The organism is Pseudomonas sp. UBA6310, assembly GCF_002438225.1.
Lineage (GTDB): Bacteria > Pseudomonadota > Gammaproteobacteria > Pseudomonadales > Pseudomonadaceae > Pseudomonas_O > Pseudomonas_O kuykendallii.
The window spans coordinates 625-58,106 of sequence record NZ_DJTK01000023.1 but is presented as its reverse complement, the minus strand read 5'-3'; the positions used below and the strand labels follow the sequence as shown (position 1 = coordinate 58,106).

The 57,482-nt window shown below is 65.9% G+C and carries 50 protein-coding genes (1 of these 50 running past the window's edge); 22 read left to right on the top strand and 28 right to left on the bottom strand.

Annotated features, from left to right (window positions below; translation table 11 throughout):
* Together B3E91_RS04635 and B3E91_RS04630 are read right to left on the bottom strand one after the other, a co-directional pair.
* A protein-coding gene (locus B3E91_RS04635; RefSeq protein WP_287028550.1) for an APC family permease crosses the window boundary here: on the bottom strand, positions 1–1,224 show its 5' portion. It extends 99 nt beyond the left edge of the window; only the first 1,224 of its 1,323 coding nucleotides appear in the window; it begins with the start codon at positions 1,222–1,224; the stop codon falls past the left edge of the window.
* Positions 1,225–1,364: 140 nt separating this feature from the next.
* Positions 1,365–2,180: a carbon-nitrogen hydrolase family protein gene (locus tag B3E91_RS04630; RefSeq protein ID WP_287028549.1), complete on the bottom strand. Its 816-nt coding sequence runs from the start codon at positions 2,178–2,180 to the stop codon at positions 1,365–1,367.
* A 151-nt stretch (positions 2,181–2,331) separates the two neighbouring features.
* Between B3E91_RS04630 and B3E91_RS04625 the strand changes: the two genes are divergently transcribed.
* The 3 genes from B3E91_RS04625 (at position 2,332) to B3E91_RS04615 (ending at position 6,042) form a co-directional block, all read left to right on the top strand.
* Positions 2,332–3,093: a LuxR C-terminal-related transcriptional regulator gene (locus B3E91_RS04625; RefSeq protein ID WP_287028548.1), complete on the top strand. Its 762-nt coding sequence runs from the start codon at positions 2,332–2,334 to the stop codon at positions 3,091–3,093.
* A gap of 255 nt (positions 3,094–3,348) precedes the next feature.
* Positions 3,349–4,461: a zinc-binding metallopeptidase family protein gene (locus B3E91_RS04620; RefSeq protein ID WP_287028557.1), complete on the top strand. Its 1,113-nt coding sequence runs from the start codon at positions 3,349–3,351 to the stop codon at positions 4,459–4,461.
* Positions 4,462–4,887: 426 nt separating this feature from the next.
* Positions 4,888–6,042 carry an OpgC family protein gene (locus B3E91_RS04615; RefSeq protein ID WP_282338094.1) on the top strand — a complete coding sequence of 385 codons (1,155 nt, stop codon included), beginning with the start codon at positions 4,888–4,890 and terminating at the stop codon, positions 6,040–6,042.
* A 20-nt stretch (positions 6,043–6,062) separates the two neighbouring features.
* Here the strand turns inward: B3E91_RS04615 and B3E91_RS04610 are convergent, their stop codons facing one another.
* Positions 6,063–6,278, bottom strand: a complete 216-nt coding sequence (locus tag B3E91_RS04610; protein WP_287028547.1) for a VF530 family protein — start codon at positions 6,276–6,278, stop codon at positions 6,063–6,065.
* Positions 6,279–6,440: 162 nt separating this feature from the next.
* On the opposite strand from B3E91_RS04610, the gene B3E91_RS04605 reads away from it, so the two are divergent.
* Positions 6,441–7,358: an alpha/beta hydrolase gene (locus B3E91_RS04605; RefSeq protein ID WP_287028546.1), complete on the top strand. Its 918-nt coding sequence runs from the start codon at positions 6,441–6,443 to the stop codon at positions 7,356–7,358.
* A 28-nt stretch (positions 7,359–7,386) separates the two neighbouring features.
* Here B3E91_RS04605 and B3E91_RS04600 read toward each other — a convergent pair whose 3' ends face one another.
* The 5 genes from B3E91_RS04600 to B3E91_RS04580 form a co-directional block, all read right to left on the bottom strand.
* Positions 7,387–7,818, bottom strand: a complete 432-nt coding sequence (locus B3E91_RS04600; RefSeq protein WP_287028545.1) for a DNA methylase — start codon at positions 7,816–7,818, stop codon at positions 7,387–7,389.
* 153 nt (positions 7,819–7,971) lie between these two features.
* Complete coding sequence (gene putP, locus B3E91_RS04595; RefSeq protein ID WP_287028544.1) at positions 7,972–9,462, bottom strand: sodium/proline symporter PutP; 1,491 nt, start codon at positions 9,460–9,462, stop codon at positions 7,972–7,974.
* A gap of 212 nt (positions 9,463–9,674) precedes the next feature.
* The gene (gene putA / locus B3E91_RS04590; RefSeq protein WP_282338089.1) at positions 9,675–12,821 is read right to left on the bottom strand and encodes a bifunctional proline dehydrogenase/L-glutamate gamma-semialdehyde dehydrogenase PutA; all 3,147 of its coding nucleotides are present in this window, start codon (positions 12,819–12,821) and stop codon (positions 9,675–9,677) included.
* Between the two features lie 224 nt (positions 12,822–13,045).
* Positions 13,046–13,498: a group I truncated hemoglobin gene (locus B3E91_RS04585; protein ID WP_282338088.1), complete on the bottom strand. Its 453-nt coding sequence runs from the start codon at positions 13,496–13,498 to the stop codon at positions 13,046–13,048.
* Positions 13,499–13,584: 86 nt separating this feature from the next.
* Positions 13,585–14,340 (bottom strand): AraC family transcriptional regulator, encoded by a 756-nt coding sequence (locus B3E91_RS04580; protein WP_282338087.1) that lies wholly within the window; start codon positions 14,338–14,340, stop codon positions 13,585–13,587.
* A 155-nt stretch (positions 14,341–14,495) separates the two neighbouring features.
* Between B3E91_RS04580 and lon the strand changes: the two genes are divergently transcribed.
* The 4 genes from lon (at position 14,496) to cmoB (ending at position 19,260) form a co-directional block, all read left to right on the top strand.
* Positions 14,496–16,892 carry an endopeptidase La gene (gene lon, locus B3E91_RS04575; protein WP_287028543.1) on the top strand — a complete coding sequence of 799 codons (2,397 nt, stop codon included), beginning with the start codon at positions 14,496–14,498 and terminating at the stop codon, positions 16,890–16,892.
* 152 nt (positions 16,893–17,044) lie between these two features.
* Positions 17,045–17,449 (top strand): protease inhibitor I42 family protein, encoded by a 405-nt coding sequence (locus B3E91_RS04570; RefSeq protein WP_287028542.1) that lies wholly within the window; start codon positions 17,045–17,047, stop codon positions 17,447–17,449.
* 102 nt (positions 17,450–17,551) lie between these two features.
* Positions 17,552–18,295 (top strand): carboxy-S-adenosyl-L-methionine synthase CmoA, encoded by a 744-nt coding sequence (gene cmoA / locus B3E91_RS04565; RefSeq protein ID WP_282338083.1) that lies wholly within the window; start codon positions 17,552–17,554, stop codon positions 18,293–18,295.
* Positions 18,292–19,260: a tRNA 5-methoxyuridine(34)/uridine 5-oxyacetic acid(34) synthase CmoB gene (cmoB, locus tag B3E91_RS04560; RefSeq protein ID WP_287028541.1), complete on the top strand. Its 969-nt coding sequence runs from the start codon at positions 18,292–18,294 to the stop codon at positions 19,258–19,260. Before cmoA ends, cmoB begins: the two co-directional genes overlap by 4 nt.
* A gap of 32 nt (positions 19,261–19,292) precedes the next feature.
* On the opposite strand, the gene pdxJ is transcribed toward cmoB, so the two are convergent.
* From pdxJ to rpoE, 11 genes are all read right to left on the bottom strand, one after another.
* Positions 19,293–20,039: a pyridoxine 5'-phosphate synthase gene (gene pdxJ, locus B3E91_RS04555; protein ID WP_090229803.1), complete on the bottom strand. Its 747-nt coding sequence runs from the start codon at positions 20,037–20,039 to the stop codon at positions 19,293–19,295.
* Positions 20,036–20,725, bottom strand: coding sequence for a DNA repair protein RecO (recO, locus tag B3E91_RS04550; protein WP_287028540.1), 690 nt, complete (start codon positions 20,723–20,725; stop codon positions 20,036–20,038). The genes pdxJ and recO overlap by 4 nt, the downstream gene beginning before the upstream one ends.
* Positions 20,726–20,794: 69 nt before the next feature.
* Positions 20,795–21,697, bottom strand: a complete 903-nt coding sequence (gene era / locus B3E91_RS04545; protein WP_273228636.1) for a GTPase Era — start codon at positions 21,695–21,697, stop codon at positions 20,795–20,797.
* The gene (rnc, locus tag B3E91_RS04540) at positions 21,690–22,379 is read right to left on the bottom strand and encodes a ribonuclease III (RefSeq protein WP_090229814.1); all 690 of its coding nucleotides are present in this window, start codon (positions 22,377–22,379) and stop codon (positions 21,690–21,692) included. Before rnc ends, era begins: the two co-directional genes overlap by 8 nt.
* Complete coding sequence (locus B3E91_RS04535; RefSeq protein WP_273228637.1) at positions 22,376–22,753, bottom strand: DUF4845 domain-containing protein; 378 nt, start codon at positions 22,751–22,753, stop codon at positions 22,376–22,378. The genes rnc and B3E91_RS04535 overlap by 4 nt, the downstream gene beginning before the upstream one ends.
* 66 nt (positions 22,754–22,819) lie before the next feature.
* Complete coding sequence (lepB, locus tag B3E91_RS04530; protein WP_273228638.1) at positions 22,820–23,677, bottom strand: signal peptidase I; 858 nt, start codon at positions 23,675–23,677, stop codon at positions 22,820–22,822.
* Entirely contained in the window at positions 23,678–25,477 is a 1,800-nt protein-coding gene (lepA, locus tag B3E91_RS04525) for a translation elongation factor 4 (RefSeq protein ID WP_273228639.1), read from the bottom strand.
* 159 nt (positions 25,478–25,636) lie between these two features.
* Positions 25,637–27,067 carry a DegQ family serine endoprotease gene (locus B3E91_RS04520; protein ID WP_287028539.1) on the bottom strand — a complete coding sequence of 477 codons (1,431 nt, stop codon included), beginning with the start codon at positions 27,065–27,067 and terminating at the stop codon, positions 25,637–25,639.
* Between the two features lie 176 nt (positions 27,068–27,243).
* Positions 27,244–28,200 (bottom strand): MucB/RseB C-terminal domain-containing protein, encoded by a 957-nt coding sequence (locus tag B3E91_RS04515; RefSeq protein WP_287028538.1) that lies wholly within the window; start codon positions 28,198–28,200, stop codon positions 27,244–27,246.
* A gap of 8 nt (positions 28,201–28,208) precedes the next feature.
* Complete coding sequence (locus tag B3E91_RS04510; RefSeq protein ID WP_287028537.1) at positions 28,209–28,796, bottom strand: sigma-E factor negative regulatory protein; 588 nt, start codon at positions 28,794–28,796, stop codon at positions 28,209–28,211.
* 31 nt (positions 28,797–28,827) lie between these two features.
* Complete coding sequence (gene rpoE, locus B3E91_RS04505; protein ID WP_090229832.1) at positions 28,828–29,412, bottom strand: RNA polymerase sigma factor RpoE; 585 nt, start codon at positions 29,410–29,412, stop codon at positions 28,828–28,830.
* A gap of 366 nt (positions 29,413–29,778) precedes the next feature.
* Here rpoE and nadB point away from each other — a divergent pair, with 366 nt between their 5' ends.
* A complete protein-coding gene (nadB, locus tag B3E91_RS04500; RefSeq protein WP_286785990.1) occupies positions 29,779–31,395 on the top strand; it encodes an L-aspartate oxidase in 1,617 nt (538 codons plus the stop codon).
* Here nadB and B3E91_RS04495 read toward each other — a convergent pair.
* Together B3E91_RS04495 and B3E91_RS04490 are read right to left on the bottom strand one after the other, a co-directional pair.
* Positions 31,364–31,816, bottom strand: coding sequence for a protein YgfX (locus B3E91_RS04495; protein ID WP_287028536.1), 453 nt, complete (start codon positions 31,814–31,816; stop codon positions 31,364–31,366). The two genes, nadB and B3E91_RS04495, sit on opposite strands and share 32 nt — an antisense overlap.
* Entirely contained in the window at positions 31,800–32,054 is a 255-nt protein-coding gene (locus B3E91_RS04490) for a succinate dehydrogenase assembly factor 2 (RefSeq protein ID WP_287028535.1), read from the bottom strand. The genes B3E91_RS04495 and B3E91_RS04490 overlap by 17 nt, the downstream gene beginning before the upstream one ends.
* 118 nt (positions 32,055–32,172) lie before the next feature.
* Between B3E91_RS04490 and B3E91_RS04485 the strand changes: the two genes are divergently transcribed.
* The 3 genes from B3E91_RS04485 to B3E91_RS04475 all read left to right on the top strand — a co-directional run bounded on the left by B3E91_RS04485 (position 32,173) and on the right by B3E91_RS04475 (position 34,826).
* Positions 32,173–33,108 (top strand): YgfZ/GcvT domain-containing protein, encoded by a 936-nt coding sequence (locus B3E91_RS04485; protein WP_287028534.1) that lies wholly within the window; start codon positions 32,173–32,175, stop codon positions 33,106–33,108.
* Between the two features lie 41 nt (positions 33,109–33,149).
* Positions 33,150–33,986, top strand: coding sequence for an HDOD domain-containing protein (locus B3E91_RS04480; RefSeq protein ID WP_287028533.1), 837 nt, complete (start codon positions 33,150–33,152; stop codon positions 33,984–33,986).
* A 72-nt stretch (positions 33,987–34,058) separates the two neighbouring features.
* The gene (locus B3E91_RS04475) at positions 34,059–34,826 is read left to right on the top strand and encodes a substrate-binding periplasmic protein (protein WP_287028532.1); all 768 of its coding nucleotides are present in this window, start codon (positions 34,059–34,061) and stop codon (positions 34,824–34,826) included.
* 46 nt (positions 34,827–34,872) lie between these two features.
* Here the strand turns inward: B3E91_RS04475 and B3E91_RS04470 are convergent, their stop codons facing one another.
* Together B3E91_RS04470 and B3E91_RS04465 are read right to left on the bottom strand one after the other, a co-directional pair.
* Entirely contained in the window at positions 34,873–36,261 is a 1,389-nt protein-coding gene (locus B3E91_RS04470) for a sensor histidine kinase (protein WP_273228649.1), read from the bottom strand.
* Positions 36,254–36,925: a response regulator gene (locus B3E91_RS04465; protein ID WP_287028531.1), complete on the bottom strand. Its 672-nt coding sequence runs from the start codon at positions 36,923–36,925 to the stop codon at positions 36,254–36,256. Before B3E91_RS04465 ends, B3E91_RS04470 begins: the two co-directional genes overlap by 8 nt.
* Positions 36,926–37,127: 202 nt before the next feature.
* On the opposite strand from B3E91_RS04465, the gene B3E91_RS04460 reads away from it, so the two are divergent.
* The 5 genes from B3E91_RS04460 (at position 37,128) to B3E91_RS04440 (ending at position 42,470) form a co-directional block, all read left to right on the top strand.
* Complete coding sequence (locus B3E91_RS04460) at positions 37,128–38,393, top strand: OprD family porin (RefSeq protein ID WP_287028530.1); 1,266 nt, start codon at positions 37,128–37,130, stop codon at positions 38,391–38,393.
* Between the two features lie 29 nt (positions 38,394–38,422).
* Positions 38,423–39,400, top strand: coding sequence for a Bug family tripartite tricarboxylate transporter substrate binding protein (locus B3E91_RS04455; RefSeq protein ID WP_287028529.1), 978 nt, complete (start codon positions 38,423–38,425; stop codon positions 39,398–39,400).
* A gap of 63 nt (positions 39,401–39,463) precedes the next feature.
* Positions 39,464–39,922: a tripartite tricarboxylate transporter TctB family protein gene (locus B3E91_RS04450; RefSeq protein WP_273228653.1), complete on the top strand. Its 459-nt coding sequence runs from the start codon at positions 39,464–39,466 to the stop codon at positions 39,920–39,922.
* Between the two features lie 3 nt (positions 39,923–39,925).
* Entirely contained in the window at positions 39,926–41,440 is a 1,515-nt protein-coding gene (locus B3E91_RS04445) for a tripartite tricarboxylate transporter permease (protein WP_287028528.1), read from the top strand.
* The gene (locus B3E91_RS04440; RefSeq protein ID WP_287028527.1) at positions 41,433–42,470 is read left to right on the top strand and encodes an AbrB family transcriptional regulator; all 1,038 of its coding nucleotides are present in this window, start codon (positions 41,433–41,435) and stop codon (positions 42,468–42,470) included. The genes B3E91_RS04445 and B3E91_RS04440 overlap by 8 nt, the downstream gene beginning before the upstream one ends.
* 42 nt (positions 42,471–42,512) lie before the next feature.
* Here the strand turns inward: B3E91_RS04440 and B3E91_RS04435 are convergent, their stop codons facing one another.
* Entirely contained in the window at positions 42,513–43,280 is a 768-nt protein-coding gene (locus B3E91_RS04435; protein ID WP_273228656.1) for a TerC family protein, read from the bottom strand.
* A gap of 532 nt (positions 43,281–43,812) precedes the next feature.
* Positions 43,813–44,511: a uracil-DNA glycosylase gene (ung, locus tag B3E91_RS04430; RefSeq protein ID WP_090229873.1), complete on the bottom strand. Its 699-nt coding sequence runs from the start codon at positions 44,509–44,511 to the stop codon at positions 43,813–43,815.
* 77 nt (positions 44,512–44,588) lie between these two features.
* On the opposite strand from ung, the gene B3E91_RS04425 reads away from it, so the two are divergent.
* From B3E91_RS04425 to B3E91_RS04410, 4 genes are all read left to right on the top strand, one after another.
* Entirely contained in the window at positions 44,589–45,446 is an 858-nt protein-coding gene (locus B3E91_RS04425) for an HDOD domain-containing protein (protein ID WP_287028526.1), read from the top strand.
* Between the two features lie 128 nt (positions 45,447–45,574).
* Complete coding sequence (locus B3E91_RS04420) at positions 45,575–46,738, top strand: isobutyryl-CoA dehydrogenase (protein ID WP_287028525.1); 1,164 nt, start codon at positions 45,575–45,577, stop codon at positions 46,736–46,738.
* Between the two features lie 67 nt (positions 46,739–46,805).
* Complete coding sequence (locus B3E91_RS04415; RefSeq protein WP_090229881.1) at positions 46,806–47,624, top strand: enoyl-CoA hydratase; 819 nt, start codon at positions 46,806–46,808, stop codon at positions 47,622–47,624.
* A 48-nt stretch (positions 47,625–47,672) separates the two neighbouring features.
* Positions 47,673–48,779 carry an enoyl-CoA hydratase/isomerase family protein gene (locus B3E91_RS04410; protein WP_287028524.1) on the top strand — a complete coding sequence of 369 codons (1,107 nt, stop codon included), beginning with the start codon at positions 47,673–47,675 and terminating at the stop codon, positions 48,777–48,779.
* Positions 48,780–48,860: 81 nt separating this feature from the next.
* On the opposite strand, the gene B3E91_RS04405 is transcribed toward B3E91_RS04410, so the two are convergent.
* The 3 genes from B3E91_RS04405 to B3E91_RS04395 form a co-directional block, all read right to left on the bottom strand.
* On the bottom strand, positions 48,861–50,234 hold the full coding sequence (locus B3E91_RS04405; protein WP_090229886.1) for an HlyD family type I secretion periplasmic adaptor subunit: 1,374 nt from the start codon (positions 50,232–50,234) through the stop codon (positions 48,861–48,863).
* Complete coding sequence (locus B3E91_RS04400) at positions 50,224–52,380, bottom strand: type I secretion system permease/ATPase (protein WP_286786003.1); 2,157 nt, start codon at positions 52,378–52,380, stop codon at positions 50,224–50,226. Before B3E91_RS04400 ends, B3E91_RS04405 begins: the two co-directional genes overlap by 11 nt.
* A gap of 159 nt (positions 52,381–52,539) precedes the next feature.
* Positions 52,540–53,898 (bottom strand): TolC family outer membrane protein, encoded by a 1,359-nt coding sequence (locus tag B3E91_RS04395; RefSeq protein ID WP_090229890.1) that lies wholly within the window; start codon positions 53,896–53,898, stop codon positions 52,540–52,542.
* A gap of 332 nt (positions 53,899–54,230) precedes the next feature.
* On the opposite strand from B3E91_RS04395, the gene B3E91_RS04390 reads away from it, so the two are divergent.
* Positions 54,231–57,482: retention module-containing protein (locus B3E91_RS04390; RefSeq protein ID WP_287028523.1), on the top strand; the 3,252-nt coding region annotated here is incomplete at its 3' end.

Sequence of the window (57,482 nt, the reverse complement as noted above, 5' to 3'; positions counted from 1 at the left end):
GATGATCGCCATGCGGTCGAGGTTGGCCATCAGCCAGAGGTCGGCGAGCATGCCGATCAGCGGCAGCAACAGGTAGGAGAAGATCTCCTTCGGCCCGCGCTGGCTGGCCCCGACGAAGTAGTGGCCGATCACCGCGAGGTTGACCAGGGCGAAGGCAAGGAAGGCGCCGAAGTTGATGAACGAGGTCGAGGTGGTCACGTCCAGTTTCAGCGCCAGCAGCGCGACGACGCCACACAGCAGCAGGCTGTTCACCGGCGTGCCGAAGCGCGCGCTGAGCGTACCGAACAAGCCTTTGGGCAGCACGCCGTCACGGCCCATCGCATAGATCAACCGCGAGGCGCTGGCCTGGGCCGACAGCCCGGAGGTGAACTGGCCGACGATCAGGCCGATCAGGAAGATAGTGACGAAGACGTCGCCGCCGATGTTCCTGGCGATCTCGTAGGCCGCCGAATCGACGCTCTCGAACTGGATCGACGGATGCGCCAGCTGCACGAAGTAGGACACGGCGATGAAGATCAGCCCGCCGAGCAGGGTGATCAGCAGGATCGCCCGCGGAATGGTGCGCTGCGGGTCGCGGGTTTCCTCGCTGAGGGTGCTCACCGCATCGAAGCCGAGGAACGAGTAGCAGGCGATCGCCGCGCCGCCCATCACCAGCGGCAGCGAGGAACCGGCACCGAGGAACGGCTCCAGGGTGAACAGCGGCTGGCTGCCGTCGCCCAGCACGTAATGCACGCAGAGCACGACGAACGCCGCCAGCACCAGCAGTTGCACCAGCATCAGCAGGCTGTTGATGCCGTTGGCGAGCTTCAGGCCGACCACGTTGATCAGCGTGGTGACGCCGATGAAAGCGAGTACCCACAACGCCTGCGGCACCGCCGGGAAGGCCGAGTGCAGGTACGAGGCACCGATCAGCCAGATCGCCATCGGCAGGAACAGGTAGTCGAGCAGGATCGCCCAGCCAGCGATGAAGCCGAGCTTCGCGCTGATCGACTTGCGCACGTAGGTGTACGCCGAACCGGCCTGCGGGAAGGCGCGGGCCATGCGGGCGTAGCTCAGGGCGGTGAACAGCATGGCGACGGAAGCCACCAGGTACGCCGCGGGGACCTGGCCCTGGGTGACGTCGGCGAGGATGCCGAAGGTGCCGAGGACGATGATCGGGGTCATGTAGGCGATGCCGAACAGCACCACCGAACCCAGTGACAGGGTTCTTTGCAGACGGGCCATAACTTCTCTTCTCCTTTAGTTGTGTTTTGGCAGAGCGCCGGAAACCGGCTGGAAGCAAAAAGGAAGGCGAACCCCGCTCTGACCGGGCTGCGGAACACGTCACGCAGCCTGTGCCGGCGGAGTTTCGGATCGAGCGGTTGTCAGGGAATCAGCAGCTCCCGACGGCCATCGGCGTGTTCGATCAGTTCACCGGGCAGGCGCATGCGGCGCTCGTCGAGGTAGCGGTAATCGCCGCGGGCGGCCTGCAGGCGGTCGAGGTCGAGTTCGAGGATCTGCCGGCACTCGTCGCGGCCGGCTTCGCAGAGCAGGGTGCCGAACGGATCGACCACCGCGCTGCCACCGGCGAAGGTCAGCCCGCCGTCGCCCTCGCCGACGCGATTGACCATCACCGCGTAGGCCTGGTTTTCCATCGCGCGGGCCATGATCGCAGTGCGGTGCACCGGGCCGTAGGGGTCCATGTTGCCGTTGGTGACCACCAGCAGCTCGGCGCCGAGCTGGGCCAGGGCGCGGGCGGACTCGGGGAATTCGATGTCGTAGCAGATCAGCAGGCCGATGCGCAGGCCGTTCCACTCGCAGGTGGCGTAACGGTCACCTGGGCTGAACACGCCGCGGTCGGAGGCCCAGAGGTGGGTCTTGCGGTAGCGCAGCGCGATGCCCTGCGGGGTGATCAGCAGCGTGGTGTTGTAGAACTGCCCGGCATCGGCCTCCGCGATGCCCAGCACCACCGCCACGCCGCGCTCGCCTGCCGCGCGCTGCACCGCCTGGATGCTCGGCCCGTCCAGCGGCTCGGCCAGCTCGGCGATGTTTTCAGCGGTGGGAAAGCCCGTGAGGTGGGTTTCCGGGAACACCAGCAACTGGGTATCCGGGGCGCTGTTGGCGATGGCTTGCAGCGTGCGCGCCAGGTTGTACGCGGTGTCGCCGTCACGGCCGGCGAGCTGAACCAGTTCGACCTTCATCGATGCTCCTGGGAAGTTGGTCCCCGGTGCATGACCGGGGCGCGGCGAAGGGGCAGAATGCAGCCCTCGCCCAGTCGGGATGGCCTGAGTATGCGGCGCGTCTCGCGGCCGCATAATCACGCGCATGAGGTAACCCATCGGGGGTAGAAGTATGACGCTGACCTTGCAGGATGTGGCCTGGCACCGCGATGTCGGGCAGTTGATCGCGGCGCTCGACAAGCCGAATTTCTGGACGCTGCTGATCCGCCTGCTGCGCCGCTACCTGCCGTTCGATAGCTGGGTGGTGCTGCTGTTCGGCGCCGGCCGCCCGCAGGTGTTCGCCGAAAGCCCCGGCGCGGACGGCGGCGTCGACCCGCTGTTCCAGGACTATCTCAAGGGCCTCTACCTGCTCGACCCGTTCTACATCGCCGCGCGGGAAAACCCCGCCAGCGGACTGTTTCGCCTGGCCGACGTGGCGCCGGAGTGCTTCGAGCAGACCGACTACTACCAGCGCTATTTCAGCCTCAACGTGGTCGCCGACGAGGTGCAGCTCAACGTGCAGCTGGACGAGCATCGGGTGCTCTGCCTGTCGCTCGGCTCGCACCGCCCGTTCAGCCCAGAGCAGACCGCCCTGCTCGGCCTGCTGAGCCCCTGGCTCGGCGCGCTGCTGGCGCAGCGCCGGCATTTCGAGGCGCTGCCGCGTGCCGAGACGGCCGAACCGGACTGGCAGTCGCGCCTGGCGCAGCAGCTCACCCAGCGCGAACTGGACGTCGCGCGCCTGCTGCTCAGCGGCCATTCCGGCAAGGAGATCGCACGCAAACTGGAGATTTCCGCGGAAACCGTCAAAGTCCACCGCAAGCACATCTACAGCAAGCTCGGGATCAAATCGCACTCCGAACTGTTTTCCCTGCTGCTCAAGGCGCAGGACGCCTGAGCCGCCGACTGGCGGTGCTGAACCAGTGTCGTCACGCGGCGATCTAGTGTCCTGCACCGGAAACAGGTTGCGCCGCCGGCGAATTGCCATTGACGGCAACGCCGGACGAAGCGCGAAGACGCCGCTGCAGCGCGAGCGCCGCCTCCAGAACAGAACCCGGTTCCGTATTCACTCACCTCTCCCACCCGGATGGACCTCATCGTGTCAGCTGCCTACTCCGTCACCAGCCATCGCAACGGCCCGCGCAAGACCCGCCTGATCGGCGAAAAAGCCCACTATCAGTGCGCCTGCGGGCAGGCGGTGTTCTTTCGCAACAGCGTCTGCCTGGCCTGCTCCTCGCCGCTGGGATTCGCGCCGGACCGCGGCGAGATCGTCCCGCTGAGCCCGGCCGGCGAGGCGGATACCTGGCGCATCACCGACGACCCGAAATCGCAGGTCTATCTGCGCTGCGCCAACCTGACCATGCCGGCCGGCTGCAACTGGCTGGTGCCGCAGGCCAGCGGCCAGACGCTGTGCGTCGCCTGCCAGTTGAACCGGACCATCCCCGATCTCTCGGTGGAAGGTAACGGCGAGCGCTGGCACAAGATCGAAGCCGCCAAACGCCGCCTGGTGGCACAGCTGCTCGACCTCGGGCTGCCACTGATCAGCAAGGCGCAGAACGAGGAAACCGGCCTCGCCTTCGATCTGCTGGGAACCGACGCCGAAGGTCAGAACCCGATGACCGGCCACTCGGGCGGGCTGATCACCCTCAACGTCGCCGAGGCCGACGATGCGCATCGCGAGCGCATGCGCGCGCAGTTGCACGAGCCCTACCGCACCCTGCTGGGGCACTTCCGCCACGAGGTCGGCCATTACTACTGGGATCGCCTGATCGCGGGCAGCGGCTGGCTCGCCGATTTCCGCCGGCTGTTCGGCGACGAACGCCTGGACTACGACGAAGCGCTGCAGCGCCACTACGACAACGGCGCACCGGCCGACTGGCAGCAGAGCTTCGTCAGCGCCTACGCGACCATGCACCCCTGGGAAGACTGGGCCGAGACCTGGGCCCACTACCTGCACATGATGGACACCCTGGACACCGCGGTGGGCTTCGGCATGACCGCGATGAACAGCGACCTCGACTTCGTGCCCTATACCCGCGACGTGCTCTACGACCCGCATGACGAACAGGGCGACGACTTCATCGCCTTCGTCAACGCCTGGATCGAGATGGCTGCGATGCTCAACGAGCTGGCCCGCAGCATGGGCCAGCCGGACACCTACCCGTTCGTCCTGCCGGCGCCGGTGATCGCCAAGCTGCACTTCATCCACCGCGTGGTGCAGACCCGCGGCAACCCACCCTCGCTGGCCAATCTGAACGACGCCTGAGGCGCCGCGCCAGAGCGCACGGCGGCAGGCGATGCACGGCAACGCGCCGCGCCTGCCGTGCCGGGCACGCATCGCGAAGCGCTGAAACCGCTCCCGCCGGCGACGCACCGCCGTTCTCAACACATCTGGAAACCCCTTCCGACGAGCGGAGCACGGGGTTTTCCGGCACCCTTCGCGCTGCGCGTCGCCGCGGCATATTGGCCCGAGAGCCTACGTTTGCGTGCTCGCGCGCTGCGGGCGCGAAGCTTGCTAGTAGAATGCGCGCCCACACGCCGCCGTCGACCCTTCGTCAGCGCTGGCGCCGAGGGCGCCAGCGCGCCCTGCACTAATCGGAAAAACGCATTGTCCATAAAACAGAGTCGCCTTTCGGCTGGCTGCCAGAGCCCTGCAGCCCCACTGTCGCGACAGAACGAGAGGCGCACGCCAATGAATACTGGACGTGATCACCGCATCGATTTTTTTCGCGGGCTGGCCCTGATCTTCATTTTCTGGGACCACATTCCGCAGAACGTCCTAGGGCTGATCACGCCGCGCAATGTCGGTTTCAGCGACGCCGCGGAGATCTTCGTGTTCCTCGCCGGCTACGCGTCGGTCCTCGCCTACGGCAAGGTCATGCAGCGCGACGGTTATCTGGTGGGCTGCCTGCGGGTGCTGCGTCGCGCCTGGGTGCTCTACGTCGCGCACATCTTCCTGCTGGCGGTGCTGATGGGCATCGTGTTCACCGCCAACGACCATATCGAGACGCGCAACATCTCCCAGGAGATGGGCCTCGATTACTTCCTCGCCAACCCGCAGCAGGCCCTCATCGACGAGTTACTGCTGCGCTTCAAGCCGAACCTGATGGACCCGTTGCCGCTGTACATCGTGCTGCTGCTCAGCCTGCCGGTGGTGCTGCCGCTGTTGCTCAGGCGCGTCGACGTGGCCGTCGGGCTGTCGCTGCTGCTCTACGTGCTGGTGCAGGCATTCGGCTGGAACTTCAACGGCCTGCCGCCGGACGGCAAGTGGTACTTCAACCCGCTGGCCTGGCAGGTGATCTTCGTCCTCGGCGGCGCGGCGGCGGTGATGGCGCAACGCGAACCGACCACCACGCCGGCACAGCGTCGGCGCGGCGCGCTGTTCTTCGTGTCGATGGCCTACCTGGCGGTCTGCGCGCTGGTCGCGCTGTCCTGGAAGTGGCAGCCGCTGCACGACGCGCTGGTCCCGGAAAGCGTCGCCCAGCTGATCTACCCGATCAGCAAGACCGACCTCTCACCGGTGCGCCTGCTGCACTTCATGGCGCTGGCCTACTGCGTGCCGCTGCTGCTCGCCCGCGGCCCCTGGCTGCAGACCTGGCCGGCGCAACAGCTGTGCCGCATGGGACGTTATTCGCTGGAGGTGTTCTGCCTCGGCGTGCTGCTGGCGCCGCTGGCCGACTTCACCAACTCGCTGAACGGCGACACCCTCGCCGCCAGCCTCTTCACCGCCCTGCTCGGGGTCGTCCTGATGGCCTTGCTGGCGCTGTGGCTGGACTTCAACAAGCGCCTCAATGCTCCGCAGAAAGCGCCGGCCGCCGCCGGGCCGCTTACCGCCACGCCGAGCTGATCGGCGCGCCGCCTGCGTGCCTAGCCCCTGGCACGCAGGCGGATGAACAGCGCTTCGACCTTCTCCCGCGCCCACGGCGTCTTGCGCAGGAACGTCAGGCTCGACTTGATGCTCGGGTCGCTCTTGAAGCAGCGGATGTCGATGCGCCGCGCCAGTTCCTCCCAGCCGTAATGCTCCTGCAACTGCCGCAGGATGGCTTCCAGCGTGATGCCGTGAAGGGGATCGTTGGAACTCATGGGGATCGTCCTGGAGAAGAATCCGCGCACCTTAGCCGAGCGGCTCGAGGGGCGAAAGAGCCGCCAGGCAACATCGGGTAACGCCTGCGCGACACCCTCGGCGAAACGCCGCAGCGTTGTCCCGGTCAACCAAGACGAGGTTTCACCCACCGAGGAGGTCGAATGCCGGCTGGCTGGATCGAGGCGCTGAAACGGCGCTGGCTGCGCCTGTGCATGCTTGCCGCGCTGCTGCTGGCGCTGCCCATCGGCTGCGCGCACCTGGAACAGAAAGAGCGCGAACTGGTGTTTCGGGTTGAGTCGGGAACCGCCAGCTGGTACGGCGGCCTGCCCGCCGACGTGGAGGAAATGCAACTGGACTCCAGCGACTTCCTCGCCGGCCAGAACGTTCACGCCTGGTGGTGGCCGGCGACCCGCGAGGATGCGCCCGCCCTGCTCTACCTGCACGGTTCGCGCTGGAACCTGACCGGCCAGCTGTTCCGCATCGAGCAATTGCACGACCTCGGCTTCTCGGTGCTCGCCATCGACTACCGCGGCTTCGGCGAAAGCCCAGGCGACCTGCCATCGGAACGCAGCGTCAACCAGGACGCGCGTATCGCTTGGCAGCGCCTCGAGCAGTTACAGCCGGCACCCGGCAAACGCTACATCTACGGCCACTCCCTGGGCGGTGCGGTTGCCGTCGACCTCGCCGAGGAACTCAGCCAGGACGCCGACCGCGAGGGCCGGGCGCCGGAGGCCGGTGGCCTGATCATCGAGTCGACCTTCACCAACCTCGCCGATGTGGCCGCCAGCATCGCCCACACCTCGCTACCGATCCGCTGGATTCTTTCGCAGAAATTCGACTCGCTGGAGAAGATCGCCCAGGTTCGCCTGCCGCTGTTGATCGTACATGGCAGCAACGACCCCTACGTTTCGCCGCGCTTCAGCGAAGAGCTGTTCGTGGCCGCCAACGAGCCCAAGCAACTGCTCATGGTCGAGGGCGGCACCCACAACAACAGCATGCGCCTGGGCCACCGCCAGTATCGCCAGGCGCTGCAGCGCCTGCTCGGCGAGGTGCCGGCACAGGCGGCGCGCACGCCGTAAGGCCACCTGGAACCGGCGTCGGTGGCACTTAGTACCAGACTGACGCCGCCTCGCGCATGAAGATTTCCACGGTCTTAGGGCCGACACCCTCGAACCGGGCCAGGCGCTTCTCGAACGCCGCGCGGTTTTCGCTGCGCGCCTGGATCGCCCCGACCGCGCCGCCGTACTCCTCCATCAGCGTCCGGCACAGGCTGAGCAGACGCTCGGCCGTCGACTCGTCGTAGCGCACGTAACGCGCCTCGCCGAGCATGCCGACGAGCCGTCGATGGCTGCAGGCGCCCAGCTTCTGCGGCGTATCGATGCCATGCCTGTCGACGATCACGCGGTAGGCCTGCGCGGCGATCTCGCTCTGGATGCGCTTGCCGAACAGGAAGCTAGCGATAAACCACCTGAACAGCGCGGCCTCGCCGCCGTGGACGAGGTCGATGTTCAACTGCCGCGCGCCGATCTGTGCCGCCATGTTCGACTCCCCATGATGCCGTCCTGCGGATGACGCACGCCGCGCCGCGCGGGTTCGACCGAAGCGCCGAATGGCCGGGCGCTGAAATGCAAACGGCCCGTCCTTTCCGGGACGGGCCGCGTGCGTCTGCGTTACAAGGCTGCGCTCAGGGCCTCAGAGGTGAGCGTCCTGATATTCCTTCTCGGCGGCGTCGAAGCGTTCGAGCATGCCGGCGGTAGGGCCGCTGCCGATCTTGCTGAAGATCAGGATCGCCAGGCTGGCGAAGATGAAGCCCGGAATGATCTCGTACAGGCCCAGGCCGACGTACTGCTTCCACAGCACCACGGTCACCGCGCCGACCAGCATGCCGGCCAGGGCGCCGTTGCGGGTCATGCCCTTCCACACCAGCGAGAAGATCACCACCGGGCCGAAGGCCGCGCCGAACCCGGCCCAGGCGTAGGACACCAGGCCGAGCACCTTGCTCTCAGGGTCACGGGCGACAATGATCGCGACCACCGCGATCAGCAGCACCATGCCGCGGCCGACCCAGACCAGCTCGCGCTGCGAGGCGCCCTTGCGCAGGAAGGCCTTGTAGAAATCCTCGGTCAGCGCGCTGGAGCACACCAGCAACTGGCAGCTCAGGGTGCTCATCACGGCGGCGAGAATGGCCGAGAGCAGCACGCCGGCGATCCAGGGATTGAACAGCAGCTTGGCCAGCTCGATGAACACCCGCTCCGGGTTTTCGCTGACGGCGCCGGCGACGTCCGGGTGAGCCGAGAAGTAGGCGATGCCGAAGAAACCCACGGCCACCGCACCGCCTAGGCAGAGGACCATCCAGGTCATCGAGATGCGGCGTGCGGCGGGGATCGACTTCACCGAGTCGGCCGCCATGAAGCGCGCGAGGATGTGCGGCTGGCCGAAGTAGCCCAGGCCCCAGGCGAGCAGCGAGATCACGCCGACGAAGCTGGCGCCCTTGAGCACGTCGAAGTTGGTCGGATCGTTGGCCTCGATGGCCAGGAAGGTGGTGTCGACGCCGCCGGTGGCGAGCATTACCACGATCGGCGTGAGGATCAGAGCGAAGATCATCAGCGTCGCCTGCACGGTGTCGGTCCAGCTCACCGCGAGGAAGCCTCCGACGAAGGTGTAGGCGATGGTCGCCGCTGCGCCGGCCCAGAGGGCGGTCTCGTAGGACATGCCGAAGGTGCTTTCGAACAGGCGAGCGCCGGCGACGATGCCCGAGGCGCAGTAGATGGTGAAGAACACCAGGATCACCAGGGCCGAGAACACGCGCAGGATGCGGCTGTTGTCCTCGAAGCGGGTGGTGAAGTAGTCCGGCAGGGTCAGCGCGTTGCCGTTGTGCTCGGTCTGCACGCGCAGGCGACCGGCGACGAACAGCCAGTTGAGCCAGGCACCGGCGATCAGGCCGATGGCGATCCAGCTTTCCGAGAGGCCGGACAGGTAGACGGCGCCCGGCAGGCCCATCAGCAGCCAGCCGCTCATGTCCGAAGCACCGGCGGAGAGCGCGGTGACGAAACTGCCGAGGCTGCGACCGCCGAGGATGTAGTCGGAGAAGTTCTTGGTGCGCAGATAGGCGACCAGGCCGATCAGGACCATGGCAGCGATGTAGATCACGAACGTGATCAGCATGGGGGTATTGGCGCTCATTGATGGCTCCATTGGTTGTTGTTATGGGCTCACGGGTTGGCCGTGGCCGTTTGCGCAAGCACGCTCTGGAGGCAGGCGTGTCGTCTTGTCCGGCGGCGCGGTTGGCGCGGCGCGGGTCTCTTGCTCGGAAATGAAAACGGGCCCGGCCCGCGAAGGCTGCAATCAGCGCTCGCGGACCGGGCCCGCCTTCTACGGCAAAACGGGGCGAATGATCAATCCCCCAGCGACAGCAGCGAGGCGTTGCCGCCCACCGCAGTGGTGTTGATCGAGGTGGTGCGTTCGTTGGCGAAGCGCATCAGGTAGCTCGGACCGCCGGCCTTCGGCCCGGTGCCGGACAGGCCGCAGCCACCGAACGGCTGCACGCCGACCACCGCGCCGATCTGGTTGCGGTTGACGTAGAGGTTGCCGACCCGTGCCAGGGCCTCGATTCGCGCAGCGGTTTCCTCGTTGCGGCTGTGCACGCCGAGGGTCAGCCCGTAGCCGGTGGCGTTGATCGCCGCGACGACCTTCTCCAGGTCCGCCGCCTCGAAGCGCACCACGTGCAGCACTGGGCCGAAGTGTTCCTCCTTCAGCTCGTGGATGCCGCCGATCTCGAACGCCACCGGCGCGACGAAGTGACCGTTCAGGCCGGCCGGAAGCCTGGCTTCGGCGATCAGCTTGCCCTCGTCCTTGAGCGCGGCGATGTGCGCCAGCAGGCCGGCGCGGGCTTCCTCGTCGATCACCGGACCGATGTCGTTCTCGCGCAGGTGGGTCGGGCCGACCTTCAGCTCGGCCATCGCGCCCTTGAGCAGGTCGATCACACGGTCGGCGATGTCGCGCTGCACGTAGAGCACGCGCAGGGCCGAGCAACGCTGGCCGGCGCTGGTGAAGGCGGAGCCGACGGCGTCCTTGACCACCTGCTCGGGCAGCGCGGTGGAGTCGACGATCATCGCGTTCTGCCCGCCGGTCTCGGCGATCAGGGTAGCGATCGGACCTTCCTTCTCGGCCAGTTGGCGGTTGATGATGCGGGCGGTGTCGGTGGAGCCGGTGAAGCACACGCCGACCACGCGCGGGTCGCGGCAGAACACGCCGCCGAGGGTGGCACCGTCGCCCGGCAGGAAGGCGATGGCCTGTTTCGGCAGGCCGGCCTCGAACATCAGCTGCAGCGCGCGGGCGGCGATCAGGCTGGTCTGCTCGGCCGGCTTGGCCAGCACGGTATTGCCGGCGACCAGCGCGGCGGCGATCTGGCCCAGGTAGATCGCCAGCGGGAAGTTCCACGGGCTGATGCAGACGAACACGCCACGGCCCTCGTGGAACAGTTCGTTGCGCTCGCCGGTCGGGCCCTTGAGCTCTTCGCGGCCGAGCTTCAGGCGCGCCTGCTGGGCGTAGTAGCGGCAGAAGTCGACGGCTTCGCGAACCTCGTCGATGCCGTCCTGCAGGGACTTGCCGGCTTCCACGGTGCACAGCGCCATCAGCTCGGCGCGGTTGCTTTCCAGCAGGTCGGCGAGACGCTCGAGGACGTTCGCGCGGGTATCCACCGGGGTGGCGTTCCAGCGCGGCCAGAACGCCGCGAGGGCGTCCACCGCCTGTTTGGCCTGGGCGGCCGTGGCGAACTGCGCGCTGCCGACCACCTTGTTCAGGTCGAACGGGCAGCGCACTTCGCTGGCGCTGCCGGCGAGCGTCTCGCCATCGATGACCGGCGCGGCCTGCCACTGGCGGTCGATGAAAGGCTGGTAGGCGTTAGCCAGTTCGTTCCACTGATTCTGGATATTCATGTTGAGGCCCTGGGAGTTCTTGCGCTGGCCGTACAGCGCCGGCGGGAGCGGGATTCTGTCGTTGGCGAGGGTTTTGAAGCTGCGCAGCTGGGTGACCGGGTGATCGATGAGCGATTCGACGGCGACGCGCGGGTCGACCAACTGGTGGACGAACGAGGAGTTGGCGCCGTTTTCCAGCAGGCGGCGGACCAGGTACGGCAGCAGGTCCTTGTGCGCGCCGACCGGGGCGTAGATGCGTACGTTCTTGCCGTGCTTCTCCAGCACCGTGTCGTAGAGCGCGTCGCCCATGCCATGCAGGCGCTGGAACTCGAATTCGCGCTCGCCCGCCATCGCCAGGATGCAGCTGACGGTGTGCGCGTTGTGGCTGGCGAACTGCGGGTAGATGACCCCGCGGGTGTGCTCGGAGAGCAAAAAGCGCGCGCAGGCCAGGTAGGAGGTGTCGGTGGCTTCCTTGCGGGTGAACACCGGGTAGCCGTCGAGGCCCCAGACCTGGCACTGCTTGATCTCGCTGTCCCAGTAGGCGCCCTTGACCAGGCGCAGCGGGATGCGCGCGCCGAGTTCACGACCCAGCAGGGTCAGCCAGACCAGGGTCGGCAGGCAGCGTTTGGAATACGCCTGAACGACCAGGCCGAACTCGCCCCAGCCGGCGATGGCCGGGTCGCGCATCAGCTTCTCGAACAACTCCAGCGACAGCTCCAGGCGGTCGGCTTCCTCAGCGTCGATGGTGATGCCGACGTTCAGCCCGCGGGCCATCACGGCCAGCTCGCGGACGCTGCCGAACAGCTCGGTGAGCACGCGCTCGCGCTGCGCCACTTCATAGCGCGGGTGCAGTGCGGAGAGCTTGATCGACACCGACGGACGCGGGCCGGGGCCGACCTGCGGCTCGGCGCCGACGGTCTGCACCGCCTTGCGGTAGTCGGCCATGTACTTGGCGGCGTCCTCGACGGTGAGGGCCGCCTCGCCCAGCATGTCGAAGGAATAGGTGTAGCCCTTCTCGCGCTGCGGACGACCGTTCTTCAGCGCTTCGGAGATGCTCCGGCCGAGGACGAACTGCTTGCCCATCAGCTTCATCGCCTGGTTCATCGCGGCGCGGATCACCGGTTCCCCGGAACGTTTGATCAGGCGACCGAGAACGCTCTTCGGCCGGCCATCGGCGGTTTCCGGGTCGACCACCTTGCCGGTCATCACCAGGCCCCAGGCGGCGAAGTTGACCAGCACGTTGTCGCTCTGGCCGAGGTGCCGTTCCCACTCGGCGGCGTTCAGCTTGTCGCGGATCAGCGCGTCTGCGGTGGCGGCGTCCGGCACCCGCAGCAGCGCCTCGGCCAGGCACATCAGCATCAGGCCTTCGTGGGTGTCGAGGCTGTACTGGCGCAACAGGGCATCGAGGGTGTCTTCGACGTTGTCGCGGCTGCGCACGTCTTCGATCAGGCTGCGGGCCTTCTGGCGAACGGCTTCGATGCCGGCTTCGCCCGGATCGGCGAGCTGCAGCAGTTCGGTGAGGTAGGCGGCCTCGTCGACGGCGTAGTTGGCGCTGATGACGGGGAAGAACTCGGCGGCCGACGCATTGAGTGCGTCGGCCTGCAGGACATGAGCGGCTTTGAACATCGAGACCCTCCTCGGGTGGAGACTGCTTTCGTGGGTCTTGCCAGGCGTGCACGGTCGGGCAAGGACCCGGCGCAGGCGAGCGCGTGAGCGGACGGTGGAATGTAGTGGCAGTCGCCGCGCCGGTTCTTGCGCAAAGCTACGGACTTTTTACGAAAAGCTCCGGCCCGAGGAACTCGATCAGAAAGCGGCGGCCAATAGCGGTTGGCCGTCCGCCGACCGCCGCCTCAGCGGCGGACGACGTCGCCGCGCCCCGGCGCCAGGCGCGCCAGCAGCTGGCTCTGCACCGGGCCGGGAACGCCCTGGGCGTCCATCGACGCCCGCAGGTCCTCGACCAGCGCGCCGAAGCCCGCGGGCGAGAGGCCCAGCCCCTCGCTGATGTGCTGCACGCTGTCGCCGCGCTCGCAGGGGCCGCCGCTCTCGGCACAGAACTGCTCGATCAGCCTGTCGCGCAGGCGGACGATGTCGACGTCATGGAAATGCCGGAAGATGCGCGGGTCAGCAGCGACGTTGAGCAGCATGCCTTCGACGATACGGGTGATCCCGGCCTGCTCGCCCAGCTCGCGGTAGAGACGCTCGTCCTGCGCCGGCCGCTGTGCGCACGCGGACAGCGCCAGCCCCAGCGCCACCAGCAGCACGCGCGCGTCGGTGATTCTCCTGCGGCGAAAGATGCGCACCATTCCGATCCTCCTACGTAGCCCGTGCGAGCGGGGCATGCTTCTCGGGAAAACCACGGCCGAACGAACCACTCTCGGCGAACGGCAGATCAGGCGTCGCTGCCGCGCAGACGTTTCGGCGTCAGGCCCAGGTAGCGCCGCATGGCGGTGGTCAGCGCGCTCTGGCTGGAAAACCCGCACTCGCCGGCGATGCGCACCAGCGGCAGCGGGCTTTCGCGCAACAGCCGGGCGGCGCGGTCCAGGCGGGTCTTCAGCAGGTATTGGTGAGGGGTCAGGCCGACGCTGTCCTTGAACTGGACGTGGAAGTGGCTCGGGCTGAGGCAGGCCACCTGCGCCAGTTCGGCCACGCTGATGCGCCGCGCCAGGTTGTCCTGGATGTGCGCGTCGAGCCGTTCCAGATCCAGCGGGCCGCGCACCTGCGGCGCGTGCTCGCCGAACAGGCGCAGGTGCATGGCACGCAGCAAAAGGCCGCCGAGGGCGCGCGACAACGCCGGGTCGCTGCCGTAGCGGGTGAGTTCGGCGCCGGCGTAGTTGAGCAGGTTCTGGAAGTCCGGATCGAGGGCCGGGTAGCGCGGAATCTCGAACAGGCGCATGAGCAACTGGAGATCCTCGGCGCTGGACTCCTCGCCGTCCATATCGATGATCAGCATGCGGTTGTCACCCACGCCGGCGAACTCGTGCTCGGCATCACCCGGCACCAGGCAGGCGCGCATCCGGCAGACCTCGCCGCCCGCACCGTTCACCTCGAATTCCGCGCGCCCGGAAAGGGACATCACCAACTGGTGATAGTCATGGGCATGTTCGTGGGCCTGGGCATCCAGGCACATGAGGCGGGCTTTGAGCATGGGCGGATCACGGCTGATCAAATTTTGCGCATTCTACTGGAAGGACGCCTTTTTTCCCAATATCGGCCGGTCGACGGCAGGTTCCACCGCGGTGCCATTGAATTCCTCGCTGCACCGACCCATCTAGATCTGCATACACGGATTACAGGTGCCCCATGAGCGACCAGGACATCACCGCTGAACTCGTTGAAGAAGTCATCCATTCGGAAGGAAAACTGGCGCTGCCCGGGCAGACCCTGCCGGACAAGGTCTACATCATTCCGATCCACAACCGGCCGTTCTTCCCGGCGCAGGTGCTGCCGATCATCGTCAACGAGGAGCCCTGGGCGGAAACCCTGGAGCTGGTGGCGAAGACCGATCACCACTGTCTGGCGCTGTTCTTCATGGAGAACCCGCCGGAGGCCCCCCGCCATTTCGACACCAGCAGCCTGCCCGAGCACGGCACCTTGGTGCGCATCCATCGCGCCAGCCGCGAGAACGGCAAGGTGCAGTTCGTCGCCCAGGGGCTTTCTCGGGTGCGTATCCGTGGCTGGCTGAAGCGCCACCGGCCGCCGTTCCTGGTGGAGGTGGACTACCCGCAGAGCCCGCCGGACCCGCGCGACGAGGTGAAGGCCTACGGCATGGCGCTGATCAACGCGATCAAGGAGCTGCTGCCGCTCAACCCGCTGTACAGCGAGGAGCTGAAGAACTACCTGAACCGCTTCAGCACCAACGACCCCTCCCCGCTCACCGACTTCGCCGCCGCGCTGACCACGGCGCCGGGGATCGAGCTGCAGGAAGTGCTCGACTGCGTGCCGATGCTCAAGCGCATGGAGAAGGTGCTGCCGCTGCTGCGCAAGGAAGTCGAGGTGGCGCGCCTGCAGAAGGAGCTGTCCGCCGAGGTCAACCGCAAGATCGGCGAGCGCCAGCGCGAGTTCTTCCTCAAGGAACAGCTGAAGGTGATCCAGCAGGAGCTGGGCATCACCAAGGACGACCGCAGCGCCGACACCGACGAATTCCGCGCCCGCCTGGAGGGCAAGACCGTGCCGCCGGCCGCGCAGAAGCGCATCGAGGAGGAGCTGAACAAGCTGTCCATCCTCGAGACCGGCTCGCCGGAATACGCCGTCACCCGTAACTACCTGGACTGGGCCACCGCCCTGCCCTGGGGCGTGTTCGGCCAGGACAAGCTCGACCTCAAGCACGCGCGCAAGGTGCTCGACGCGCAGCATGCCGGCCTCGACGATGTGAAGAACCGCATTCTCGAGTTCCTCGCGGTGGGCGCCTTCAAAGGTGAGATCGCCGGCTCCATCGTGCTGCTGGTCGGCCCGCCCGGCGTCGGCAAGACCAGCATCGGCAAGTCCATCGCCGAATCCCTGGGCCGGCCGTTCTACCGCTTCAGCCTCGGCGGCATGCGCGACGAGGCCGAGATCAAGGGCCACCGGCGCACCTACATCGGCGCCCAGCCGGGCAAGCTGGTGCAGGCGCTGAAGGATGTCGAGGTGATGAACCCGGTGATCATGCTCGACGAGATCGACAAGATGGGCCAGAGCTACCAGGGTGATCCGGCTTCGGCGCTGCTGGAGACCCTCGACCCGGAGCAGAACGTCGACTTCCTCGACCATTACCTGGACCTGCGCCTGGACCTGTCCAAGGTGCTCTTCGTCTGCACCGCGAACACCCTCGACTCGATCCCCGGCCCGCTGCTCGACCGCATGGAAGTGATCCGCCTGTCCGGCTACATTACCGAGGAGAAGCTGGCCATCGCCAAGCGCCACCTGTGGCCCAAGCAGCTGGAAAAAGCCGGCGTGCCGAAGAACCGCCTGGGTATCAGCGACGCCGCCCTGCGCCTGGTGATCGAGGGCTACGCCCGCGAAGCCGGGGTGCGCCAACTGGAAAAGCAGCTGGGCAAACTGGTGCGCAAGGCGGTGATCAAGCTGCTCGACGACCCGCAGGCGAAGATCAAGATCGCGCCCAAGGACCTGGAAGAATCCCTCGGCATGCCGCACTTCCGTACCGAACAGGTGCTGTCCGGGGTCGGCATCATCACCGGTCTGGCCTGGACCAGCATGGGCGGCGCCACCCTGCCGATCGAGGCCACGCGCATCCATACGCTCAACCGCGGCTTCAAGCTCACCGGGCAGCTCGGCGAGGTGATGAAGGAGTCGGCGGAGATCGCCTACAGCTACATCAGCTCGAACCTCAAGGCGTTCAAGGGCGACCCGACCTTCTTCGACCAGGCCTTCGTCCACCTCCACGTGCCCGACGGCGCCACGCCCAAGGACGGCCCCAGCGCCGGCGTGACCATGGCCAGCGCGCTGCTGTCGCTGGCCCGCGAGCAGGCGCCGAAGAAAGGCGTGGCGATGACCGGCGAACTCTCGCTGACCGGCCAGGTGATGCCGATCGGCGGGGTTCGCGAGAAGGTCATCGCCGCGCGGCGGCAGAAGATCTTCGAGCTGATCCTTCCGGAAGCCAATCGCGGCGATTTCAAGGAACTGCCGGACTATCTCAAGGAAGGCATCACCGTGCACTTCGCCAAGCGCTTCGCGGACGTGGCGAACGTGCTCTTCCCCTGATGGCTGGCGCCCGGCGCCGTGATGACGATCGGGCGCGGCCATGCCGGTCGCGCTCCTGTCCGCCGCCAGCCCGGGCGGCGGCGCGCTCGAACCGACCCAGCTGGCACGGTTTTGGGTAGAGTAAGGCGGCATCCCCTTCGAGGTATCCGTCGATGTCCGTTCCGCTCCGCCTGCTCCTGCCCGCCGTCCTGCTGCTCGGCGGCTGCGCCGGCAAGCCGCCCGCTACCGTGACCCTGGAAGAAAGCCAGGCTTCCCGATGCCATCCATTGAAGTTGTACCAGGGCCAGACGCTGGTGCTCAGCCTGCCCAGCGACCCCACCAGCGGCTACCGCTGGCAATTGCTCGACGCCGCTCCCGCGGTGCTGCGCAGCCTCGGCCCGGAGGTCTACGCCAACCCGGAAGACAGTGGCGACCTGGTAGGCAGCGGCGGCGAGTCGACCTGGCGCTTCCAGGTGGCGAACGCCGGCGACGCGCTCCTGGCGCTGCGTTATCAGCAGGCGTGGGATGCCGACGGCGCCCCGGCCCGGACCTTCGAGTGCGCCCTGCACGCCGAGTGATGCCACGCCGCCCGAATACGACCAGCCGGCGTGCCGGCTTTGGCATTCGCTCAGGCTTGGCTAGAATGCCGGCCTTTCCGCACAGCGCCGGTAGTGACCACCGTGAAACAACAGCCCGACCGCCTCTTCGCCCAGCCCGTCCAGCAGGTGCCGGACTTCGTCTTCAACGAGGACGTGGTGCGCGTGTTTCCGGACATGATCAAGCGCTCGGTGCCGGGTTACCCGACCATCGTCGAGAACCTCGGCGTGCTCGCCGCACGGTTCGCCCAGCCCGACACCGCGCTCTATGACCTGGGCAGTTCCCTCGGCGCGGTGACCCAGGCGCTGCGCCGCCACGTGCGCACGGAGCGCTGCCGGGTGATCGCGATCGACAACTCGCCGGCGATGGTCGAGCGCTGCCGCGAATACCTGCACGCGCAGGATTCGATGTTCCAGGAACTGCTGCCGGTGGAGGTCATCGACGCCGACATCCTCGCCCTGGAGTTCCAGCCGGCGTCGCTGGTGGCGCTGAATTTCACCCTGCAGTTCATCGATCCGACGCAGCGCCTCGCCCTGCTCGGCCGTATCCGCCAGGCACTGCTGCCCGGCGGTGCGCTGATCCTCTCGGAAAAACTGCGTTTCGAGGACGCCGAGGAACACGCCCTGCTCAACGAGCTGCACCTCGACTTCAAACGCGCCAACGGCTACAGCGAGCTGGAAATCGCGCAGAAGCGCAGCGCCATCGAGAACGTGATGAAGCCCGACAGCCTGGAACAGCACCGCGAGCGGTTGCTGGCGGCCGGTTTCAGCAAGGTGGTGCCGTGGTTCCAGTGCCTCAACTTCGCCTCGCTGATCGCCCTGCCATGATCGGCCGCTTCGACCTCGATGCCCTGCAGGCCCGGTTGGCCGGTAGCCCGCTGCAGGACTGGAGCGCCGACCTGCCGGCACAGATCGATGCCAAGCTGGCCATCGGCCACGGCGACCTGCCGCGCTGGTATGCCGCCGTCGAGGCGCTGCCGCCGCTGCACGCCGGGCAAGTCGACCTGCTGCACGCGTTCAGTCTCGACGGCCCGCGCGACGACTCCGTCCGCGAAGCGCTGGAAACCGCCCTGCGCGGCCTGATTCCCTGGCGCAAGGGACCCTTCCACCTGTTCGGCGTGCACGTGGACACCGAATGGCGCTCGGACTGGAAATGGCAGCGCGTCGCCCCGCACCTGGACCTGGCCGGCAAGCGCGTGCTGGATGTCGGCTGCGGCAATGGCTACTACATGTGGCGCATGCTCGGCGCCGGAGCGGACGCGGTGGTCGGCATCGACCCCAACTGGCTGTTCCTCTGCCAGTTCCTGGCGATGAAGCATTACCTGCCGGAGCTGCCCGCCTGGCACCTGCCGCTGGCGTTCGAGGAACTGCCCGGCAAGCTGCAAGGCTTCGACACGGTGTTTTCCATGGGCGTGCTCTATCACCGTCGCTCGCCCATCGACCACCTGCTCGACCTCAAGGACTGCCTGGTGCGCGACGGCGAACTGGTGCTGGAAACCCTGGTGGTGGAAGGCGATGCCCAGCAGGTGCTGGTTCCCGAGGATCGCTACGCGCAGATGCGCAACGTCTGGTTCCTGCCGTCGGTGCCGGCACTGGAGCTGTGGCTGCGCCGCGCGGGCTTCGTCGACGTGCGCTGCGTGGACGTCAGCATCACCTCGGTCGAGGAACAGCGCGCGACGGACTGGATGCGCTACCAGTCGCTGCCCGAATTCCTCGATCCCGAGGACCACCGCCGCACCGTCGAAGGCCTGCCCGCCCCGCGTCGCGCGGTACTGGTCGCGCGCAAGCCGTGACCTGAAGGCAGACGGCAGGCCCCCGGCTATCCTCAGCGGCGCCCGGCTGCCGCGACGATCAGGTGCTTCATCTCCAGCACCGCGGCCTTGAAACCGACGAACAGCGCGTGCGCGACGATGGCATGGCCGATGTTCAGCTCGTGGATCCCCTTGATCGCCGCCACCTGCTCGGCGTTGTGGTAATGCAGGCCGTGGCCGGCGTTGACGATCAACCCTTCGGCCACGCCAAAGGCCACGCTGTCGCGCAGACGCTGCAGCTCCTGAGCCGCGGCGGCCGGCGTCTCGGCGTCGGCGTAGCGCCCGGTGTGCAGCTCGATGGCCGGCGCGCCGATGCGTTTGGCGGCGGCGATCTGGCGTTCCTCGGCGTCGATGAACAGCGACACCTCGCAGCCCAGCCGGCCGAGGCGCTCGACCGCGTCGCGGATGCGCTCTTCCTGACCGGCGACATCCAGGCCACCCTCGGTGGTCAGTTCCTGGCGGGTTTCCGGAACCAGGCAGATGTGCTCCGGGCGAATGCCTTCGGCGAACGCCAGCATCGACTCGGTGACGCCCATCTCGAAGTTCATCCGCGTCTGCAGGGCGTCCTTCATCACCCGCACGTCGCGTTCCTGGATGTGTCGGCGGTCTTCGCGCAGGTGCAGGGTGATGCCGTCGGCGCCAGCTTCCTCGGCGTCCAGCGCGGCCTTCAGCGGGTCGGGATAACGCGTGCCGCGGGCCTGGCGCAGGGTGGCGACGTGATCGATGTTGACGCCCAGCAGAATGCGATTGAGGTCACTCACTTGGGAGGCTCCTTGAGGGTCATGAACAACTCGCGGCTGACCAGCGGTCGGCCGCCCAGATGGGGCGCCAGGGCTTGGCGCATCAGGCGCTTGGCCGCGGCCAGCGCGCCGGGAGAAGACCAGTCGGCCTCGGCCATGGCCAGCAGGTCGGCGCCATGGAACGAGCCTGTCTGCAGTTGGCCGATCGGCTCCAGGCCGGCGTCGGTGAGCAGCCGGTAGATGCCGTCGGCAGCGATCGCTTCGCCATGCCGGTCGGTGTCCAGGGCGAAACCATAGCCCAGCTCGTCCAGCAGGCGCCATTCGAAGGCGCGCAGCAACGGTTCGATCGGCCGCCCCTGGGCCAGCGCCGCGACTGTCGCGGCGTAGTGCTCGAAGAACTGCGGGTGCGCGACTTCGGCCGGCAGCAGCCGGATCAGCAACTCGTTGAGGTAGAAGCCGCTGAACAGCGCCTCGCCCGCCAGGAGGTTGGGAATGCCGGCGCTTTCCAGGCGGGCGATGCTCTTCAGCTCGCCGCGCCCGCGCAGTTCGACGTCCAGCGGCAGGAAAGGCCGCGCGCCACTTCCCGACTTGCCCCTGGCGCTGCGCTGCACGGCGCGCAGACGACCCTGCTCGCGCGTGAACAGGTCGACCATCGCGCTGGTTTCCTTGTACGGCCGACTGTGCAGGACGAACGCGAGCTGGCTCATGGGCGGGGACACTGCGGCGGTTCGGAAACGTACGCCCGCGACGGGCACGGGCGCCGGAGGGTGCGGGGTTTACTGGTCGTGGTAGCCCAGCGAGTGCAGCGCGCGCTCGTCGTCGGACCAACCGCCTTTCACCTTGACCCAGAGGTTGAGCATCACCTTGGAGTCGAACAGCACTTCCATGTCCTTGCGGGCGTTCTGGCCGATGCTTTTGATCCGCTCGCCCTTCTCGCCGATGATGATCTTCTTCTGCCCGTCACGCTCGACCAGGATCAGCGCATGGATGTGCAGGATGCGGCCTTCCTGCTTGAACTCTTCGATTTCCACGGTGATCTGGTACGGCAGCTCGGCGCCGAGCTGGCGCATGATCTTCTCGCGCACCAGTTCGGCGGCGAGGAAGCGGCTGGAGCGATCGGTGATCTGGTCTTCGGGGAAGAAGTGCTCGTTTTCCGGCAGCCGCTCGGCCACCAGTTTCTCGAACAGCTCGAGGTTCTGCCCGTGCTGGGCGGAAATCGGCACCACCTCGGCATTGGGCAACTGCTCGGAAAGCCACTTCAGGTGCGGCAGCAGATCGCCCTTCTCGTCCAGGCGATCGGTCTTGTTCACCGCGACGATCACCGGCCCGGTGACGTACTGCACGCGCTCGAGAACCATCTGGTCCTCATCGGTCCAGCGGGTGCGGTCGACCACGAAGACCACCACGTCGACGTCCTTCAGGGCGGCCGACGCGGTCTTGTTCATGTAGCGATTGAGCGCTTTCTCGCCGTTCTTGTGCAGACCGGGAGTATCGACATAGACCGCCTGGATCGCGCCCTCGGTCTTGATCCCGAGCATGTTGTGGCGGGTGGTCTGCGGCTTGCGCGAAGTGATCGCCAGCTTCTGCCCGAGAATGTGGTTGAGCAGGGTCGACTTGCCGACGTTGGGACGGCCGACGATGGCGACATAGCCGCAACGCGTCACGCTTTCATCATTCATTGCCATTCTCCACGCCCAGGGCGATTAGGGCGGCGGCGGCCGCTACCTGCTCGGCGATACGCCGGCTGGCGCCCTGCCCGCGGGTCTTTTCGTTCAACAGCGAAATCTGGCACTCGACGAAGAAACTCCGGCAGTGCGGTTCGCCCTGGATATCCACCACTTCGTAACGCGGCAGTTCGCAGGCGCGCGACTGGAGGAACTCCTGCAGGCGCGTCTTCGGGTCCTTGTTGGTGTCGACCAGCGTCAGGCTGTCCAGCTCGGAAGTTAGCCAGGCCAGCACGCGCTCGCGGGCGGCCTGCATCCCGGCATCGAGATAGATCGCGCCGATCAGCGCTTCCAGCGCATCCGCCAGGATCGACTCGCGACGAAAACCGCCGCTCTTCAGCTCGCCCGAGCCCAGACGCAGGTATTCGCCGAGGTCGAAACCGCGCGCCAGCAGCGCCAGTGTCTCGCCTTTGACCAGCCGCGCGCGCAAGCGCGACAGCTGGCCTTCGCGGGCCTGCGGGAAGCGCTCGAACAGCGCCTCACCGGCGACGAAGTTGAGGATCGCATCGCCGAGGAACTCCAGACGCTCGTTGTTGCGTCCGGCGAAGCTGCGATGAGTGAGGGCCAGGAGCATCAGCTCGCTGTCCTTGAAGGTGTAGCCGAGCTGACGCTCGAGACGGGCCAACTGTGGGTTCACGGCATTCTTACGCGAAATTCTTTATCGAAACGGGCCACCAGATCGAGGTTCTGGATCAGCGGCTCGCGTTTTTCGTACTGGAGGTGAACGCGGAAGTCGTTGTTCACCACTTCGACCTTGACCGCATCGTTGACGTTCAGGTCGCGGATGTTGTTGATCTGCATGCCCCGGCTGACATGGCTGTAGAACTCGGGAATGGTGCGGATCTGCGAGGCCTTCTCGGTTTCCACCGAGGTGATGATCTTCTCCATCGACATGTAGTCGAGATAGTGCGGGATCATCTTGAACGCCGCGCTGGCGAAGAACGCGACCAGTGCCAGGACCAGCATCCAGCCCAACAGCGAAAAGCCTTTCTGCGAACGCGCACCTTTCATGCTCGACCTCAATGTCATGTATTCCGATGGGGAAACGCAGCGGCGCCCGGAGGCGCCGTCGACGAATCAGTGGATCAGACCGACCCGGCTGAAATTGGGCAGGTTGCTCATCTTCGGATCCGGCCAGCTCAGCCAGACCGCAAAGGCCTTGCCGACGATATTGCGGTCCGGAACCATGCCGAGAACGTCCTTCGGAATCTTCGGATCGTTCCAGTAGCGGCTGTCGTTGGAGTTGTCGCGGTTGTCACCCATCATGAAGTAGTGACCACCGGGCACCGTCCACTCGCGGCCGGGTTCGGCGCGGTAACGGCTCATCTCCTTGCGGATCAGGTGCTCGGCCTCGCCCAGCTGTTCCTTGTAGAGCACCGCGCTGCCGAGGGTGCCCGGCTCCTCGCCGATCAGTTGCTCGGCAACCGGCTGGTCGTTGACGAACAGGTGCTTGTCGGTGGTGTAGCGCACCTTGTCGCCCGGCAGCCCGACCACTCGTTTGATGTAGTTGACGTTGGGATCGCTGGGGTAGCGGAACACCATCACGTCACCGCGCTGCGGATCGCCCACCTCGATCACCTTGCTGTCCAGCACCGGCAGGCGGATGCCGTAGGCGAACTTGTTGACGAGGATGAAATCGCCCACTTCAAGGGTCGGTTTCATCGAGCCGGATGGGATCTGGAAGGGCTCGACGAGGAACGACCGCAGCACCAGCACGATGGCCAGCACCGGGAAGAACGACTTGCCGTACTCGACCAGCAGCGGCTCCTTGTTCAGGCGCTCCACCACCACGGGATCGGCCTGCCCGACGCTGCCCTGGTAGGCCGCGATGGCAGAACGCCGACGCGGCGCCAGCACCAGCAGATCGATGAGCGCGAGGAAGCCGCAAACGGCCACCGCGATGACCAGCAACAACGGGAAATTGATCGACGACATCTAGCTATCCACTTTGAGTACGGCGAGGAAGGCTTCCTGGGGAATTTCCACGCTACCGACCTGTTTCATTCGCTTCTTACCGGCCTTCTGCTTTTCCAGAAGCTTGCGCTTACGGCTGACATCGCCGCCATAGCACTTGGCAAGAACGTTCTTGCGCAACGCCTTCACGGTCGTCCGCGCAACGATCTGACCGCCGATGGCGGCCTGGATCGCGACGTCGAACATCTGACGCGGGATCAGCTCTTTCATTTTCTCGGTCAGGGCGCGGCCTTTGTAGTGCGCCTTGTCACGATGCACGATCAAGGCCAACGCATCGACCTTCTCGGCGTTGATCAGCACGTCGAGCTTGACCAGGTTGGCCGACTGGAAGCGGTCGAACGCGTAGTCCAGCGAGGCATAACCGCGGCTCACCGATTTCAGGCGGTCGAAGAAGTCCAGCACCACCTCGTTCATCGGCAAATCGTAGCTGATCTGGACCTGGCTGCTGAGGAACTGCATGTCACGCTGCACGCCGCGTTTCTCGATGCACAGGGTGATGACGTTGCCCAGGTGTTCCTGCGGCACCAGGATGTTGGCGCGCACGATCGGCTCGCGCATTTCCTCGATGGAGGCGAGATCGGGAAGCTTGGACGGGTTGTCGACGTAGAGCGTGTCGCCGTTCTTCATCACCACTTCGAAGACCACGGTTGGCGCGGTGGTGATCAGGTCGAGGTCGTACTCGCGCTCCAGGCGTTCCTGGATGATCTCCATGTGCAGCATGCCGAGGAAGCCGATGCGGAAACCGAAGCCCAGCGCTTCCGAGCTTTCCGGCTCGTACTGCAGCGCGGCGTCGTTCAGCGTCAGCTTCTGCAGCGCTTCGCGGAAATCCTCGAAATCGTCGGAGCTGACCGGGAACAGGCCGGCATACACCTGCGGCTTGATCCGCTGGAAGCCGGGGAGCACGTCGACATCCGGCGTGCTCGACAGGGTCAGGGTGTCGCCCACGGGCGCGCCGTGGATGTCCTTGATGCCGGCGATGATGAAGCCCACTTCACCGGCCTTGAGGTCCTCGGTGCTGGTGTGCTTGGGAGTGAATACCCCGACGCTGTCCACCTGATGGATCTTGCCGGTGGACTTGACCAGTACCTTGTCGCCCTTCTTGATTCGCCCGTGGCGTACCCGCACCAGCGAGACCACGCCCAGATAGTTGTCGAACCAGGAGTCGATGATCAGCGCCTGCAACGGCGCCTCGATGTCGCCGGTCGGCGCCGGGATCACCTTGACCAGACGCTCGAGCACATCGATCACGCCCATGCCGCTCTTGGCACTGCACGCCACCGCGTCGGTCGCGTCGATACCGATGATGTGCTCGATCTCGTCCTTCACCCGCTCCGGCTCAGCCTGGGGCAGGTCCATCTTGTTCAGCACCGGCATCACTTCCAGGCCCTGCTCGATGGCGGTGTAGCAGTTCGCCACCGACTGCGCCTCGACGCCCTGGCCGGCATCCACCACCAGCAGCGCGCCTTCGCAGGCCGCCAAAGAGCGGCTGACTTCGTAGGTGAAGTCGACATGCCCGGGGGTATCGATGAAGTTCAGCTGGTAGGTTTTGCCGTCCTGCGCGTTGTAGTGCAGCGTTACGCTGTGGGCTTTGATGGTGATACCGCGCTCACGCTCCAGATCCATGGAGTCGAGGACCTGGGCCTCCATCTCGCGATCGGAAAGACCGCCGCAGATCTGGATGAAGCGGTCCGCCAGCGTCGACTTGCCGTGGTCGATGTGGGCAATGATGGAAAAGTTGCGGATATGACTCAGATCACTCACGGATCAACACTCGAAAGACCGCGGAAGAATCCCGCCGAAAAATAGCCGGCAAGTGTACCCGATAGCCTGCTCAAAGGTCACGCCCGAGCAGGATTGCAGGCATGAAAAAGGGGCGATTCGCAGCGCCCCTTTTCACATCGCTCCAATGGCCTTTAGCCGCTATTCGGACAGCTTGAAGGTGATGAAGCTGGCACGTCCCTGACGCAGTACACGCATCGATACCGAGCGATTCTTCGGCAGTTGCTGAGCAACTTCGGTGAAAGTCTTCGCCGAATCGATGGACTGGTTGTTCAGGTGGGTGATCACGTCACCCGGACGCAGGCCGATCAGCGCTGCGGGACCGTCGAGCACCTCGCGAATGACCACGCCGCCCTGCAGATCGAGGGATTTCTTCTGCTCGGCGGTCAGCTCGACCACCTTCACGCCCAGACGGTTGCTGCTGCGCTCGACGCCTTCCTCGGCGCCGCCCATCGACATCTCCTCGCCTTCCGCCGGCAGCGCGCCGACCGTCAGTTCGAGCGTCTTGCGCTGACCTTCGCGGGCGACTTCCAGCTTGACCTTGGACCCCGACTTCATCGCACCGACCAGGTGCGGAAGGTCCGCGGACATCACAATCGGTTGACCGTTGAGGCTGAGAATGACATCGCCGACCTTCAGACCGCCAGCCGCCGCCGGGCCGTTGTCGAGGACCTGGGCAACCAGCGCACCGGCCGGTTTGTCGAGACCAAAGGATTCGGCGAGATCTTTGTTCACTTCCTGTATCACCACGCCCAGCCAGCCGCGGCTGACCTTGCCGCCGGTCTTCAACTGGTTGGCGACGTCCATCGCGACATCGATCGGGATGGCGAACGACAGGCCCATGAACCCGCCGGAACGGGTGAAGATCTGCGAGTTGATCCCGACCACTTCGCCCTTCAGGTTGAACAGCGGACCGCCGGAGTTACCCGGGTTGATGGCCACGTCGGTCTGAATGAACGGCACGTAGCTCTCGTTCGGCAGGCTGCGGCCCTTCGCGCTGACAATGCCGGAGGTCGCGGAATGATCGAAACCGAACGGCGAGCCGATGGCCAGCACCCACTCACCGACCTTGAGCGCCTCGGAGTTGCCGATCTTCACGGTCGGCAGGTTCTTGCCGTCGATTTTCAGCAACGCCACGTCGGTGCGCGGATCGGCACCGATCAGCTTTGCCTTGAGCTCGCTGCGATCGGGCATGCGCACGAGAATCTCATCGGCATCGGCGACCACGTGGTTGTTGGTCAGGACATAACCATCATCGGAAATAATGAAACCCGAACCCAGGGACTGCGCTTCACGCTGGCGACCCTTGGGCGCGTTGGGCCCCTGCTGAGGCATCCCGCGCTCCAGGAATTCCCGCAGCATCGGCGGGAGACCTTCGAGGTCGGGCATCTGCGATTGCGCGACGCCGCGGTCGGGCAGTTTCTGCGTGGTACTGATGTTAACCACCGCGGGCGAAGCCGCTTCCACCAGTCCGGTGAAATCAGGCAGTTCCGCCTTCGCCACCAGCGCCTGGGACATCAGCAGCAGCGCCGCGACACCCGACAGATAGGATTTGAAACTTGCTTTGAACATGGGGCCTCCCCGGAAACAAAAAAAACTCGGCACGCGCCCGAAGGCACCGCGAGTCTGGTACGCCACCCCAGGCGGCGCAACTCGACATCAGCACAAGGCTGAGAATCAGGAAATGGGCATTTGCATCTATGAGCCTCGCAGGACGACGGATACTACGAAATCACGCCTTTCTTCGCTCATTGCAGGCTTTGCGCTTCACCAGGACGGATCGACAGCGCTATTCGCTCGGCGGTGCCCAGCGGAATCTCGCCCACAACGGTCACCATCACCTCGCCCTCGGCGGTCGGCATATGCCGGGAGACGGCTACGGTCGGGCCCAGTTGGCTACGCGCATCATCGAAACGGGCGCCGCGCAACGGCTCGAGAAATACAGAAAACTGGGTGATGCCATCGCCATAAAGCATGCAGGCGACGGGCTCGGAGGACGCAGGGCTGCGTCGCTGGAGAATGCTATTCAGGGTGAATCCCGGAGGAACCCAGTCCGAACGCCAGGCGTTATCGGGAAGAACCTTGCTTTGTGCGACCTGAACCGGCTTGCAGTCGCCGCTCGCCTTGGCGGCGGCGCCATCCCCGGCCTCTTGCGGAACGAAGTCGGTGAACTGGAAACGCTCCAGGACGTGACCGTCTTCGTTGATCAGCAGGGACTTCAGCGGCAATGCGGTTTCCCGATCGAGGTGCAACTCGAAGCCGTAGCGATGCTGGTCACGCGGAACCAGTGCCAAGACAACGGCATTGCGACCCGCGACCCGGGATTCGCCCGCATCGCGCAAGTCATACCATTGAGAGAGTTGCTGAGGGTCCAGCGTGCGGGTGAGCCAGGACTGGCCCGCCTCGCTCGACTGATCGACCGGCGTACCGGTGGCGCAATCGGTTTTGCCGTTGGTGCGCAGCACTTCGTAAGGAAGACCGTCGAGTTGCAACAGCCGCTCTTTCACGGCGCCACTCGCGTCCACCTCATGCCAGATGCCATGCGTGGAAAAGCTTCCATCGCGCTCATAGACGAACGTCCCATGGAAGCTTTTCTGTTGCTCGGCGCTTTGCAGTTTGAGAAGCCAGTCCTGCGCATCGGCGGCATTGGCCGCCGAGGTCGCCAACAAGCTCCCCATCAACACCACCAAGGGGAGACTGCGCATGTAACCCCTCAGTGCTGTTCTTCGAGGCTCGCTGCGCGGGCGTAAGGCAGAGGGCCTTCGACACCGTTGGAGGCGGACTGCTGGGCGTGCTGGCGCAGGTACTCAGCCAGACGCTGGTCATGCCAGGCTGCCTGATTGCCGTCTGCAGAAACCGGAGTCTCGGCCTGGGCACCGTTGGCGGTGAAGCCTGCGAGCACAGCGCCACCAGCCACCTGTTGAGGCACGGTTACCTGGGAAGGCTGAGCCTGTTGAGCGAGCTGAACGCCGCCCACTTCGTCCTGGTTGTAGAAGCGCACGCCTGCCAGCACGGCGACGGTCACCGAAGCAGCAACGGCCAGGCGGCCAACGCTGCGCCAGGCGGTCGAAACCTTGCCTGGAACCTTCTCTTCAGCGATCGCTGCGGAAACCGCGGAAGCGATGTCCAGGTGAGGGACAAACAACTCCTTGTGCATAACGGCGCGGGCGACCTGGTAGCGGGACCAGGTGGCACGTACGTCGGCATCGTCGCTGGCGGCGATCACTCGACGCAGTTCAAGTTGGTCCGCTTCGTTATCCATCACCGCGGACAGCGATTCCTGCAGGGATTCACGAGTCATGGCAGTTCCTCTCTTGGCTTTCGCCGCTGTCTTAGGAGTTATCATGCAACAAGGGTTGCAATGCTTTATCGATCACTTCTCGCGCTCGGAAGATGCGCGAACGTACAGTGCCCACCGGACACTGCATGACGCTCGCAATGTCCTCGTAGCTCAAACCATCGAACTCGCGCAGCGTCAGCGCTGTACGCAAATCCTCAGGCAACTGCTGGATGGTTCGATGGACCGTGTCCTCGATCTCGTCCCGCAGCATTGCTCGTTCCGGCGACTCGATGTCCTTGAGGGCGTGATCGCCGTCGTAGAACTCCGCGTCTTCGGCACTCACGTCGTTGTCGGGTGGACGACGACCGCGTGCTACCAGGTGATTTTTGGCCGTGTTGATGGCGATCCGGTACAACCACGTATAGAACGCGCTGTCCCCGCGAAAGTTTCCCAGTGCCCGGTATGCCTTGATGAAGGCTTCCTGAGCCACGTCCTGAGCCTCATGGCTGTCGTGCACGAAACGCACGATCAGACCCAAAATCTTGTGCTGGTACTTGAGCACCAGCAAATCGAAAGCCCTTCTGTCTCCGCGCTGAACACGCTCGACCAGCTGCTGATCCTGCTCCTGGGTTAGCATGACAACTCCTCGTTGAGCCTGGAGTTAGGTCGCGCTCCGTGACAGATCGGCTTAGCAAAATAGACCCACATGTTGCGCAAAAGTTCTCCCCTCCAGGCAAAGCTCCAGCAGCCCGCTCAGGTTCTGCTTGGAAAATCAGGCAGTGGGCTTTCCACTGCATCGAATACGTCTTTATGCCGAGCCTTGAAGTGAGGGCAACCGTGAGACTACTTTCACCACAAGCGCCGGGCGTACCTTTCTAGGTAACCTGCTATGGAACCTGGCTGAATTAGAAAGTTCCAGAGCACCACCGAACGACATAAGCCCGCTATTGTGCCGAGCCCCTGCTCTATATACTAGGTCCCGCTTCTTCCGCGGAATCTGGTCATGAGCCAACACTTACAGCACGACGTCCTGGTCATTGGCAGCGGTGCTGCCGGCCTCACCCTCGCCCTCACCCTGCCGTCCCATCTGCGTATCGCCGTGCTCAGCAAGGGCGAGCTGGCGAATGGTTCGACCTACTGGGCCCAGGGTGGCGTAGCGGCGGTGCTGGACCACGCCGACACCGTCGAATCGCATGTCGAGGACACCCTCGTCGCGGGTGCCGGCCTGTGCCGCGAAGACGCCGTGCGCTTCACCGTCGAGCACAGCCGCGAAGCCATTCAGTGGCTGATCGACCAGGGCGTACCGTTCACCCCGGATGACGAGACGGACCGCGAGGATGGCGGCTTCGCCTTTCACCTGACGCGCGAGGGCGGCCACAGCCATCGGCGCATCATCCACGCGGCGGACGCCACCGGCGCCGCGATCTTCAACACCCTGCTCGACCAGGCGCGACGCAAGCCGAACATCGAGCTGCTGCAGCAGCGCGTGGCCGTCGACCTGATCACCGAGCGCAAACTCGGCCTGCACGGCAAGCGTTGCCTCGGCGCCTACGTACTCAATCGCGACAGCGGAGAAGTGGACACTTACCACGCGCGCTTCGTCGTGCTCGCCAGCGGCGGTGCCTCCAAGGTCTACCTCTATACCAGCAACCCGGACGGCGCCTGTGGCGACGGTATCGCCATGGCCTGGCGCGCCGGCTGCCGGGTGGGCAACCTGGAGTTCAACCAGTTCCATCCGACCTGCCTCTATCACCCGCAGGCGAAGAGTTTCCTGGTCACCGAAGCCGTGCGTGGCGAGGGCGGCCTGCTCAAGCTGCCCAACGGCGAGCGTTTCATGCAGCGCTTCGACCCGCGCGCCGAGCTCGCCCCGCGCGATATCGTCGCCCGCGCCATCGACCACGAGATGAAGCGGCTGGGGGTAGACTGCGTCTATCTCGACATCAGCCATAAGCCCGCCGAATTCATCAAGGCACATTTCCCCACGGTCTACGAGCGCTGCCTGGATTTCGGCATCGACATCACCCGCGAAGCGATTCCGGTGGTCCCCGCCGCTCATTACACCTGCGGCGGCGTTCTGGTCGACCAGCATGGACACACCGACATTCCCGGCCTCTATGCGATAGGCGAGACCAGTTTCACCGGCCTGCACGGCGCCAACCGAATGGCCAGCAACTCGCTGCTGGAGTGTTTCGTCTACGCACGCTCGGCGGCGGCGGACATCGTCGGGCAACTGGACGACGTCACCTTGCCCAGCAAGCTGCCAACCTGGGACTCCAGCCAGGTCACCGACTCGGACGAGGATGTGATCATCGCGCACAACTGGGACGAGCTGCGGCGCTTCATGTGGGACTACGTCGGCATCGTGCGCACCAACAAGCGCCTGCAGCGCGCCCAGCATCGCGTGCGCCTGCTGCTCAACGAGATCGACGAGTTCTACAGCAACTACAAGGTGAGTCGCGACCTGATCGAGCTGCGCAACCTGGCGCAGGTCGCCGACCTGATCATCCGCTCGGCGATGCAGCGTCACGAAAGCCGCGGCCTTCACTACACCCTGGATTACCCGGAGATGCAGGCCGAAGCCCACGACACTATTCTGCTGCCGCCCATCTACGCCGACTGAATTTCAGACAGACCCGCAGGCGCCGATGCTCCGCACGGCTCAGGGCGTCGCGGGGAATGCACAGGCTGCGTACCCGGCGCTGCCCAGGAAAACGAAAGCGCAGCACCACGATCGAGGGTAACGCCAGGCTGTCCGGTCGCAGTTGAACAGGCTGCCAGCCGGCGCCCCGGCTCCACAGCCGCCAGCCATCCTCGTCATGCTGCAACCCGCGAAATGCGGCGTCTGTGCTCAGCAGCACGTCGCGCGGCAGATACCACGCCGCGTGGGCGAGACACAGTACGAGGCCGAGCAGCCGGAATGGCCAGGGAATGTCGGCGACGATGACCGCTATCGAGGCCAGCACGGCCGCGACCAGGTAGAACGCCAGCAGCCACCGTGACGGTCGCCAGTGGCATTCGAATCGATCACTTGGGCTGGACACGGTCCAGGATCATGCGGACCATGCGCTGGAGGTCCGGATCGTCCGGTTCGGCGCGCTGCATGAACCAGCCGAACATGTCCTGATCCTCGCAAGCGAGCAGCTTGCGGTAACGCGCGCGGTCCTCGTCGTCGAGGTTGGGATAGACCTCGCGCACGAATGGCACCAGCAGCACGTCGAGTTCCAGCATGCCGCGGCGGCTGTGCCAGAAAAGTCTGTTGAGTTCGATATCGTCGACCATGCAGCGGGCTCCTTTGTGAAGGCCGGCATTATAGCCACCTGCCCCTCGGCCGACACCCGCTGACAACCCGGGAGCGGCACTCTATGATGACGCTCCAAACCCCTGCGCAGCGAACTCCATGGCCGACTCCGCTTTTTTCTGCCCACTCGCCCACGAGGGCGTCATCGCCGTTCGTGGTCCGGATGCGAGCACATTTCTCCAGGGCCAGCTGACCTGCAACCTCAATTACCTGAACGAAAGCCACAGTCTCGGCGCCCGCTGCACGCCCAAGGGACGCATGCTGTCGAGCTTCCGCATCCTGCCCCAGGGCGATGGTTACCTGCTGGCGATGGCCGCCGAACTGGTCCAGCCGCAGCTCGAGGACCTGAAGAAATACGCCGTGTTTTCCAAGTCCAAGCTGTTCGATGAAAGCGACGCCTGGTCGCGTTTCGGCCTGTTCGAGGGTGATTCGGCCCTCGGCGAACTGGGCTTCGCCCTGGCACCGGAGCCCGGCGCGCTGCAGCAAAAGGATGGCCTGCTCGCCTTGCGCCTGGAGAACGGCCGCGCGGAACTCTGGGCTCCGGCAGACCAGGCACCGACGTTGCTCGGCAAGCTGGTCGCCCTGCTGCCAACGGCCGACGTCGACGCCTGGAAGCTGACGCAGATTCGCGCCGGGGTCGGCCAGGTCTTCGGCGAAACCCGCGAGACGTTCATTCCGCAGATGATCAACCTGCAGGCCGTCGGCGGCGTCAGCTTCAAGAAGGGCTGCTACACCGGCCAGGAAATCGTCGCGCGCATGCAGTACCTCGGCAAGCTCAAGCGGCGCCTGCAACGGCTGGCCGGTGACGCCGACCTGCCCGCTCCGGGCACGGAACTGTTCTCCCCGGTTCATAGCACCAGCGTCGGCGAGGTCGTGCTCGCCGCCCACTCGGAGGACGGCATCGAGCTGCTCGCCGTGCTCCAGGAAGACGCCGTCGGCGACGGCCGGATTCACCTGGCGAGCAGCGACGGGCCCACCCTGCGCCTGCTGGACCTGCCCTACAGCCTGGACGCCGATCGCGAGATCATGCGCTGAGCGCAGTCCCCCAAGAACGCCTGAAACCTCAGAGAGAACCCATGAGCAAGCTTGCCGAAAAAGTACAACACGAGTTGATTCAGGCGATCGAGAACGACGAACTGGTACTGCCGACGCTGCCGGAAGTCGCGCTGCGCGTTCGCGAGGCGGCCGAAGACCCGAACATCGGCATCCCCGCGCTGAGCAAGGTCATCGGCAACGACGCCGCGCTCAGCGCACGCATCATCAAGGTGGTCAACAGCCCGCTGCTGCGCACCAACAAGGAGATCACCGATCTGCAGATGGCGGTCTCCCGCCTCGGCATCAACTACACCTGCAACCTGGCCACGGGCCTGGCCATGGAGCAGATGTTCCAGGCCACCTCCGACGTCATCGATCGCAAGATGCGCGAGGTGTGGAACCGCAGCACCGAAATCGCCGGCATCTGCCATGTGCTGTGCCGCAGCTACACCCGTCTGGCGCCTGACCAGGCGACCCTCGCCGGGCTGGTCCACCAGATCGGCGCGCTGCCGATCCTCACCTACGCCGAGGATCACGCCGAACTGATGAACGATTCGATCAGCCTCAACCATGTGATCGAGCGCATCCACCCGGTCATTGGCGACAAGATCCTGCGCACCTGGGATTTCCCGCTGCCGATCGCGGTGGTGCCCGGCGAGTACCTCGACTTCACCCGCAACTCGGAAAAGGTCGATTACGTCGATATCGTCCAGGTCGCCACGCTGCAGAGCTACCTGGGCACCGAGCACCCGTTCACCCAGCTGGACTGGAGCGGCATCAGCGCCTTCGCCAAGCTGGGTCTCGATCCGAACATCGACATGCAGGCGGAGGACGAGTTGTCCAATGCGATGGAAGCGGCGATGAGCATGCTTCGCTGAGCAGCGCCTCCGCATGATGGGCCGCCGATAAGGGGCGGTTTCATCTCACCCGACGGCCAAAAGGAATTAGCCATGCGCCAGTCGTTGACCTACCTGTTGTTCGCTTCGCTCTTGCTGTTCGGCCATGGCGTGGCGGCGGAGGAAGTCGTCCTCACCAACGGCGAGTGGGCGCCGTACCTGGGCCAGCAGCTGCCTCACAATGGCGTGGCCTCGCGCATCGTCAGCGAAGCCTTCGCCCTCGAAGGCGTCCAGGTGAAGTGGGAATTCCTGCCCTGGGCGCGCGCGCTTCACCTGGCCGAACAGGGCCAGCGCGCCGGCACGGCGGTCTGGCTGCGCAGCCCCGAGCGTGACACGCAGTTCTACGTCAGCACCGAAGTGGTCAGCAGCGGCTACAGCCTGTTTCATCGCAAGGGTGAGACGCTGAACTGGCAACGCGTTGCCGACCTTCGCGGGCTGCGTATCGGCGGCATCAACGGCTATGACTATGGCGCGGATTTCCAGCGCGCCGAGCAGTCCGGCGAACTCAAGGTGGTCCGCCTGCCCAGCGAAGAACAGGGGCTTCGGATGCTCCTGGCGAACCGTCTGGATGTGTTTCCCATCGATCCCGTCGTCGCCATGGACCTGCTGCACAGCCACTTCAGCGCCGCCGAGCGCGCGCGCCTCACCTACGCCCCCAAGCCGCTGCGCAGCGACAGCCTGCACTTGCTGCTGTCGCGCAAGGTGGCCGGCAACGACGCCCTGATGGTTCGGTTCAACCGTGGCCTGGCCAGCCTGCGCGCCAGCGGAAGGGTAGCCCAGTACCTGATGGAAACCCGGCAGTCGCTGAGCATGACGCGGTAAACGCGCCACCGCACAACGCACGCACAGTCCGCGCCACGCCCGCCGCTCAGCCCGCTTCGGGGAAACGCACCCGCACCAGCAAACCGCCCTGCGCGCCCTCGTGGAGGCTGATCTGCGCCAGGTGGGCACGGCAGATCTCGCCGACGATCGCCAACCCCAGCCCGGCGCCGCCGACCTGAGGGTTGCGCCGGTAGAAGCGCTGGAAGACCTTGTCTCGCTCCGCCGCAGGAATCCCCGGACCGTCGTCCTCGACCTCCAGCGTCGCCGGCGCGACCACCCGCAGGATGACGTTGCCGCCGCTCGCGCTGTGCGCCATCGCGTTGTCCAGCAGGTTGCTCAGGAGCTCGTTGAGCAGCGTCGGCTCACCCATCACCCAGGCCGCGTCTTCCGCCTCCAGCGCGACGGCGATGCCCCGCGCATGGGCCAGCGGCGCCAGCGCCATGCCCAGCTCACGTGCCAGCGCCCCAAGCTCGATGCGCTCCGCGCCGCCCTCGGCGATGGCGCGCGCACCGCTCTCGATGCGCGCCAGGGACAGCAACTGGTTGGCCAGGTGGGTGAGCCGGTCGGTGTTGGCGGCGGCCTCCACCAGGGTGCGATGCCACTGCTCCGGCTCCCGCTCGCGCAACCCCAGTTCCACCCGCGCCTTGAGCGCCGCCAGTGGCGTGCGCAACTCGTGGGAGGCATCGGCGATGAAATCCGCCTGGCGCTGGAACAGCCCGCGCAGGCGCTCGGTGAACTGGTTGAGGGCGTCCACCAACGGCTTCAGCTCGGCCTGCACCGCCACCACCGGCAACGGGCGCAGGTCGTCGGCCTGGCGTTCCTCCACCGCGTTGCGCAGTTCGGTCAGCGGGCGCAGCGCCGCGCTCACCACCAGCCAGACCAGCCCCAGCGCCGCCAGCGACATCACCGCGAGGCGCCACAAGGTGTCCACCAGCAGCCCGCGTGCGAGGCGCTCGCGGGCTTCCTCGGTCTCGGCCACGCGGATTTCCGCCATGCCCTTGATGCTCTCCTCGCTCACCGGCCGCAGCAGGCTCACCACACGCACGTCGACGCCCTCGTAGCGCGCATCGTAGAAGCGCGCCAGGGCCGGATAGTCATTGGTGCGCGGCATCCCCTTCGGCGGGCCGGGCAGGTTCTCGTAGCCGGATACCAGGTTCCCCTCGATGTCGGTCACCTGGTAGAAGATGCGTCCCGCGTTGTCGTAGGCGAAGGTGTCCAGGGCCACGTAGGGCACATCGGCCTTGAGCCGGCCGTCGGTCTCGTAGAGCCCGGCGGAAATGGCCCGCGCCGAGGCCAGCAGGGTGCGGTCGTAGGCGGTGTCGGCAGCCTCGCGGGCGTTGAAGTAGGCGGTCAGGCTGCCTATCAGCAACAGAACCGTGAGCAGCGCGGCCAGGCGCAGCAGCAGCCGTCCGCGCAGGCTGCCGATTTCACGCATCCTGGTGTTCCAGCAGGTAGCCGAGGCCCCGGAAGGTGACGATGCGCACCGCGCTGCCTTCGAGTTTCTTGCGCAGGCGGTGGATGTAGATCTCGATGGCGTCCGGGCTCGCCTCCTGGTCCAGGCCGAACACCTGGGAAGCCAGCTGCTCCTTGCTCATCACCCGGCCCGGCCGGGCAATCAGCACCTCCAGCACCGCCTGCTCGCGGGAAGTGAGCGTCAGCACCTCGTCGTCGAGACTGAAGCGCCGGGTGCCGAGGTCGTAGAGCAACGGGCCGCAGCGTTGCTGCTGTTCGCCGCCGAGCACGCTGCGCCGCAGCAGCGCCTTGACCCGCGCCTCCAACTCGCTGAGCTCGAAGGGTTTGGCCAGGTAGTCGTCCGCGCCGAGGTTGAGGCCATGCACCCGGTCCTTGACCTCGACGCGCGCGGTGAGCATCAGCACCGGCAGCGTCTTGCCCCGCTCGCGCAGGCGCGCCAGCACCTCGAAGCCATCCAAGCGCGGCAACCCCACGTCGAGCACTGCCAGGGCGTAGTTCTCGCTGGCCAGGGCCAGGTCGGCAGCCACGCCGTCGTGCAGCACGTCCACCGTCCAGCCCACGGCCTTGAAGGCCTGGGCAACGCTCTCGGCCAGTTGGGGGTGGTCTTCGACCAGCAGGATTCGCAAGGCGGCACTCCGGAAGACGGGCGATCGGGCTGAAGTGTAACGGCCAGAAAGCCGCTGTGAATGACACCGGGAGATTTCTTTCACGCTGAAAGGCTGGCGAAAGTTTCAGCCCCTAGCATCCGGCCAGGGTGGCAAGAACCACCCAAAGACGCAGGCTCCTGGTCGGGCCCGCGTTCACAAAAACAAGAATTGGAGACCACCGATGCTCACTGCATCCCGCCAGGCGCTGCCGCCTGTTCGCACCCTGACGCTCAGCCTCGTAGGCTGCTCGCTCGCCCCCTTCGCCCAGGCCGACTTCTTCGAAGACAGCTCGGCGACCCTGGAAGCCCGCAACATCTACCTGAACCGCGATTTCCGTGACGGCGCTGGCCAGTCGCGCCGCGACGAATGGGCCCAGGGCTTCATCCTCAACATCGAGTCCGGCTACACCGAAGGCACCGTCGGCTTCGGCCTGGACGCCCTCGGCATGCTCGGCATCAAGCTCGACTCCGGTCGCGGCCAGAGCGGCACCGACCTGCTGCCGGTGCAGGACGACGGCGGCACCCCGGGCGAGTACGGCAAGCTCGGCCTCACCGCGAAGATGCGCTTTTCCAAGAGCGAGCTGCGCCTGGGCAGCCACATCCCCGAGCTGCCGGTTGTCAAGGCCAGCGACAGCCGCATCCTGCCCCAGGTGTTCGAGGGCGGCCTGCTGAGCTCGAAGGAGATCGCCGGCCTGACCTTCACCGGTGGCCGCCTGCGCGAGGTCAAGGACCGCGCCTCGACCAACTCCGAAGACATCGCGCTGAACAACAAGAACCGCCGCTTCGCCAGCGCCGCCAGCGGTTCGCACTTCGACCTGGCCGGCGCCGACTACGCCTTCAGCAAGCAGCTCACCGGGCGCTACTACTTCGCCGAGCTGGATGACGTCTACCGCCAGCACTTCCTCGGCCTGCTCGCCAGCCAGCCCCTGGGCGCCGGCACCCTCAGCGCCGACCTGCGCTACGCCATCAGCGACGACAGCGGCCGCGCCGAAGCCGGCAAGGTGGACAACCGCGCACTCAACGGCATGCTCAGCTACGCCCAGGGCAGCCACAAGGTCGGCCTCGGCTACCAGCGCATGAGCGGCGACACCGGCTTCGCCTACATCGATGGCAGCGACCCCTTCCTGGTCAACTTCGTGCAGATCAACGACTTCGCCAACGCCGACCAGCGTTCCTGGCAAGCCCGCTACGACCTGAACTTCGCCGCCATGGGCGTGCCCGGCCTGAGCTTCCTGACCCGCTACATCAGCGGCGACAACGCCAAGGTCACCGGCAGCACCGAGGAAGGCCGCGAGTGGGAGCGCGATGTCGAGTTCAAGTACGTGGTTCAGAGCGGCGCGCTCAAGGACCTGACCTTCCGTGCCCGCCATGCGGGATTCCGTTCTACCTTCGCCCGTGATGCGGACGAGCTACGCCTGATCGTCAGCTACGCCCTGCCGATCTGGTGATTCACAATAAGACCCAAAGGAGAACACCGATGAAGATTGCCCTCACCCGCCTTGCCCTGGCTGCGTCCTGCCTACTGATCTCGGGCCAGTTGCTGGCCGAACCCAAGCGTCCCGAGTGCATCGCACCGGCCGCGCCCGGCGGCGGCTTCGACCTCACCTGCAAGCTGGCCCAGAGCGCCCTGGTGGACGCCAAGCTGCTGAGCAAACCGATGCGCGTCACCTACATGCCCGGCGGCGTCGGCGCGGTCGCCTACAACGCCGTGGTCGCCCAGCGCCCGGCCGACGCCGGCACCCTGGTGGCCTGGTCCAGCGGTTCGCTGCTCAACCTCGCGCAGGGCAAATTCGGCCGTTTCGACGAGAACGCCGTGAAGTGGCTGGCCGCCGTGGGTACCAGCTACGGCGCCATCGCGGTGAAGAGCGACTCGCCCTACAAGACCCTCGACGATCTGGTCGCGGCACTGAAGAAAGATCCGGGCAAGGTGGTGATCGGCTCCGGCGGCACCGTGGGCAGCCAGGACTGGATGCAGACCGCGCTGATCGCCAAGGCCGCCGGGATCAACCCGCGCGACCTGCGCTACGTGGCCCTGGAAGGCGGCGGCGAGATCGCCACCGCGCTGCTCGGCGGACATATCCAGATCGGCTCCACCGACATTTCCGACTCCATGCCGCATATCCAGAGCGGCAACATCCGCATCCTCGCCGTGCTCTCGGAAAACCGTCTGGACGAGCCGGAAATGAAGGACATCCCCACGGCCAAGGAGCAGGGCTACGACATCGTCTGGCCGGTGGTTCGCGGCTTCTACCTCGGGCCGAAGGTCAGCGATGAGGATTACGCCTGGTGGAAGGACTCGTTCGACAAGATGCTCGCCTCCGAAGACTTCGCCAAGTTGCGCGACCAGCGTGAGTTGTTCCCCTTCGCCCTGACCGGCGAGGAGCTGGATGCCTACGTGAAGAAGCAGGCGGCGGAATACAAGTCGCTGGCCAAGGAATTCGGGCTGATCCAGTAAGCCTTTCGGCTTCAGCACCCCGTTCACTCATCCAGTTCGAGCATCTCCGACGAGGATTCTTCCATGATCCTGCAACGCCTTTTCGCCCTGGTTCTGCTGGCCGTATGCGCCGCCCTGGCCGTGATGGCCTGGCCCTACCAGGCCGCATTTTCCTATGAACCGGTCGGACCCCGGGCCTACCCGTTGCTGATGCTCGGGCTGATGAGCCTGGGCCTGCTGTACCTGGCCATCCGCCCCACCCCCATCGTGCACAAGGAAGACGAGCCGCAACTGGACCGCGAAAGCCTGATCAAGATCGCCGCCTGCGTCGGTCTGCTGATCGTCCTGGCCGCCACCTTCGAGTCGCTGGGTTTCATCCTTAGCGCGATCCTGGTCGGCCTGCCCATGGCACGCCTGTATGGCGGCCGCTGGCTGCCCGGCGCCGTCGTCGTGGTGGGCATGAGCATCTTCCTCTACTGGCTGTTCGATCGCGTGATGGACGTGCCCCTGCCCCTCGGCCTGCTGAGCGCACTGGAGAACTGACACATGGATACTTTGAGCTACCTGGGCCAGGGCTTCGGCGTCGCCCTGAGCCCCTACAACCTGGTCACCGCCCTCACTGGCACCCTGATCGGCACCGTGGTCGGCCTGCTGCCGGGCCTGGGCCCGATCAACGGCGTGGCCCTGCTGATTCCCATCGCCTTCGCCCTGGGCCTGCCACCGGAATCGGCGCTGATCCTGCTGGCCGCGGTCTACCTGGGCTGCGAATACGGCGGCCGGATCAGCTCGATCCTGCTGAACATTCCCGGTGAAGCCTCCACCGTGATGACCACCCTCGACGGTTACCCCATGGCGCGTCAGGGCCTGGCCGGCGTGGCCCTGTCGCTGTCGGCGTGGAGCTCGTTCATCGGCGCGCTGATCGCCACCTGCGGGATGGTGCTGTTCGCCCCGCTGCTGGCGAAATGGGCGATCGCCTTCGGGCCGGCGGAGTACTTCGTGCTGATGGTGTTCGCCATCGTCGCCCTGGGCGGCATGGCCGGCGACAAGCCGCTGAAGACCTTCATCGCCGCGCTGATCGGCCTGTTCCTCTCCGCGGTGGGCATCGATGCCAACAGCGGCGTGTACCGCTTCACCGGTGACAACGTGCACCTGGCCGACGGCATCCAGTTCGTGGTGCTGGTGCTGGGCCTGTTCTCCATCAGCGAGATCCTCCTGCTGCTGGAAAAGACCCACCATGGCCACGCAGCGGTCAAGGCCACCGGGCGCATGCTGTTCAACATGAAGGAAGCGGCCTCGGTGTTCGTCGTGAACATCCGCTGCGGCCTGCTGGGCTTCTTCATGGGCGTACTGCCGGGCGCCGGCGCGACCCTGGCCAGCGCCGTGGCCTACATGACCGAAAAACGCATGGCCGGCGACAAGGGCAATTTTGGCAAGGGCGACATGCGCGGCCTGGCAGCCCCGGAAACCGCCATCGGCGCGTCCTGCTGCGGTGCTCTGGTGCCCATGCTGACCCTCGGCGTACCCGGCTCGGGCACCACCGCGGTGATGATCGGCGCGCTGACCCTGTACAACATTACCCCCGGCCCGCTGCTGTTCCAGCAACAGCCTGACCTCGTCTGGGGCCTGATCGCCTCGCTGTTCGTCGCCAACATCATGCTGGTGATCCTGAACATCCCGATGATCCGCATCTTCACCCGCATCCTCGCCGTACCGAACTGGGCGCTGGTGCCGGTGATCGCCATCATCACCGCGATCGGCGTGTACGCCGTGCATGCCACCACCTTCGACCTGTTCCTGATGGTCGGCATCGGCATCATGGGCTACATCCTGCGCAAGCTGGACTTCCCCCTGTCGCCGATCCTGCTGGGCTTCATCCTCGGCGGGCTGATGGAGCAGAACCTGCGCCGTGCGCTGTCGATCTCCAACGGCGAACTGGGCATCCTCTGGTCGAGCCCGATCAGCATGAGCACCTGGGCCCTGGTGGTGGTGATGCTGGCCCTGCCGCTGCTGCGCATCTGGCGCCGCCGCAGCGCCCGGCAGCGCACCCTGGCCGATGCGTGATGGCTGGCGCGCCTGGTGGGCGACCCCGCTCGTAGGCGCGCTGGGCGGGCTGCTGGCCAGCCTCGCCCACTGGCCCCTGCCATGGATGATCGGCGCCCTGGTGGCGGTCATCCTGTTCCGCTGCACCACCCCCTGGCAGATCCGTGATCTGCCAGGGGGCCGCAAGACCGGTCAATGCATCATCGGCGTCGGCATCGGCCTGCACTTCAGCCCTGAAGTGGTGGAGCAGGTGCTGGCGCACTTCTGGCTGATCCTCTTCGGCGCGCTGTTCACCCTCCTTTCCAGCGTCGTCGCCGTATGGCTGCTGCGGCGCACCGGCGAAGACCCGGCCACCGCATTCTTTTCCTGCATGCCCGGCGGCTCCGGGGAGATGGTCAACCTCGGCCAGCGTCACGGCGCGGTACTCAGCCGGGTAGCCGCGGCGCAAAGCCTGCGGGTGGTGGCCCTGGTGCTCTGCGTGCCGACGATCTTCAAACTGCTGATGGGCGACGGCGACGCGCAGTTCCAGGCGGCGCCGGTGGACGGGCTCTGGTTGGCCGTGCTGCTGCCGGCCGGCGCGCTGCTCGCCTGGCTATGGCAACGCCTGCAGCAGCCAAACCCGTGGCTGTTCGGCCCGCTGCTGGTGAGCGCCACCGCGAGCATCGTCTGGAACCTGCACATCGGCCTGCCGCACGGTGCCAGCCAGCTTGGCCAATTGCTCATCGGCAGCGGGCTGGGCTGTCATTTCGACCGTGCATTCTTCCGCCGCGCACCGGCGTTCCTGCTGCGCACGCTGTTTTCCACGGCCTTGATGATGGCGCTCGCCACGCTGGCGGCATTCGCCCTGGGCGCGCTGACGGCGCTGGATATCCGCTCGCTGACGCTGGGCATGATGCCCGGCGGGATCGCCGAGATGAGCCTCACGGCGGAGACCCTGGCGCTGTCGGTGCCGCTGGTGACGGCGATGCAGGTGATGCGTCTGCTGCTGGTGCTGTTCCTCGCCGAACCGCTGTTCCGGATCTGGCGCAGACGCCTGGATGAAGGGACGTGAAACACGCCTCCCTCCCCGCACGGGAGAGGGAGGCGTCGCGGCTCATTCGCCGCCGGGGATGTCCTTGCGCAGCTTGACCGGGTCGTTCTGCTTGCGGCCCAGCTTGGTGCGCAGGCGGATGTTCAGCGCCTCGACACCCAGCGAGAAGGCCATCGCGAAGTAGACATAGCCCTTCGGCACGTGGACCTCGAAGGCTTCGGCGATCAGCACCGTACCGACCACGATGAGGAACGACAGGGCGAGCATCTTCAGCGACGGGTGCTTTTCGATGAAGTCGCTGATGGTGCCGGCGGCCAGCATCATCACCATCACCGCGACGACGATCGCGGCGATCATCACCGGGACGTGGGCGACCATGCCGACCGCGGTGATCACCGAGTCCAGCGAGAAGACGATGTCGATGATGGCGATCTGGATGATGGTGCCGACGAAACCGCTGGCCTTGCTTTTCGGCTCTTCGCCGGCGGTTTCGTCTTCGCCCTCGAGGCCGTGGTAGATCTCCGAACTGCTCTTCCAGAGCAGGAACAGGCCGCCGAAGAAGAGGATCAGGTCACGCCCGGAAATCCCCTGGCCGAGGACATGGAACAGGTCCGCCGTCAGGCGCATCACCCAGGTGATCGACAGCAGCAGCAGAATCCGCGTGACCATCGCCAGCGCCAGCCCGAAGAAGCGCGTCTTCGGCTGCATGTGCTTGGGCATCCGCCCCACCAGGATCGAGATCATGATGATGTTGTCGATGCCGAGGACGATTTCCAGGGCGGTCAGGGTGAAGAAGGCAATCCAGATTTCCGGATTGGTGAGCCATTCCATGATGGTTCCTCTAGGGAGTTCGAGAGTGTTCGGATGACGCTAAACGTGGCGACCCGGAAGCCCGGACTTCCTGCCTACCCGGGCTTTTTGCCGTTCGCATCAGACGCCGCCGTGGCCGGGAAAATCCCCGTCGGCGAAACCGCCGAGCAGGATACAGGCGCGGATGCCGACTGCCCACTTCGAGGTGAGGCGCGGCTCGTCAGGCCCGATCCTCGCCCGCCCATCCGCAGACCGGCAACGAAAGCGGCGCACAGGGCAGACGCGCCGGCTGTCGACGATCGAGCAACGTCAGCATCGGTTCAGGGCACGGCATGCGGTCAGCGCAAAGTTTCTGGCGCAGAGCAAACGATCGGCGGGAGAGACAAGAGCGGCAAGGGACGTTTCATGGCGATCACCGTTGTTGTTTTTGTAACTGGCGCTGCGGCCAGGCGCCGATCGGAATCGGCGGCACGTCGATCCTAATGCGGCGAGCTTTCGCTCACCTTTCGCTGGAAATCGCGCAAAAACCGGCGCCCGGGCGTAGCGCCGGCACTCAGGGCGCGTCCGGCAGGCGCCAATCGATGGGCTCCAGGCCCTGTTGCTGCAGGTACTTGTTGGTGCGACTGAAATGCCCGTTGCCATTGAAGCCGCGGTGCGCGGAGAGCGGCGAGGGATGCGCGGATTTCAACACCAGGTGCTTGGTCGCGTCGATGAGCTTTTGCTTGCCCTGCGCGTGGGAGCCCCAGAGCAGGAATACCAGGTGCGGACGCCGCTCGCTCACCACCTCGATGATGCGGTCGGTGAACGGCTGCCAGCCCTTCGCCGCGTGGGAGCCGGCATTGCCCTGCTCCACCGTCAGCGAGGTGTTCAGCAGCAGCACGCCCTGCTCCGCCCAGTGCTGCAGGTAGCCGTGGCGCGGAATGTCGATGTTCAGGTCGCGCTTGAGCTCCTTGTAGATGTTCTGCAGCGACGGCGGAGTGGGCACGCCCGGCTGCACCGAGAAGCACAGCCCATGGGCCTGGCCGGGCCCGTGGTAGGGGTCCTGACCGAGGATCACCACCTTCACCTGATCGAGCGGCGTGGAGTTCAAGGCATTGAAGATCAGCGGCCCGGGCGGGAAAACGACCTTGCCGGCCGCCTTCTCCTGGCGCAGAAACTCGCTAAGCTGCCGCATGTAGGGTTTGTCGAACTCGTCGCGCAATACGGCCTTCCAGCCTGCCTCGAGCTTGATCCGATCCTGCGTCTGCGCCATGGTGCACCTGCTGTGAAAGTAGCCGCGGCACCCTAGGAAAGCCTCACCAGCTTGTCAATCCGCAATAGCGAGCCCCCATGCAAAGCCAACCCCATGCCGACGCCAGAAACCTGCGTCTCGCCCTCCTCGACCGCTTTCTGCGCGGCGAAGCCCGAGTTCCGCAGATGCCCGAGAACGCCGAAGCCATCAGGCGCCTGCTGGAAGATTCACGGACCCAGCTGGAACAGTTGTCGCGGGTGATCAACGGCGACCCGGCGCTGGCCGCCTACCTCATGCAGTTCGCCGAGAACCCGCTGTTCAAGACCGGCCGCCCCTGCCAGCACCTGCGCGACGTCCTCGGCCGCCTGGGCATCCGCAACCTCAACAACCTGGTTCTGGCGTTCTCCCTGCGCAACCTGTTCACCAGCACCGAACCGACCCTGCAGCGGGTCTTCCGCAACCGCTGGAAGAACGCCCAGCTGCGCGCCGCCTACAGCGCGGCGCTGTGCGGCCGCTGCCCGGGCATTGCCGTGGAGGATGCCCTGCTCGCCGGTCTGCTGCAGGACATCGGCAGCCTGCCCCTGCTCGACGAGATCGGCCGCTGGCCGGACGCGCCGCGCGACGAAGACGAACTGCACGCGCTCTGCGACGCCATCTCCGGGCCGATCGGGGTGATCTTGCTGACCAGCTGGAATCAGGTGCCGGCGATCGTCGATGTCACCCGTCACCGCGACGACTGGCAGCGCGAACACGCCGGCAAGGCCGACCTGGCCGATCTAGTGCAGGTCGCCAGCCTGCTGCAACAGCCCCGCGACGAGGCACCCTTGGCGCAGTTGCCCGCGCTCCGCCGGCTGTTTCCCGACGCCGACCACGCGGCGCTGGCGCAGCAACTGGGCGACGAGGTTCCAGGCGAGGCGGCGTTCTGGCTCAAGCTGCTGGGTGGCAAGGCCAACTGAAAACGGCATGACGCCCGCCGGAGAATGAGGCAACCTGAGGGCGTCCAGCGGCCGGCAGCCACGCGCGGCCCGCCCTGCAACCCTCGCACCGAGGGCATAACAAGAACAACGTACCCACGAGGACGCCCATGGATTTCGAATTCTCCGAAGAGCAGCGCCTGCTGATCGAAAGCGCACGCACCTTCGCCAGCCGCGAACTGGCGCCGCACGCCGCGGACTGGGACCGCGACCACCATTTCCCGGTGGATGTCATTCGCCTCGCCGCCGACCAGGGCTTCCTGGCGCTCTACCTCGACGAGGCGGACGGCGGGCTTGGCCTGTCGCGGCTCTCCGCCTCGCTGATCTTCGAACAGCTGGCCGCCGGCTGCGTCGCCACCACCGCCTTCCTCACCATCCACAACATGGCCAGCTGGATGCTCGCGCGCTTCGCCGAACCGGCGTTGAAGGACGCCTGGCTGCCGCGCCTGATCAGCGGCGAGCTGCTCGCCTCCTACTGCCTCACCGAGCCGGACGCCGGCTCCGATGCCGCGCACCTGCGCACCCGCGCGCGCCGCGACGGCGACAGCTACGTGATCGACGGCAGCAAGTGCTTCATTTCCGGCGCCGGCAGCACCCAGGTGCTGATCGTGATGGCGCGCACCGGCGAAGACGGCGCCCGTGGCATTTCCTGCTTTCTGGTGCCCGGCGATGCCGAGGGCGTGCGCTACGGGCGCAACGAACTGAAGATGGGCTGGCGCGCGCAGCCGACCCGGACCATCACCTTCGAGGACGTGCGCATCCCTGCCGGCAACCGCATCGGCCCGGAAGGCCAGGGTTTCGTCTACGCGATGAAGGGCCTGGATGGCGGGCGCATCAACATCGCCAGCTGTTCGCTGGGCGCCGCCCAGGCCGCGCTGGAGCAATCGCTGCGCTACGTGGAGGAACGCAAGCAGTTCGGCAAGCCGCTGGCGGAGTTCCAGGCGCTGCAGTTCAGGCTCGCCGACATGCTCACCGACCTCGTCGCCAGCCGGCAGATGGTCCGTCTCGCCGCGCACAAGCTCGACGCGGGCGACGCCGAGGCCAGCCTGTATTGTGCGATGGCCAAGCGTTTCGCCACCGACCATTGCTTCGAGCTGTGCAACCAGGCCCTGCAACTGCACGGCGGTTACGGCTATCTCAACGATTACCCGCTGGAGCGCTGGGTACGCGACAGCCGCGTGCACCAGATCCTGGAAGGCACCAACGAGATCATGCGGGTGATCATCGCGCGGCGCCTGCTCGAACAGGGCGGCATGCTCGACCGGATTGCGTAGGTGCGCCGCGGCGTGCGGCGCGCACGATGTTTCCCGCCAGGACTGAGAAGAAAACAGGAGGATTCGCATGAGCAATGCACTGGAACCCTACAAAACCCAGCTATTCGACCTGACCCACAAACTCACCGTGGAGAAGCACGGCAACACCGCCCTGCTGACCCTCAACAACCCGCCGGCCAACACCTGGGAGCGCGAGTCGCTGATCGGCCTGCGGCAGTTGATCGAGCACCTCGACCGCGACGATGACATCTATGCGCTGGTCATCACCGGGCGCGGCGAGAAGTTCTTCAGCGCCGGAGCCGACCTCAAGCTGTTCGCCGATGGCGACAAGGCCCGCGCCCGCGAGATGGCCCGGCTGTTCGGCGAAGCCTTCGAGGCGCTGCGCGACTTCCGCGGCGTGTCGATCGCCGCGATCAACGGCTACGCCATGGGCGGCGGGCTGGAGTGCGCGCTGGCCTGCGACATCCGCATCGCCGAGCGCCAGTCGCAGTTGGCCCTGCCGGAAGCCTCGGTCGGCCTGCTGCCGTGCGCCGGCGGAACCCAGGCACTGCCCTGGCTGGTCGGCGAAGGCTGGGCCAAGCGCATGATCCTCTGTGGCGAGCGCGTGGATGCGGAAACCGCGCTGCGCATCGGCCTGGTCGAGCAGGTCGTCGATGCCGGCGAGGCGCGTGGTCACGCGCTCCTCCTCGCGGCGCGCGTCGCGCGGCAGAGCCCGGTGGCGGTGCGCGCGATCAAACCACTGATCCAGGGCGCCCGCGAACGCGGCCCGAGCACCTGGCTGGCCCAGGAGCGCGAGCGCTTCGTCGACCTGTTCGACGCCGAAGATACCCGCGAGGGCGTCAACGCCTTCCTCGAAAAACGCGACGCCCACTGGCGCAACCGCTGACCGACAACCGGATGCGAGGCCACGGCGCCTCGCGATGGGAACCCAAGAATGAATGTGATCTTTCAGGAACTCCCCGCGCTGCACGGCGTGCGCATCGGCATCGCCACGCTGGATGCGGAAAAAAGCCTCAACGCGCTGAGCCTGGCGATGAACGAGGCCCTCGACGAAAAGCTGACAGCCTGGGCCAACGACCCGGGCATCGTCTGCGTGATGCTGCGCGGCAATGGCGCCAAGGCGTTCTGCGCCGGGGGCGACGTGCGCAAGCTGGTGGAGGCCTGCCGCGAGCAGCCCGGCGAAGTACCGGCACTGGCGGCACGCTTCTTCGCCGCCGAGTACCGCCTCGACCATCACCTCCACCGCTTCCCGAAACCGCTGATCGCCTGGGGCCATGGCTACGTGATGGGCGGCGGCATGGGCCTGTTGCAGGGCGCCTCGCTGCGCATCGTCACCCCGAGCTCGCGGCTGGCGATGCCGGAAATCAACATCGGCCTGTACCCGGACGTCGGCGCCAGCTGGTTCCTTTCACGCCTGCCGGGCAAGCTCGGAACCTTCCTCGGCCTCACCGCCAGCCAGATGAATGCACGCGATGCGCTGGATCTGAACCTCGCCGACCGCTTCCTGCTCGACGAACAACAGGACGAACTGCTCGAAGGGATGGTCCAGCTGAACTGGCTGGAACAGCCGGAGATGCAACTGATCAGCCTGCTCAGGTCGCTGGAACACGAAGCCCGCGATCGACTCCCGGCGGCCCAGTGGCTGCCACGCAGGGAACGCCTGGACGACCTGCTCGATGTCGCCGACCTGCCTGCCGCCTGGCGGGCGATCGCCGCGCTGCGCGACGACCCGGACAGTCTGCTGGCGCATGCCGGCAAGACCCTCGCCGAAGGCTGCCCGCTGACCGCGCACCTCGTCTGGCAGCAGATCGCCCGCGCGCGCCACATGTCGCTCGCCGAAGTGTTTCGCATGGAGTACGCGATGAGCCTCAACTGCTGCCGCCACCCGGAATTCAGCGAAGGCGTGCGCGCGCGCCTGGTGGACAAGGACCACGCCCCGCGCTGGCACTGGCCGGATGTCGCGAGAATCCCGGACGCGGTCATCGAGGCGCACTTCGAACCGACCTGGGAAGGCGAGCATCCGCTGGCGGATTTGCGCTAGTGACCCGTGGCTTGCCCGGCCAACGCTACTCGTCGGCCGGGCGGCCGCCTGTCGACGGCGTCGAAGGCGGAACGCCAGAACTCAGCGCTCGCGCAACGCCTCGGCGCGGGCGCGGAGGATCGGCTTGAGCAGGTAGCTGAGGATGCTCTTCTTGCCGGTCATGATGTCCACGGAGGCGACCATGCCGGGGATGATCAGCAGCGGCGCCTCGTCGGAACCCAGGTGGCTCCTGTCCGTGCGCAACTGGATCAGGTAGAAGCTGTTGCCGTCCTCGTCCGTCACCGTGTCCGCGCCGATCTGTTCCAGCTTGGCCTGCAGGCCGCCGTAGATCGTGTAGTCGTAGGCGGTGAACTTGACCACCGCCTTCTGCCCCGGATGGAGGAAGGCGATGTCCTGCGGACGGATGCGTGCCTCGACCAGCAGGTTGTCGTCCAGCGGGACGATTTCCACCAGATCGCTGCCCGGCTGGATCACCCCGCCGATGGTGTTGACCAGCATCTGCTTGACGATGCCGCGCACGGGCGAGGTCACCAGCGTGCGACTGACGCGGTCCTCCAGCGCCTTGCCGGTCGCCTGCGCCTTGCTCAGGTCGGTGCGCGCCTCGTTGAGGTTGCCGAGGGCCTCGCTGCGAAAACGCCCGCGGGTCTCGTCGATCTTGCGCTGGACTTCCTTGATCGCCGCCTGGGCGCGCGGAATGGCCAGGTCGGTGGCCTCCATCTGCCCGCGGTTCTCGATCTCGGAGCGGCGCAGGCGCAGCACCTCGACCTGGGAAATCGCACCTTCCGCCACCAGCGGCTCGGACATGCGGATTTCCTGGCTGAGCAGTTCCAGGCTGCGTGCGTACTGGCTGCGCTTTGAGCCGAACTCGCGCAGTTCCTGCTGGCGCTGGACCAGTTGTTCCTCGAGGCCGCCGATTTCGTCCTTGAGTTGCTGCTGGCGGCTCTTGAACAGCGCCAGCTCGCTCTGCGCAAGACCGGGAGCGGCCTTGACCAGATCGGGCGAGAGTTCCAGTTCGGTGCCGTCGACTTCCGCCTGCAGGCGTTCGACACGGGCCTGCATCGCCAGGCGATCGGCCTCGGTTTCGCCGACGTTGGAGGTGAAGCGGGTGTCGTCCAGGCGCAGCAGCGGCGCGCCGGCTTCGACGATCTGCCCTTCGCGCACGAACAGCTCGGCGACGATGCCGCCCTCGAGGTTCTGGATCTTCTGCAGCTTGGAGGACGGAATGGCCTTGCCGTCGCCGCGGGTGACCTCGTCGACCACCGCGAAATGCGCCCACACCAGGCCGAAGACGAAGAATCCGACCAGCACCCAGATGGTCAGCCGGATGACCCGCGGGGCATCCTCCACCAGCGCTTTGTCGACCTCCGGCACCGGTTGCCCGGCCAGCGAATCACCGCCGTTGAAATAACCACGCAGGGCGCTGAACAGCCCCTGTCTACGCGAATCAGGCGACATTGATCTGCCCCTTCTTCAAGGCTTCCATCACTGCTTCCTTGGGTCCATCGGCGATGATCTGGCCCTTGTCGACGATGATCAGACGGTCCACCAGGCTGAGCATCGAGGAGCGGTGCGTGACCAGCAGCAGGGTCTTGTTCTGGATGACGGCGGCGAGACGCTGCTTGAGCCGCTCCTCGCCGGGGTTGTCCATGGCGCTGGTCGGTTCGTCGAGCAGCAGGATCGGCGGGTCGAGCAGCAGCGCGCGGGCCAGGGCCACGTTCTGCCGTTGACCACCGGACAACTGGTGGCCGCGCTCGCCCACCTGCAGCTCGTAGCCTTCCGGATGCAGGCGGGCGAATTCGTGCACGCCGGCCAGTTCGGCCGCGCGCAGGACGCGTTCGTCCTCCACGTAGCGCGCACCGGACACCAGGTTGTCGCGCAGGCTGCCGCTGAGCAGCTGGATGTCCTGCGGGACATAGCCGACGTTGTGGCGCAGGTCGCTGACATCGAGCTGGCGCACGTCCACGCCGTCCACCAGCAGGCTGCCGGCGTCCGGTTCGTAGAGGCCGATCAGCAGCTTGGCCAGCGAACTCTTGCCGGAGCCGCTGCGGCCGATGATGCCGATCTTCTCGCCGGGACGAACGACCAGGTTGACCCCGCTGAGCGCGGCGTTCTGCTGGTTCGGGTAGTGGAATTCCAGGCCGCGGCATTCGATGGCGCCCTGCAGCGACTGGCGGACCAGCGGGCGCTGGTTCTCCTTGCGTTCCTGCGGCAGCTCCATCATCTGGTCGATGTTGACCATGGTCAGACGCGCCTGCTGGTAGCGCGTGAGCAGCCCGGAGAGCTGCCCCAGAGGCGCCATGGCGCGACCGTTGAGCATGTAGCAGGCGATCAGCCCGCCCATGCTCAGCTTGCCGTCGATGATCAGGTAGACGCCCAGCACGATCATCACCACGCCGGCCAGTTGCAGGATCAGCTGGGTGATGTTCAGCGCCAGGCTGGAGAGCATCTTCGCCCGCAGCTCGAGCCGGCCGAGGGTGCCGATGGTCTGCTCCCACTGATACTGGCGCTCGCTCTCGGCGTTGTTCGCCTTGATCGCGTCGAGCCCGGAAAGGGTCTCGATCAGGCTCGACTGACGCTCGGCGGACAGCGCCATGGTGCGGTTGAGGGTTTCCGCCAGCGAACGCTGCAGGACCCAGCCGATCGCCAGCGCCAGCGGGAACGCCAGCAGCGGAATCCACACCAGGTGCCCGCCGAGGATGGCGATCACCGCCAATACCAGCAGGGTGAACGGCATGTCGATCACGCTGGTCATGGTCAGCGAGGCGAGGAAGTCGCGCAGCGTCTGAAACTCGTGGATGTTCTGCGCGAAACTGCCGACCCGCGCCGGGCGCATGCGCATGGCCATGCCGGCGATGCGCTCGAACAGCGTCGCCGAGATGATCATGTCGGTCTTCTTGCCGGCCAAGTCCAGGCACAGGCCGCGCATAGTCTTGAGCAGCAGGTCGAACAGGTAGGCCCCGGAAATGCCGATCGCCAGCACCCAGAGCGTCGACGCGGCCTGGTTCGGCACCACGCGGTCGTAGACGTTCATCACGAACAGCGGCGCGAACAGACCGATCAGGTTGATCAGGAAACTGGCGGCGATGGCATCGACATACAGCCAGCGGGAGCGCCGGAGGGTGTCGCGGAACCAGGCGCGCGCACGCGGGACCAGGTTGCCGTGGTTGAGGTCGTACTTGTGCCGCGGCTGCGCGAAGAACACCTCGCCGCTGTAGTCGGCGGCGAGGTGCTCGGCATCCACGAGCGCCTCGCCTCCCTCGCTCTCGCTGAGCATCAGCCGATAGCGGCCCTGCTCGTCGCGACCCAGCAGGATCGCCGAACGGCCCTCCTTGAGCAGCAGCAACGCCGGCAGCGCGAGCTGCGGGATCTGCCCCAGGCTGCGACGCAGCAATCGGCCCTGCAGCCCCACCCGTGCGGCGGCGCGCGGCAGCAGGTCGGCGCTCAGGCGCTGATCCGGCAACGGCAGGCCCGCTGTCAGGATCGCCCGACTGGCGGGTCGCTGATGGAGCATGCACAGAGACAACAGACTATCGAGCAGAGGGTCGTCGTAGCGGCTACGCGGATCGCCTCCGGGCTGCGCTTGACTGGCTTGGGACACCACGCGGGAACACTCTCGTGACGGAGGAAAGGAAAGTCCGACAACCACCGAAGGTCGCGGCCGGGCCGCATGCTCCAGCATTTCGGCGGCCCGCACCAGAGCGGAACGACGAAATCCGGCCTCGCCGTGCAGTCCCCGCCGGACGGCGGGGACTGCGGTGCATCAGTTCAGGCCGGGCAGCTGGACCTTGGTCTTGACGTCGGACATCGCGGTCGAGGCCATCGGCGCGACCACGCCCTGGCTCTTCAGCAGGTCACCCATGGTCGCCTTGATGCGGTACTGGGTCATCAGCTCGATGAAGTTGACGTCGGAGAGGCGGCGTTGCGCGGTGAACAGTTCGTTCTCGCTGTCCAGCAGGTCGAGCAGGGTGCGCTCGCCAAGACCGAACTGCTTCTGGTAGGCCTCACGCACACGCTTGCTGAAACCGACGTTGTCCTCGGCGATCGGCTTCTGCGTGCGGGCGTTTTCGAGGGCGTTCCAGGCCAGGCCGAGCTCTTCGTTGAGCTGGCGCAGGGCGTTGTTGCGGATGTCCAGCGCTTCGTTGATCTGGTAGCTGCGGGCTTCCAGCGTGGCCTTGTTGCTGCCACCCGAATACAGGTTGTAGCGCATGCGCAGCATCGCCTGCCATTCGTTGGAGTGACCTTCGATACCGTCGATGTTGTTATCGAAGCTCTGCGAAACCTCGGCGTCGACGCGTGGCAGGAAGGCCGACTTGGCGGCGGCGTACTGGCTTTCGGTGGCGGCCACGTCGGACTCGGCCGAACGCAGGCTCGGGTTGGTCGCGACCATCTGCTGCTTGGCTTCGGCGAGGGTCGCCGGGAGCAGGCCGTTGAGGCTGTTGGGCATGCTCAGATCGGTCGGCTCGCTGCCGATGACGCTGTAGTAGTTGACCCGCGCATCGGCCAGGTTGGTCTGCTCGGTGATCAGGTTGTTGCGCGCCAGGGCCAGACGCGCGTCGGCCTGGTCGCGGTCGGCGGTGCTGCCGACGCCACGCTGGCTGCGCAGGCTGATCTGGTCATAGATGCGCTGGTGGTTCTTGAAATTGTCCTCGGCCAGACGAACCAGCTCCTCGCGACGCAGCACTTCCAGGTACACCTGGATGGCGTCCAGCGCGGTCCGCTCGGAGGTGGCGAGCAGGCCGTAGGCGCGGGAATTGACGATGGCGGTCTGCCGGCCGACCTCTTCACGGGTGGCGGAACCGTCGTAGATCATCTGTTGCAGACGAATGGAGGATTCACCGCGGGTCAAGGTACGGTAATGATCGTTGTCGTTGCTGTTGAAACGGGTGGTGGTGTTGTCGGTGCCTTCGCGGCCGATGCCGGCGAGGATGTCGACCGACGGCAGGTATGCACCACGAGCCGCTTTCAATTGATAATCGGCCGCCAGACGGCCGTTGATGCCTGCCTGCACTTCCGGGTGATTCTCGATGGCTTGCTGGACGGCTTCCGTCAGTGTCTGTGCCTGGGCGTGAACGGCGATCGCCAGGGAAAGCGGGAGCAGAGCTAAATAGGGAAGACGCATTTATGATTTCCTTGTTTGACAGTGACGGCGCGCATCGCGCAGCCAAAAAACCATTCCTTCGTACACCTTTCCACCCAACTTTCGGAGGGCCTACAGGGCTTGAAGCGGTCGATCATGAAGTGCAATTAATATCAAAGTGACATGATGTAACAGATTCTTTAGGATAGGCCTCGTTTGGTCAAGACATTGGCGATTTTTCCCGGCAGGCGTACGCGATGCCAGATACTTGACGCGGCGTGTTTTGTCCATCTTTATTTGTTGTCCTGCGGGCACTCTTCGATGCCGGAAGCATCGAAGCGTTCAGTTCGAAAATAACCGGGAGTTACATATTCATGAGCAGTGTGATCGCGATCGTCAAAAGTGTTGTCGGCCAGGTCTTTGCGGTGTCTGCCGAAGGCGCCAGCCGCCTGCTCGTGGAGGGTGACCGCATATTCCAGGACGACCAGGTGCTGACCGGCACTTCGGGGATGATCACACTGGAAATGAGCGACGGAAGGATGCTCGATCTGGGGCGCGATACCCAGTGGAGCCAGCAGACCGGCTCCGAGTACACCGAGGACGTCGCCGCCACCGAACAATCGGTCGCCGACCTGCAGCAGGCCATCGCTGCCGGGGCTGACCCGACGCAAGCCTTCGAGCCCACCGCAGCGGGCCCGACCGCTGCGGGCACCGGCACCGGAAATGCCGGTGGCGGGCACAGCTTCGTGGTTCTCGACGCCACCGCAGGCAGTGTCCAGCCCACCATCGGCTACCCCACGTCCACCGATGGTTTCGCGATCGCTGCCGACGACACCTTCATCGGCGAGACCCAGCTGCCGCAGGACCTGATTCCGCCGGCCGTCTCCATCGCCCTCGACCCGATCACCTCGGACGACGTGATCAACCGCGCCGAAGCCAACAGCGGCACCATCACCCTCACCGGCACCGTCGGCGGCGATGTGCGGGTCGGAGACGCCATCACCCTGAACATCGGCGGCGTGGTCTACAACGGCAACGTCATTCAACTGGCCAATGGCAACCTTGGCTTCAGCATCGACGTCAGCAGCAGCAACCTGGCGGCGAACAACAATGTCATCGCCACCGTTACCAGCGCCGACGACGCCGGCAACGTCTCCAGCGCGACCACCGACCGCCCGTACACCGTCGATACCGAGGCCAATCTCACCGTCACCCTCGACGACCTCAACGGCGCCACCGTGGCCAATGCCCCGCTGAGCGGGACCTCCGACGTCGGCGGCGGGCGCACCGTGACGCTGGTGATCAGCGACAGCGACCCGAGCACGCCGGACATCACCGTCACCGCAGTCACCAACCCCGACGGCAGCTACAGCACCACGGCCGACCTCAGCAGCCTCAGCGACGGTCCGCTGACCGTGAATGCCAGTGTCACCGACGCCGCCGGCAACCCGGCCCAGGCGGTCGACGACGCCAACCTGGACACCATCGCCAACATCACCGTCAGCCTCGACGACCTGAATGCCTCGAACGTCGGCGATGCCCCCATCACCGGCACCTCCGATGTGGGCGGCGGTCGCACCGTCACCCTGGTGATCAGCGACAACGACCCGAACACGCCGGACATCACCGTCACCGCGACCACCAACCCGGACGGCAGCTACAGCACCAACGTCGACCTGAGCAGCCTCAGCGACGGTCCGCTGACCGTGAATGCCAGCGTCACCGATGCCGCCGGCAACCCGGCCCAGGCCACCGACGATGCCGCGCTGGACGCCACGCCGACCGATGCACCGACCATCGTCATCACCAGCGACGTCAACAACGACGCGTTCCTGAGCAACGGCGAGCTGGGCAACAGCACCACCGTCGCGGTCACCGTGGGTCTGCCGGCAACCGCGGTAGCCGGCGACACGCTGACCGTTACCGACGGCGTCAACAGCCAGGACATCATCCTCACCGCCGACCAGATCGCGGCGGGCTCGGTGGAAACCACCGTGCCCCGTCCGCCGGAAGGTGCCGAGCTGGTCGTCACCGCGACAGTCACCGACGCAGCGGGCAACGTCTCCGCGCCGGCCACCGACAGCGCCGTGCTCGACACCACCGCGCCCTCCGCGCCCACGGTCGTCATCGTCGACGACAACAACCCGGACGACGGGCAACTCACGGTCGGCGAGATCGGCAACGACGGCGTCCAGGTCAGCGTGCAGGTCAGCAACGCCGAGCTGGTGGCCGGTGGTTCCGTGACGCTCGAGATCACCAACGGCACCACGTCGAGCACCGTCAACCTCAGCCTCGACAATGGCACCGCCCAGTTCACCGATGCCCAGGGCAACCCGCTGAGTGGCTTCAATTACGACAACGGCACCATCACCTTCACCGAAAACGCACCGCCGCTCGGCGGCTCGCTGACCGTCGTAGCGACCCAGACCGACCTCGCCGGCAACCAGTCGGCGCCGGGCAGCGACAGCGCGATCGTCATCAACACCCCGCCGGACGCGGTGGACGACATTTCCGGAACCCCCTACACGGTCACGCTGGGGGACCGTAACCTCAGCGCGTCCGGCACCGGTTACGACTACGGCAACAACCGCTGGAACCAGGTCGACAGCAAGGGCAACCCGACCTCGATCGTCGCGCTGAACGCCGATGGCAGCACCGGCACGCTCTATCAGGGCGGCTGGGATGGCAACGCCAACGCCATTGGCGTCGACGGCACCACCCGTCCGGGCAGCCAGGTGGCCCCGCAAACCGAATTCGACCCCACCACCGGCAAGTCCGAAGCGATCGTGCTGAACTTCAGCGGCAACCTGGACAAGGCACAGTTCACCGTCGCCCACCTGATCGGTGACGAAAACGGCGGCGAAGTCGGCCGCTGGGTCGCGATGTACAACGGTGCGGAAGTCGCCAGCGGGACCTTCCAGCTGGACCCGACGAACACCACCGGCTACGCGACGTTCGGCATCGACACCGGCGGCAAGGCCTTCGACAGCATCCGCTTCGAGTCGCTGGACACCGCCGCTGGCGGCGGCGACGGCTCCGACTACTTCCTTGCCGGCTTCTCCGGCAGCGGCAGCGCGGCGCTCAACAGCCCGTACACCCTCAGCGAAAACGGGACCCTCGCTATCGCCAATGGCAGCACCAGCCTGCTCGCCAACGACAGCGACGCCGATGGGGATGCCATCGCCGTGACCGCGGTGAACGGCCAGCCGTTGAGCGGCACCATCACCCTCGCCAGCGGCGCGCTGCTCACGGTGAATGCCGACGGCAGCTTCAGCTACGACCCGAACGGCAAGTTCGACGCCCTGACCGCCGGGCAAGTCGGCAAGGACTCCTTCACCTACACCATTTCCGACGGCCACGGCGGCACGGATACCGCCACCGCGACCATCACCATCATCGGCACCAACGATGCCCCGGTCATCGCGGGTGACGATGCGGGCGCCGTCGTCGAAGACGCCGCCAACCCCGTCCTGACCGACGCGGGCACCCTCACCATCGCCGACGCCGATGCGGGCCAGTCGGTGTTCCAGACCACCGGCATCACCGCCAGCAACGGCGCGCTGGGCAGCCTGAGCATCACCGCCGCCGGCGCCTGGACCTACAGCGTCGCCAACGCCGACGTGCAG

Excerpts from the sequence above, each read along its gene's own strand:
- B3E91_RS04630 (WP_287028549.1), bottom strand. The coding sequence starts at position 2,180 with ATGAAGGTCGAACTGGTTCAGCTCGCCGGCCGTGACGGCGACACCGCG.
- B3E91_RS04625 (WP_287028548.1), top strand. The coding sequence starts at position 2,332 with ATGACGCTGACCTTGCAGGATGTGGCCTGGCACCGCGATGTCGGGCAG.
- B3E91_RS04615 (WP_282338094.1), top strand. The coding sequence starts at position 4,888 with ATGAATACTGGACGTGATCACCGCATCGATTTTTTTCGCGGGCTGGCC.
- B3E91_RS04610 (WP_287028547.1), bottom strand. The coding sequence starts at position 6,278 with ATGAGTTCCAACGATCCCCTTCACGGCATCACGCTGGAAGCCATCCTG.
- B3E91_RS04605 (WP_287028546.1), top strand. The coding sequence starts at position 6,441 with ATGCCGGCTGGCTGGATCGAGGCGCTGAAACGGCGCTGGCTGCGCCTG.
- B3E91_RS04600 (WP_287028545.1), bottom strand. The coding sequence starts at position 7,818 with ATGGCGGCACAGATCGGCGCGCGGCAGTTGAACATCGACCTCGTCCAC.
- putP (WP_287028544.1), bottom strand. The coding sequence starts at position 9,462 with ATGAGCGCCAATACCCCCATGCTGATCACGTTCGTGATCTACATCGCT.
- putA (WP_282338089.1), bottom strand. The coding sequence starts at position 12,821 with ATGTTCAAAGCCGCTCATGTCCTGCAGGCCGACGCACTCAATGCGTCG.
- B3E91_RS04585 (WP_282338088.1), bottom strand. The coding sequence starts at position 13,498 with ATGGTGCGCATCTTTCGCCGCAGGAGAATCACCGACGCGCGCGTGCTG.
- B3E91_RS04580 (WP_282338087.1), bottom strand. The coding sequence starts at position 14,340 with ATGCTCAAAGCCCGCCTCATGTGCCTGGATGCCCAGGCCCACGAACAT.
- lon (WP_287028543.1), top strand. The coding sequence starts at position 14,496 with ATGAGCGACCAGGACATCACCGCTGAACTCGTTGAAGAAGTCATCCAT.
- B3E91_RS04570 (WP_287028542.1), top strand. The coding sequence starts at position 17,045 with ATGTCCGTTCCGCTCCGCCTGCTCCTGCCCGCCGTCCTGCTGCTCGGC.
- cmoB (WP_287028541.1), top strand. The coding sequence starts at position 18,292 with ATGATCGGCCGCTTCGACCTCGATGCCCTGCAGGCCCGGTTGGCCGGT.
- recO (WP_287028540.1), bottom strand. The coding sequence starts at position 20,725 with ATGAGCCAGCTCGCGTTCGTCCTGCACAGTCGGCCGTACAAGGAAACC.
- era (WP_273228636.1), bottom strand. The coding sequence starts at position 21,697 with ATGAATGATGAAAGCGTGACGCGTTGCGGCTATGTCGCCATCGTCGGC.
- B3E91_RS04535 (WP_273228637.1), bottom strand. The coding sequence starts at position 22,753 with ATGAAAGGTGCGCGTTCGCAGAAAGGCTTTTCGCTGTTGGGCTGGATG.
- lepB (WP_273228638.1), bottom strand. The coding sequence starts at position 23,677 with ATGTCGTCGATCAATTTCCCGTTGTTGCTGGTCATCGCGGTGGCCGTT.
- B3E91_RS04520 (WP_287028539.1), bottom strand. The coding sequence starts at position 27,067 with ATGTTCAAAGCAAGTTTCAAATCCTATCTGTCGGGTGTCGCGGCGCTG.
- B3E91_RS04515 (WP_287028538.1), bottom strand. The coding sequence starts at position 28,200 with ATGCGCAGTCTCCCCTTGGTGGTGTTGATGGGGAGCTTGTTGGCGACC.
- B3E91_RS04510 (WP_287028537.1), bottom strand. The coding sequence starts at position 28,796 with ATGACTCGTGAATCCCTGCAGGAATCGCTGTCCGCGGTGATGGATAAC.
- rpoE (WP_090229832.1), bottom strand. The coding sequence starts at position 29,412 with ATGCTAACCCAGGAGCAGGATCAGCAGCTGGTCGAGCGTGTTCAGCGC.
- nadB (WP_286785990.1), top strand. The coding sequence starts at position 29,779 with ATGAGCCAACACTTACAGCACGACGTCCTGGTCATTGGCAGCGGTGCT.
- B3E91_RS04490 (WP_287028535.1), bottom strand. The coding sequence starts at position 32,054 with ATGGTCGACGATATCGAACTCAACAGACTTTTCTGGCACAGCCGCCGC.
- B3E91_RS04485 (WP_287028534.1), top strand. The coding sequence starts at position 32,173 with ATGGCCGACTCCGCTTTTTTCTGCCCACTCGCCCACGAGGGCGTCATC.
- B3E91_RS04480 (WP_287028533.1), top strand. The coding sequence starts at position 33,150 with ATGAGCAAGCTTGCCGAAAAAGTACAACACGAGTTGATTCAGGCGATC.
- B3E91_RS04475 (WP_287028532.1), top strand. The coding sequence starts at position 34,059 with ATGCGCCAGTCGTTGACCTACCTGTTGTTCGCTTCGCTCTTGCTGTTC.
- B3E91_RS04470 (WP_273228649.1), bottom strand. The coding sequence starts at position 36,261 with ATGCGTGAAATCGGCAGCCTGCGCGGACGGCTGCTGCTGCGCCTGGCC.
- B3E91_RS04460 (WP_287028530.1), top strand. The coding sequence starts at position 37,128 with ATGCTCACTGCATCCCGCCAGGCGCTGCCGCCTGTTCGCACCCTGACG.
- B3E91_RS04455 (WP_287028529.1), top strand. The coding sequence starts at position 38,423 with ATGAAGATTGCCCTCACCCGCCTTGCCCTGGCTGCGTCCTGCCTACTG.
- B3E91_RS04450 (WP_273228653.1), top strand. The coding sequence starts at position 39,464 with ATGATCCTGCAACGCCTTTTCGCCCTGGTTCTGCTGGCCGTATGCGCC.
- B3E91_RS04445 (WP_287028528.1), top strand. The coding sequence starts at position 39,926 with ATGGATACTTTGAGCTACCTGGGCCAGGGCTTCGGCGTCGCCCTGAGC.
- B3E91_RS04440 (WP_287028527.1), top strand. The coding sequence starts at position 41,433 with ATGCGTGATGGCTGGCGCGCCTGGTGGGCGACCCCGCTCGTAGGCGCG.
- B3E91_RS04435 (WP_273228656.1), bottom strand. The coding sequence starts at position 43,280 with ATGGAATGGCTCACCAATCCGGAAATCTGGATTGCCTTCTTCACCCTG.
- ung (WP_090229873.1), bottom strand. The coding sequence starts at position 44,511 with ATGGCGCAGACGCAGGATCGGATCAAGCTCGAGGCAGGCTGGAAGGCC.
- B3E91_RS04425 (WP_287028526.1), top strand. The coding sequence starts at position 44,589 with ATGCAAAGCCAACCCCATGCCGACGCCAGAAACCTGCGTCTCGCCCTC.
- B3E91_RS04420 (WP_287028525.1), top strand. The coding sequence starts at position 45,575 with ATGGATTTCGAATTCTCCGAAGAGCAGCGCCTGCTGATCGAAAGCGCA.
- B3E91_RS04415 (WP_090229881.1), top strand. The coding sequence starts at position 46,806 with ATGAGCAATGCACTGGAACCCTACAAAACCCAGCTATTCGACCTGACC.
- B3E91_RS04410 (WP_287028524.1), top strand. The coding sequence starts at position 47,673 with ATGAATGTGATCTTTCAGGAACTCCCCGCGCTGCACGGCGTGCGCATC.
- B3E91_RS04405 (WP_090229886.1), bottom strand. The coding sequence starts at position 50,234 with ATGTCGCCTGATTCGCGTAGACAGGGGCTGTTCAGCGCCCTGCGTGGT.
- B3E91_RS04395 (WP_090229890.1), bottom strand. The coding sequence starts at position 53,898 with ATGCGTCTTCCCTATTTAGCTCTGCTCCCGCTTTCCCTGGCGATCGCC.